This window comes from Pseudarthrobacter sp. LT1 (assembly GCF_035621795.1).
In the GTDB taxonomy this organism is placed as follows: Bacteria; Actinomycetota; Actinomycetes; order Actinomycetales; family Micrococcaceae; genus Arthrobacter.
This window is the reverse complement of record NZ_CP141831.1, coordinates 1-57,671: the sequence shown is the minus strand read 5'-3', so window position 1 is coordinate 57,671 and position 57,671 is coordinate 1. Positions and strand designations below refer to the sequence as shown.

General features: G+C 61.2%; 52 protein-coding genes and 1 pseudogene (1 of these 53 running past the window's edge). 38 read left to right on the top strand and 15 right to left on the bottom strand.

Annotation, left to right across the window (positions count from 1 at the left end):
- A protein-coding gene (locus tag VIK36_RS22005) for a M23 family metallopeptidase (RefSeq protein WP_324645363.1) crosses the window boundary here: on the bottom strand, positions 1 to 118 show its start. 776 nt of this gene lie to the left of the window's left edge; the window shows 118 of its 894 coding nt (coding positions 1-118); the start codon lies at positions 116 to 118; its stop codon lies beyond the left edge, outside the window.
- A gap of 391 nt (positions 119 to 509) precedes the next feature.
- Here VIK36_RS22005 and VIK36_RS22000 point away from each other — a divergent pair, with 391 nt between their 5' ends.
- From VIK36_RS22000 to VIK36_RS21970, 7 genes are all read left to right on the top strand, one after another.
- A complete protein-coding gene (locus VIK36_RS22000) occupies positions 510 to 1,247 on the top strand; it encodes a hypothetical protein (protein WP_166843103.1) in 738 nt (245 codons plus the stop codon).
- Complete coding sequence (locus VIK36_RS21995; RefSeq protein ID WP_166843102.1) at positions 1,244 to 2,008, top strand: hypothetical protein; 765 nt, start codon at positions 1,244 to 1,246, stop codon at positions 2,006 to 2,008. Before VIK36_RS22000 ends, VIK36_RS21995 begins: the two co-directional genes overlap by 4 nt.
- Positions 2,009 to 2,023: 15 nt before the next feature.
- Positions 2,024 to 2,332 carry a hypothetical protein gene (locus VIK36_RS21990; RefSeq protein ID WP_098937225.1) on the top strand — a complete coding sequence of 103 codons (309 nt, stop codon included), beginning with the start codon at positions 2,024 to 2,026 and terminating at the stop codon, positions 2,330 to 2,332.
- A 246-nt stretch (positions 2,333 to 2,578) separates the two neighbouring features.
- Positions 2,579 to 2,815: a hypothetical protein gene (locus tag VIK36_RS21985; RefSeq protein WP_166843101.1), complete on the top strand. Its 237-nt coding sequence runs from the start codon at positions 2,579 to 2,581 to the stop codon at positions 2,813 to 2,815.
- Between the two features lie 152 nt (positions 2,816 to 2,967).
- Positions 2,968 to 4,815, top strand: coding sequence for a hypothetical protein (locus VIK36_RS21980; protein WP_166843129.1), 1,848 nt, complete (start codon positions 2,968 to 2,970; stop codon positions 4,813 to 4,815).
- A gap of 597 nt (positions 4,816 to 5,412) precedes the next feature.
- Positions 5,413 to 6,240, top strand: a complete 828-nt coding sequence (locus VIK36_RS21975; protein WP_166843100.1) for a ParA family protein — start codon at positions 5,413 to 5,415, stop codon at positions 6,238 to 6,240.
- Position 6,241: 1 nt separating this feature from the next.
- On the top strand, positions 6,242 to 6,664 hold the full coding sequence (locus VIK36_RS21970) for a hypothetical protein (protein ID WP_324645362.1): 423 nt from the start codon (positions 6,242 to 6,244) through the stop codon (positions 6,662 to 6,664).
- Positions 6,665 to 6,913: 249 nt separating this feature from the next.
- Here VIK36_RS21970 and VIK36_RS21965 read toward each other — a convergent pair whose 3' ends face one another.
- Positions 6,914 to 8,308 (bottom strand): IS1380 family transposase, encoded by a 1,395-nt coding sequence (locus tag VIK36_RS21965; protein WP_324645007.1) that lies wholly within the window; start codon positions 8,306 to 8,308, stop codon positions 6,914 to 6,916.
- Positions 8,309 to 8,474: 166 nt separating this feature from the next.
- Here VIK36_RS21965 and VIK36_RS21960 point away from each other — a divergent pair, with 166 nt between their 5' ends.
- Positions 8,475 to 9,020 (top strand): hypothetical protein, encoded by a 546-nt coding sequence (locus VIK36_RS21960; RefSeq protein WP_166843098.1) that lies wholly within the window; start codon positions 8,475 to 8,477, stop codon positions 9,018 to 9,020.
- A gap of 61 nt (positions 9,021 to 9,081) precedes the next feature.
- On the opposite strand, the gene VIK36_RS21955 is transcribed toward VIK36_RS21960, so the two are convergent.
- Together VIK36_RS21955 and VIK36_RS21950 are read right to left on the bottom strand one after the other, a co-directional pair.
- On the bottom strand, positions 9,082 to 9,660 hold the full coding sequence (locus VIK36_RS21955) for a recombinase family protein (protein WP_166843097.1): 579 nt from the start codon (positions 9,658 to 9,660) through the stop codon (positions 9,082 to 9,084).
- Positions 9,661 to 9,910: 250 nt separating this feature from the next.
- Entirely contained in the window at positions 9,911 to 11,587 is a 1,677-nt protein-coding gene (locus tag VIK36_RS21950) for a hypothetical protein (RefSeq protein WP_324645361.1), read from the bottom strand.
- Positions 11,588 to 12,050: 463 nt separating this feature from the next.
- On the opposite strand from VIK36_RS21950, the gene VIK36_RS21945 reads away from it, so the two are divergent.
- The 4 genes from VIK36_RS21945 (at position 12,051) to VIK36_RS21930 (ending at position 17,845) form a co-directional block, all read left to right on the top strand.
- Entirely contained in the window at positions 12,051 to 12,299 is a 249-nt protein-coding gene (locus VIK36_RS21945; RefSeq protein ID WP_324645360.1) for a helix-turn-helix domain-containing protein, read from the top strand.
- Positions 12,300 to 12,345: 46 nt separating this feature from the next.
- On the top strand, positions 12,346 to 13,218 hold the full coding sequence (locus VIK36_RS21940) for a hypothetical protein (RefSeq protein WP_166843094.1): 873 nt from the start codon (positions 12,346 to 12,348) through the stop codon (positions 13,216 to 13,218).
- 344 nt (positions 13,219 to 13,562) lie between these two features.
- Positions 13,563 to 15,515, top strand: coding sequence for a site-specific DNA-methyltransferase (locus VIK36_RS21935; protein ID WP_166843093.1), 1,953 nt, complete (start codon positions 13,563 to 13,565; stop codon positions 15,513 to 15,515).
- Between the two features lie 2 nt (positions 15,516 to 15,517).
- Complete coding sequence (locus tag VIK36_RS21930) at positions 15,518 to 17,845, top strand: DEAD/DEAH box helicase family protein (protein ID WP_166843092.1); 2,328 nt, start codon at positions 15,518 to 15,520, stop codon at positions 17,843 to 17,845.
- 171 nt (positions 17,846 to 18,016) lie between these two features.
- Here VIK36_RS21930 and VIK36_RS21925 read toward each other — a convergent pair whose 3' ends face one another.
- Both VIK36_RS21925 and VIK36_RS21920 read right to left on the bottom strand, forming a co-directional pair.
- Positions 18,017 to 18,343, bottom strand: coding sequence for a hypothetical protein (locus tag VIK36_RS21925; protein ID WP_324645359.1), 327 nt, complete (start codon positions 18,341 to 18,343; stop codon positions 18,017 to 18,019).
- Positions 18,324 to 18,656, bottom strand: a complete 333-nt coding sequence (locus tag VIK36_RS21920) for a hypothetical protein (RefSeq protein WP_166843091.1) — start codon at positions 18,654 to 18,656, stop codon at positions 18,324 to 18,326. The genes VIK36_RS21925 and VIK36_RS21920 overlap by 20 nt, the downstream gene beginning before the upstream one ends.
- Positions 18,657 to 19,210: 554 nt before the next feature.
- Here VIK36_RS21920 and VIK36_RS21915 point away from each other — a divergent pair.
- The 13 genes from VIK36_RS21915 to VIK36_RS21855 all read left to right on the top strand — a co-directional run bounded on the left by VIK36_RS21915 (position 19,211) and on the right by VIK36_RS21855 (position 28,123).
- Complete coding sequence (locus VIK36_RS21915) at positions 19,211 to 20,416, top strand: IS110 family transposase (RefSeq protein ID WP_324645358.1); 1,206 nt, start codon at positions 19,211 to 19,213, stop codon at positions 20,414 to 20,416.
- 120 nt (positions 20,417 to 20,536) lie between these two features.
- A complete protein-coding gene (locus VIK36_RS21910) occupies positions 20,537 to 20,737 on the top strand; it encodes a hypothetical protein (RefSeq protein ID WP_324645357.1) in 201 nt (66 codons plus the stop codon).
- 55 nt (positions 20,738 to 20,792) lie between these two features.
- The gene (locus VIK36_RS21905; protein WP_324645356.1) at positions 20,793 to 21,527 is read left to right on the top strand and encodes a GAF and ANTAR domain-containing protein; all 735 of its coding nucleotides are present in this window, start codon (positions 20,793 to 20,795) and stop codon (positions 21,525 to 21,527) included.
- Positions 21,528 to 21,880: 353 nt separating this feature from the next.
- Positions 21,881 to 22,309 (top strand): hypothetical protein, encoded by a 429-nt coding sequence (locus VIK36_RS21900; protein ID WP_324645355.1) that lies wholly within the window; start codon positions 21,881 to 21,883, stop codon positions 22,307 to 22,309.
- 340 nt (positions 22,310 to 22,649) lie between these two features.
- The gene (locus VIK36_RS21895) at positions 22,650 to 23,999 is read left to right on the top strand and encodes a ParB/RepB/Spo0J family partition protein (protein ID WP_166843127.1); all 1,350 of its coding nucleotides are present in this window, start codon (positions 22,650 to 22,652) and stop codon (positions 23,997 to 23,999) included.
- Positions 24,000 to 24,741: 742 nt separating this feature from the next.
- A complete protein-coding gene (locus VIK36_RS21890) occupies positions 24,742 to 25,008 on the top strand; it encodes a glutaredoxin family protein (RefSeq protein ID WP_166843126.1) in 267 nt (88 codons plus the stop codon).
- A gap of 5 nt (positions 25,009 to 25,013) precedes the next feature.
- Positions 25,014 to 25,910 carry a single-stranded DNA-binding protein gene (locus VIK36_RS21885; RefSeq protein WP_420716283.1) on the top strand — a complete coding sequence of 299 codons (897 nt, stop codon included), beginning with the start codon at positions 25,014 to 25,016 and terminating at the stop codon, positions 25,908 to 25,910.
- A gap of 77 nt (positions 25,911 to 25,987) precedes the next feature.
- Positions 25,988 to 26,188, top strand: a complete 201-nt coding sequence (locus tag VIK36_RS21880; RefSeq protein ID WP_166843124.1) for a hypothetical protein — start codon at positions 25,988 to 25,990, stop codon at positions 26,186 to 26,188.
- A 28-nt stretch (positions 26,189 to 26,216) separates the two neighbouring features.
- Positions 26,217 to 26,666, top strand: a complete 450-nt coding sequence (locus tag VIK36_RS21875) for a hypothetical protein (RefSeq protein ID WP_166843123.1) — start codon at positions 26,217 to 26,219, stop codon at positions 26,664 to 26,666.
- A 14-nt stretch (positions 26,667 to 26,680) separates the two neighbouring features.
- The gene (locus VIK36_RS21870; protein WP_166843122.1) at positions 26,681 to 26,947 is read left to right on the top strand and encodes a ParB family protein; all 267 of its coding nucleotides are present in this window, start codon (positions 26,681 to 26,683) and stop codon (positions 26,945 to 26,947) included.
- A gap of 2 nt (positions 26,948 to 26,949) precedes the next feature.
- Complete coding sequence (locus tag VIK36_RS21865) at positions 26,950 to 27,237, top strand: helix-turn-helix domain-containing protein (protein WP_166843121.1); 288 nt, start codon at positions 26,950 to 26,952, stop codon at positions 27,235 to 27,237.
- 138 nt (positions 27,238 to 27,375) lie between these two features.
- Complete coding sequence (locus tag VIK36_RS21860) at positions 27,376 to 27,633, top strand: chemotaxis protein (protein ID WP_166843120.1); 258 nt, start codon at positions 27,376 to 27,378, stop codon at positions 27,631 to 27,633.
- A gap of 7 nt (positions 27,634 to 27,640) precedes the next feature.
- On the top strand, positions 27,641 to 28,123 hold the full coding sequence (locus VIK36_RS21855) for a hypothetical protein (RefSeq protein ID WP_166843119.1): 483 nt from the start codon (positions 27,641 to 27,643) through the stop codon (positions 28,121 to 28,123).
- Here the strand turns inward: VIK36_RS21855 and VIK36_RS21850 are convergent.
- The gene (locus tag VIK36_RS21850) at positions 28,067 to 28,480 is read right to left on the bottom strand and encodes a hypothetical protein (RefSeq protein ID WP_166843118.1); all 414 of its coding nucleotides are present in this window, start codon (positions 28,478 to 28,480) and stop codon (positions 28,067 to 28,069) included. The genes VIK36_RS21855 and VIK36_RS21850 overlap by 57 nt on opposite strands.
- A gap of 406 nt (positions 28,481 to 28,886) precedes the next feature.
- Here VIK36_RS21850 and mobF point away from each other — a divergent pair, with 406 nt between their 5' ends.
- The gene (mobF, locus tag VIK36_RS21845; protein WP_243753420.1) at positions 28,887 to 33,347 is read left to right on the top strand and encodes a MobF family relaxase; all 4,461 of its coding nucleotides are present in this window, start codon (positions 28,887 to 28,889) and stop codon (positions 33,345 to 33,347) included.
- Positions 33,348 to 33,894: 547 nt separating this feature from the next.
- Here the strand turns inward: mobF and VIK36_RS21840 are convergent.
- From VIK36_RS21840 to VIK36_RS21820, 5 genes are all read right to left on the bottom strand, one after another.
- Positions 33,895 to 35,166, bottom strand: a complete 1,272-nt coding sequence (locus tag VIK36_RS21840) for a M20 metallopeptidase family protein (protein ID WP_159636078.1) — start codon at positions 35,164 to 35,166, stop codon at positions 33,895 to 33,897.
- Positions 35,167 to 35,317: 151 nt separating this feature from the next.
- A complete protein-coding gene (locus VIK36_RS21835) occupies positions 35,318 to 36,814 on the bottom strand; it encodes an aldehyde dehydrogenase family protein (protein ID WP_324645376.1) in 1,497 nt (498 codons plus the stop codon).
- Between the two features lie 207 nt (positions 36,815 to 37,021).
- Positions 37,022 to 38,137, bottom strand: coding sequence for a Zn-dependent alcohol dehydrogenase (locus tag VIK36_RS21830; RefSeq protein ID WP_324645375.1), 1,116 nt, complete (start codon positions 38,135 to 38,137; stop codon positions 37,022 to 37,024).
- 151 nt (positions 38,138 to 38,288) lie between these two features.
- Complete coding sequence (locus VIK36_RS21825) at positions 38,289 to 39,653, bottom strand: aspartate aminotransferase family protein (RefSeq protein WP_324645374.1); 1,365 nt, start codon at positions 39,651 to 39,653, stop codon at positions 38,289 to 38,291.
- A gap of 201 nt (positions 39,654 to 39,854) precedes the next feature.
- A complete protein-coding gene (locus tag VIK36_RS21820) occupies positions 39,855 to 41,351 on the bottom strand; it encodes an APC family permease (protein WP_324645373.1) in 1,497 nt (498 codons plus the stop codon).
- 410 nt (positions 41,352 to 41,761) lie between these two features.
- Between VIK36_RS21820 and VIK36_RS21815 the strand changes: the two genes are divergently transcribed.
- The 10 genes from VIK36_RS21815 (at position 41,762) to VIK36_RS21770 (ending at position 53,473) form a co-directional block, all read left to right on the top strand.
- On the top strand, positions 41,762 to 43,129 hold the full coding sequence (locus VIK36_RS21815; RefSeq protein ID WP_324645372.1) for an aldehyde dehydrogenase family protein: 1,368 nt from the start codon (positions 41,762 to 41,764) through the stop codon (positions 43,127 to 43,129).
- Complete coding sequence (locus VIK36_RS21810; protein WP_324645371.1) at positions 43,126 to 44,832, top strand: sulfite reductase flavoprotein subunit alpha; 1,707 nt, start codon at positions 43,126 to 43,128, stop codon at positions 44,830 to 44,832. The genes VIK36_RS21815 and VIK36_RS21810 overlap by 4 nt, the downstream gene beginning before the upstream one ends.
- A gap of 213 nt (positions 44,833 to 45,045) precedes the next feature.
- A complete protein-coding gene (locus VIK36_RS21805; RefSeq protein ID WP_324645370.1) occupies positions 45,046 to 46,491 on the top strand; it encodes a glutamine synthetase family protein in 1,446 nt (481 codons plus the stop codon).
- A 58-nt stretch (positions 46,492 to 46,549) separates the two neighbouring features.
- Positions 46,550 to 47,323: an SDR family oxidoreductase gene (locus tag VIK36_RS21800; protein ID WP_324645369.1), complete on the top strand. Its 774-nt coding sequence runs from the start codon at positions 46,550 to 46,552 to the stop codon at positions 47,321 to 47,323.
- A gap of 1 nt (position 47,324) precedes the next feature.
- Positions 47,325 to 48,065 carry a gamma-glutamyl-gamma-aminobutyrate hydrolase family protein gene (locus VIK36_RS21795; RefSeq protein ID WP_207597855.1) on the top strand — a complete coding sequence of 247 codons (741 nt, stop codon included), beginning with the start codon at positions 47,325 to 47,327 and terminating at the stop codon, positions 48,063 to 48,065.
- On the top strand, positions 48,062 to 49,255 hold the full coding sequence (locus tag VIK36_RS21790) for a cytochrome P450 (RefSeq protein ID WP_056331965.1): 1,194 nt from the start codon (positions 48,062 to 48,064) through the stop codon (positions 49,253 to 49,255). Before VIK36_RS21795 ends, VIK36_RS21790 begins: the two co-directional genes overlap by 4 nt.
- A 5-nt stretch (positions 49,256 to 49,260) precedes the next feature.
- The gene (locus tag VIK36_RS21785) at positions 49,261 to 49,497 is read left to right on the top strand and encodes a ferredoxin (protein WP_056332056.1); all 237 of its coding nucleotides are present in this window, start codon (positions 49,261 to 49,263) and stop codon (positions 49,495 to 49,497) included.
- Positions 49,494 to 50,654: an NAD(P)/FAD-dependent oxidoreductase gene (locus VIK36_RS21780; protein ID WP_324645368.1), complete on the top strand. Its 1,161-nt coding sequence runs from the start codon at positions 49,494 to 49,496 to the stop codon at positions 50,652 to 50,654. The genes VIK36_RS21785 and VIK36_RS21780 overlap by 4 nt, the downstream gene beginning before the upstream one ends.
- A gap of 4 nt (positions 50,655 to 50,658) precedes the next feature.
- Positions 50,659 to 52,443, top strand: coding sequence for a helix-turn-helix domain-containing protein (locus VIK36_RS21775; RefSeq protein ID WP_207597854.1), 1,785 nt, complete (start codon positions 50,659 to 50,661; stop codon positions 52,441 to 52,443).
- A gap of 265 nt (positions 52,444 to 52,708) precedes the next feature.
- Positions 52,709 to 53,473, top strand: coding sequence for a type 1 glutamine amidotransferase (locus VIK36_RS21770; RefSeq protein WP_324645367.1), 765 nt, complete (start codon positions 52,709 to 52,711; stop codon positions 53,471 to 53,473).
- Positions 53,474 to 53,694: 221 nt separating this feature from the next.
- On the opposite strand, the gene VIK36_RS21765 is transcribed toward VIK36_RS21770, so the two are convergent.
- The 3 genes from VIK36_RS21765 to ald all read right to left on the bottom strand — a co-directional run bounded on the left by VIK36_RS21765 (position 53,695) and on the right by ald (position 56,163).
- Complete coding sequence (locus VIK36_RS21765; protein ID WP_235565123.1) at positions 53,695 to 54,189, bottom strand: HtaA domain-containing protein; 495 nt, start codon at positions 54,187 to 54,189, stop codon at positions 53,695 to 53,697.
- A 532-nt stretch (positions 54,190 to 54,721) separates the two neighbouring features.
- Positions 54,722 to 54,979 (bottom strand): hypothetical protein, encoded by a 258-nt coding sequence (locus VIK36_RS21760; protein ID WP_324645366.1) that lies wholly within the window; start codon positions 54,977 to 54,979, stop codon positions 54,722 to 54,724.
- 68 nt (positions 54,980 to 55,047) lie between these two features.
- Positions 55,048 to 56,163: an alanine dehydrogenase gene (gene ald, locus VIK36_RS21755; protein WP_142122576.1), complete on the bottom strand. Its 1,116-nt coding sequence runs from the start codon at positions 56,161 to 56,163 to the stop codon at positions 55,048 to 55,050.
- On the opposite strand from ald, the gene VIK36_RS21750 reads away from it, so the two are divergent.
- The gene (locus VIK36_RS21750) at positions 56,162 to 56,782 is read left to right on the top strand and encodes an Lrp/AsnC family transcriptional regulator (protein ID WP_324645365.1); all 621 of its coding nucleotides are present in this window, start codon (positions 56,162 to 56,164) and stop codon (positions 56,780 to 56,782) included. The genes ald and VIK36_RS21750 overlap by 2 nt on opposite strands.
- A gap of 72 nt (positions 56,783 to 56,854) precedes the next feature.
- Positions 56,855 to 57,547, top strand: a pseudogene (locus VIK36_RS21745) (MFS transporter); the annotation flags it as partial.
- Positions 57,548 to 57,671 lie beyond the last annotated feature (124 nt).

Genomic DNA, 57,671 nt, shown 5'->3' with positions numbered 1-57,671 from the left:
CGAAATCAATGACCCGTAACGATGACTCACCAATGGCAGCCTGGACACCGATCAACTGGGCAGCCACCGGCAGCTTCAAATCAGCCGCAGCCTTCATAATGGCGGCCGCGTTTTTCATTTGCTCACCGTCGAACCCGGCCACTGTGCTGCCGGAAATCGTTGAGGATGCCGGTTCAGCTGCGGTCCCAGGAGCGACACAAGCAGAAGCCGCCTGGGCCGGAGAGCCGCCATCGTCAAGGACCACGACAACGAACCCCAATGTAAGGGCGGTAGCGACAGCAACAGTGCTAGCAGCTCGACCGACTGTCAAAGACATGCCGCCCCTCCCCTGGGCTAATCCGGGGCCTATTCCCCCGAGCGGAAAACCCATCCCGGCTAAACTCAGCCCTAAGGCTAGGATGGAAAATAAGACCATTAGTTAAGTGTGGTTGAAAACTTAACTATTGGGAGCATCTTAGCAGAATCTGTTGCGCCCGTCTTGTCATGTTCGGTCCGTCCAAGGAGTGTTTGTGCCCGTCTCAGCCTCAGAGTTCAAGAGCTGGCTGGACGCCCAGTCCATCAGCACTTCCCCTGCCGCTCTGAGCGCCCTGACAGGCCTACATCGCGGCACTCTGGGCAACCAGTTGCGGCGCGGAAACGTTGCGGAATCGACAGTCGTTGCCGTGGCGCGGGCGTCCGAAATGAACGTGCTGGAAGCGCTGGCTGCCTTTGACCCATACAGGGACATGTACACCCGGCCGATCGAGCCCACACCAGCAGAAGTGCTAAGCCAGGTCCATCACGCCGATCTGATGGCGGAGCTGCAGTTCCGCACCTCCAAGAAGCACTATCCACGGGATCTTCGGAAACATATCCCGCTCATAGACTTTCCGCACGAAGGCTCCAACCGGGCCTGGATCGATGCCATCGACCCTGGCGAACTGCGGCACCGCATGGCCGAAGAAACGGGCATGGCCCTGACCTACATCTTTACTCAGCTGACCGAAAACAAGCTGACACCGCCGCTGGCAGTAGCAGCCTCCAGAGCAGCGGGGACCTCTTTCGCATCGGGTCTGGTCGTTATCGGCCTCGTGTTACCGGCCGAGGGTGGTTGGCAACCCCGTGCGCGCGAGGATGAGCTACTTGAGATTTCCGATGATGCCCTAGTGGAGCTGATCTCAGGCAGGATCAACCTGCTGCAGCGACGGGTCAAACAGCGCAAAGAGGCCCGGGAATACGCGGAGAAAATGACGGAGCTGCTCGGGTGAATCCACTGTCCGTTGTCCCTGTGACGCTGATGCTCATCCTCTTGGGAAGCCTGACTTTCAAGCGCATCAACACACCGGCCACCGGCTATCAGCACGCCCTACGGGGCAAGGCCAGCAGCATTGCCCTGTCGGGAATCTTCCTCACGATCGGTTACCTGCTCCTGCTGCCGCCGGTGTATTACCCGCTGGATTCGATGATGCCGATCCACAACGCAACCGACCTCATCTCGAAGTATTGCGCCCTGGTAGCTGTTGCGTTCCTCGGCGGCCACCTAAGCCTCGCCTACGGCTCGTCCTTTGCACGGCGCTGGACCGTCGGAGCGCCTGGGGCTGCAGTGCTGGGGCTCGTGTCGGCCGGCCTTCTCTGGACCGTCCTGGCCACAGACGCCCCCTATTCATCGCCCCAGATGCTCGACTTTGCCACCCAGCCCAGCGTCCGCATCAACATCTGGCTGGTGCTCTTCTATGTGGCTTACGTCGTCTTTCCTCTTGTGCGGCCGGCCTACCTCGATTCCAGAAACAACCCACTGCGCACAGGCCGCACGGCGTCCGGAATGATTGCCGCGGGCTTCACACTCTCGCTGCTGCGCGCGGGTGCCTACCCCATCGAGTGGTTTGGGGCCGGAGATGTGGTTTACCTCTACATGCTCGTTTCCTACGCATCCACCGCCCTGGTCGTCGTAGGCCTTGCACTCTTCGCTTACGCCCGCAGAAAGCGCAAGGTTGAGGCCGACCTGGGCTCCGCCCTCTCCCTCGATTAGGAAGGCAGCAGCAGAATGACCACTCCAGAAAAAGCGCAGAAAGCCGTTCAGAGCGTCCTGGCGGAAGTCCCGCGGGAGCATGAGGCTGCTTATCGCGTCATCTATGAGGCTGTGAAAGTTTGCCTGCTGGCCGGCATGGACCGGCGCGCAGCTGCCAGCTACCTTGGAATTTCCCGATGGCGTATTGACGGCCAGGGGCGCTATTTCAGGTCACTAAAGGCTACGGGGGACCTGTTTCGCAGCGCATTCTCCGGCGGAGCAGGAGAGAGCGAGGCGAGCCCCAAGGCGGTTGATGCCATCGTACGGCGCGCCTGGAACAGATAATCGAACAGCGGGTCGTCCCATATCTAAATTTTCCAGTTTTTATGACATATTGGAGCAATGAGCTCACGCAATCTGTCACACGGCGGTCAAGAAAGCTGCGCGCGCACAATAGTTACAACGGGACGCCGAGTCCCTGCCCGAGACGTCAGCCACACGTTTAGCAAAGCACCGGGGCCCGAAAGAATCCCCGAGCCCACGGGCGTGTCTGGAAACCTTAGCCCTAGGGCTAAGGCTAGGGTGAGCCATATGGGAACCGTTCTTCGCCGCCAACGCGGCACTGGCATGAACAATGTGCAGGCCAACTACTCGATCCCGCCCCACTGCAAAGACCTCGTACGCGAAGTCTCAAGGCGGATGGGCCTCAGTGACTCGCAGGGCTTGGAACAGATCCTGATTCACCTCGAACTCGAAGCAGACGGCCTGCCCGCATGGGCAGACCGCGACAGCCTGCAGGAGGCATTGCCTATTGCGAAGGCCAGTTAAATAGCTGAAGGCCCGCACAAGGCGGGCCTTCACTAAGTATCCGTTCAGATCCACGTTTCCTGGCAGTTACAGCGATCTGAACTATTCAGCAGCTTCCTCATTCGAGGACGCTCCCGTTTTCACACCCTCCTTACGGAAAGGTCTTGTTCCCCATGGTACCGGAAGTCAATTCCGCGTCAACGCATGCCCGTGAGAGTGTCGCCGCCGTACGTCAAGTCACGCCACAAGACGCCTGGGTCCTGGCACCACTGATTGCCGGTCAGCCGTCCTACCGTCTGGGTCGGTGGATCGGCGCACGGTTCCAGTACCCCCGGCCCGCGACCCCGCCCACGATCACGGCATCACTGCCCGAACGACCGGCAGCAGTGATGATCCACGGCGTGGACGGCTCCGTAGCCACGCTCTGCATCGACCTAGATACCTCCAAGGCAGTGAAGGGCGTCGTTGAATCAGACGCGGCACGGCTTGGAAAGCTTCTCCAGGAAGCAAACGTCAGCTTCGTGGAGGACTTCTCCCCCAGCGGCGGCAGGCACATCTACATCCCACTGCAGGAACGGCTTACCGCGGCCAAAGCCCGAGACCTCATCGAGGCCCTCGGCCTTCTGGCGACGAGCCTGGACCCAAGCCCGCACCAGAACATCACCGACGGGTGCATCCGTGTCCCTGGCTCCAAGCACAAGGCCGGCGGCCACCAGACTCTCCTCACTCCCCTGTCGCAGGCCTACGCCACCCTCCGCGTCCGCAACTCCCCGCGCGCACTAGCAGCCCTTCGAACTGCGTTGGCGCCGGAGCTGGCCCGCCTCCGCGTCCTCAAAGAACGGCAGGCCAAAGCAGCGCCAACAGCCAGGTCTACTGCTGCGCAGCTGCCCATCGCTGGTCACAGCGAATCTCCGCTGCGGCGAATCGCACGTACCGGTCTCTACGACACAGCCAAGTACGCCAGCCCCTCAGAAGCACGCATGGGCGTACTCAATCACTTCTCCGCGTGTGGGTGGGCCCTGGAAGACGTACAGAACGAACTCACCGGGCAGTTCCCGGGCCTAGCTGCCCTGTACGGCACGCCGGCCAAACAGGCACGGCTGCTGCCCACTGAATGGGCCAAGGCCCAGGCCTTCACCAATGCCCGCGAAGCCCAAAAACGCAGTCCCCGTAAAACAGGGAAAAACAATGCCCTTATTAACAACACAAGCCCCACTAAACCCACAGGGGGGGCACTCAACGCTAGCTCTGCATCAATCCACCAACTGGTCAACGATCTGGAAAACATCCTGTTCGCTGTACTGGATCACCGGCTGGCAGCTAGAGGCCGGGAAGGCCTCAGCCTCCGCCTGCTGATCCGTGGACTGCTGGGGTACATGCGCGCGAAAGAAACCGACCTTCTCGACGTTGGGTGCCGCACTCTCGCGGTCGCCCTGGGCAAACACCACGTCACCATTGCGCGGCTGCTGCCGATTCTGGCCCAGGCCTCAGATGGCATTCTCACCAAAGTGGCGGACGCGCGTCACAAGGCAGCCGACGTCTATCTCATCCAGCTGCCTCAACACTATGAACAACTGGCCAGGGAACTGATGTGGCGCAAGGGCCGCATCCACGCTGTGCGGCCCGTGTTCCGTGCCCTAGGAGACGTCGCAGCTCTCGTATACGAGTCCATCGAACGAGCCCGCCACTCCCCCACCACCGCTGACGTCGTGCGCTCCACCAGCATTAGCCGCAACGCCGTGACGGCAGCCCTTACCGAGATGGAAGCTCTCGGCATGATCCGCCGGGACAACGGCCAATGGAAGACCGTTGCCATCGATCTCGCCAATCTGGCCGCGCGACTGGGCGTCTTGGAGGATTACCAGGCGCACATACGTCGTAATCGGCTGCAGCGGGCCTCCTGGCACGCGTATCTGGATCGTTTTCTCACGAGTCAGGTTGGCGAACATGAAGCCTGGGACCAGGAGCGGGACGAATACTGGCTGCCCCCTGACGAAGTGACGCTGTGGCGGGTGGCCTGACCGTGCCTGGGTGTAATAAATCCATTAGGTATAAAAGGTATATAAGCTTCACTGCGTGTCCACGAAGCTCCAACCGCCCGATTGTCGGGTCATGACCGAGGGGCCTTGGAGACTTCACCCGCCATACCCGGGATCACGGCGAAGCTTGGGACCAGGAGCGGGACGAATACTGGCTGCCCCCTGACGAAGTGACGCTGTGGCGGGTGGCCTGACCGTGCCTGGGTGTAATAAATCCATTAGGTATAAAAGGTATATAAGCTTCACTGCGTGTCCACGAAGCTTCAACCGCCCGATTGTCGGGTCATGACCGAGGCCTTGGAGACTTCACCCGCCATACCCGGGATCACGGCGGGGATCACGGCGGGGATTTATATCCGTTAGGGGTATTAGGTATAAAAGCGACAAAGGAGCTACTATAGTTTTTATACCTAATGACTATATAGCGGATGCTCATCGTGGTCCCCGTCGAGCCGGTGACTCCACAGCGGTCCCGGGATGTTAGGGCCAATGGCGATATTGTCTCCTATGGACACCGTGTCGCTATAAGTCCTAATAGGGATATTGGCTATATTCGTTCCATCACTGATTGGAGATTCCATGGCAGCGACCATCTATGCGCTCATCAACCAAAAGGGCGGCGTCGGCAAGACGACGGAAACGTACAGCCTCACCAGAGCTTTGGTTGCGTCCGGAAAGCGAGTCTTGGCCATAGACGCCGACCCGCAGGGAAACCTCAGCGGCATCCTGGCAGCAGACAACGTGGAAGCGGACCAACTCACCTTTGCTGACGTGCTGCTGGGGGAGAGGGTCCAAGACGTCGAAGTCGACGGCATCTGGGGAGGACTCGCCGTTCTCCCCGGCAACTCCAACACGACCAAAGCAATCCAGCAGCTACACACCGAGCACGGCCGCGAGTACCGGCTCAAAGAAGCCCTGGCGGACAGCCTGGACCGCTACGACATAATCCTCATTGACTGCGCACCCAGCCTAGAGCTGCACACCATCAACGCGCTTGCAGCGGCGCACCGCGCCCTGGTGATCTGCCAACCCGGCAAATTCTCCCTCGATGGGTTGAGCCAGCTGCAGCTGAGCTTCGACAGCGTCTCCCGGTACTACAACCCCCTGCTGACAGTGGCGGGCGTGATAGTCAACGGAAACCGCAACACCCTGACCCACAAGGCATGGATAGCTGACCTCGCCGAAGCCTCACCGTGGCGGGTCTTCACGCCCTACGTGCCGTATTGGAGCGTCATCCAAGACGCCATGGAAGCCGGCGTCGGCCTCGACGAGTGGCCCGGAGACGACAAAGCGCGGCAAGCCTACGAAATCTACGCACGACACCTCGCGCATCTGGATGAAATCGAACTTCGTGCACACCTGGAAAAGATGTTCCCAAAGCACGACTACAGCACCCTGGAGAGCTGACATGGCACAACGACCCGAACGCCGAAAGAGCACCCTCGGGGCTGCTCACCCAATCGAGCACCAAAACAACCAGGCGCCTGTGATGAAAAATCAAGAGGATCCGGGGCCGCAGCTCATCACAGACCAGGCTCCTTCGCCTTCGCGCGCGCAGGATCCAGCCGCGCCGGCTGCTGCGCCGAAGGTTGCCAATAAAGCCGGCAAAACCCAGCCGAAAGGGGCCTTCTACGCGGACGAGGATGAACTAGAACGCATCCGAGCCGCATGGTTTCATACTCCGACCACCGCGGCCGAGCGGGAAGCCTCCTTCTCGGACTTCCTTCGGGAAGCCGCCCTCGTGAGGATGCAGGGACGCGAGAAGACTTACAACGGAGGCAACCCGTTTCCCCGCGTACCGTCTGGAAAAATCGCACGCGGCCGAAGGTAGGCAAAAGGTCTTTTGTCGCTATTAGGTCTAATGCCGACAATAGAGCTGCTGCTAGGGAATGTGGTGCCTGGCTCACAGCCACAGAACCAGAGTCCCTTAGCCTTGATCCACCGATCCGCGGTTGGTCCTGATGGATTTCGGGGTCGGTCGCGGATTCTGGTTTCGGGCATGGCAGATCGCCGGCCTCGCTGCCGGTGGTGTTCCACTGGATGTCCTGATCGGGCCGTTTCCGGCTGGCGGGTGGGGTTCTTATGCCGCGGTGGGCGGTGCGTGGACGGTGTTGAAGAGCTCTTCCCACGGGGTTTTCCAGGGCCAGGCTTCGGGCAGGTGAAGGCGGATGCGTCGGGCGCTGCTGGCGATGCGGGCCGGGACGTGGATGAGTTTGCGGCGGATCGTGCCGGTGCGGGCCTTGCTGAAGGGCCCTGCGGCGAGGAGTCCGGCGGCCCGGGTGAGGTTGTAGGCCATGACCGCGGCAACCAGCCAGGCCGAGTTCGCGGCGAAAACACCTGAGGGCATATGGGCCAGGGCGCTGTCCTTCAGATCTGCATTCACCTGCTCAATCTGGGCGTGTTTGCGGTGGATCTTGTCCGCTGCGACGGTGTCCAGGACCGTGGCGTCCACGGTGGTGAAGAACGCGTGGTGCCGGTGTGTTTCGAACAGGGTGGGTTGTCCGTCGCCGGCCTTCCGGTTCAGTTCCGGGATCCGGCGCACCACCAGCCGGCCGCTGATCTGCTCGGCCTTCGTGCGGGAGCTGAACGCGGTGAACACGGTCTCGGCGACCTCGGCCTTCGAAACCCAGGTATTGGTGGTCTCATCGAAGACCGCGTCGGTGTATTCGATCGTTTCCCACGCCGACTCCGGAATACCGGCGATGGCGCGCTTGACGGCCGGGTCCATGCGCACGGTCACCGACACCTCCGCGCCGCCGGCAAGCGCCGCGGAAACCGCCGCCTGCCCGTAGAAGGCCGAATCGAAACGGCAGAGCACCCGCCCGCCGCTCTGCAGACGTTTGAGCGTGGACAGGGCATCGGTGACCAGGCGTTTGGCTCCTCGGGCCGAGTTCGCCGCGCCCTTGCGCAACCGCTGGGCAGCGATCACCGGGGCGGTGTCTTTGGTGGAGACCGTGGCCAGCAGGGCGTTCAGCCCGCGGACCCCGGAGTACCCGTAGCCGGAACCCTGCTTTTGGTAGCCGTGGACCTCGATGATCGTGTCGTCCACATCGACGAACACGAAGTCCGCCGCCCCGGGACGACCGAGCAGCGGGGCCCGGGTCCCCAAGCTGGCCAGGAAACGGGAGGCGACAGCGTCCAGTTGCCGCACGTGCCCGAACGTGAAGGAGCGCAGGAACGAACCCAGCGTGGACGGCGCGTAGCAGGCGGTAAATAGCCGCTTCATTCCGCCGTGGCGCAGCACGGCCATGTCATCGATGCTGTCCGCGCCGGCGACCATCCCGGCGACCAGGGACGCGACCTTCAGCCCGGCGTTCGCACCCTTGTCCGTCGGGACCGATAGCCATTCATCGGCCAACTCATGCAGCCCGGCGTCCCGGGCCAACGTCATGACCGGCAGCAGCCCGGCCGCCGACACGAGGTTCGGCTCATCGAACGAAACTGACAACACGGCAGGCCTGTGGGAAACTTGCACCTACGAGATGCCTCTCTTTTCGGTGAAAAATGAGTTCTAGACAAGCTTCATTTTCCTTGAAAAGACAGGCATTCTCGGTTTAAACCGCCGTCAGGATCCCGATCCACATCGGTGGATCAAGGCTTAGAGAGCGCTGTAAAGTTTGGCCCGTAGATTGGGGGACGCCATGGTGGCGAACAGTTTTGAAACGCTGAAGAAGGTCATCGAGGACAACTCAGAGGCTGACCACTTCTTCCGTGCGGTGCACGAGTGGGGCGTAGTAGCGGTGGAGGAAGATCCCCTCCAGGAAGGCGAATGCGTCTGCGGGCAGCAGGATCTCCGATACATGTACACCATCCAAAATCGCCACAATGGACGGACGCTGGAATACATCGGCAGCACGTGTGTAGAGCACTTTGAGAGCAGCGAACTGAACCTTCAGATCACCACGTTCAGGGGTCTGTTCGATCTCAGAAAGAAGATTATCGCGGGAGAGCGGATCTTTCTCGAAGCGGATTTCTCCCGCGACATTCTGCGGTGGCTGTACGAAGCGGGCGCCTTCCCAGCGAACCGGTTCAACAACAACAATGGTGAAAACGACTACCTGTTTCTTCTAGACATGTTCAACAAGCACATCAAAGACAACATCACGCAGCCGCAACAGAGGAAGATTTGGGGATTGCTGAACTATACGGTGAAGCCGTTTGTCAGCAATCACCCAGCCCTCGGTTAAGTCGGGGGAGCGCGGAGCGCGGCCCGATCTGGCTAAGGCGCCATTTCGTTTCTGGACGAGTTCAGTTTGCGGTGGGGGAGCGGGGCGGCAGGTGCCGGTACAGGCTGGTCCGCGACAGACCCGTCTTGGTGACGATTTCGCGCATGGTCTTCCCTTTGTCCCGCAGCATCACGGCATGTTCGAGCTTGTCAGGATCTACGACGGATGGCCTGCCCGTGCGCCGGCCGTTGGCTGTAGCCACGGCCCGGGCATGCGCCGCGCGTTCGGCTGCATAGGTTCGCTCCATTTCCGCGAACAGGGCCAGCAGGACCACTGCCAGTTGCGCCATGGGACTGTCGGGAGACGATGTATCGATGCGCAGAGGATCGGCTAGTGTCCGGATCCCCACTTCACGCTCTTTGAGCTCATGCATCAGGTTGAGCGTATCCCGCACTGTTCGCCCCAAGCGGTCCAACGTATGCACAACGATTACATCGCCGGCCCTGGCATGCTGCAGCGCAGCGTGAAGGCCGGGCCGATCCCTTGTGGCCCCCGACCGCTTATCGGAAAAGACCGTCGTGACGCCGGCGGCCGCCAAGGCGTCCAGCTGCCGACTCAAATCCTGCTTGGCGGTTGAGACCCGCGCGTATCCGATATCCATTCCCGCACGGTACCGAAAGTTGTTCTCGTGACGGCACATTATGGCGCACGTTTTGGCATAACATCCGGGACGATCAAGTTACGTGCAGCTACGCGGGTTGAGCCGCCGGGGAATGTCCCGCATTGTCCTGTCCCAGTTCTAAGGAAGTGGAACGCTAGATCACCAAGGGGTGTGCCAGGAAGCCGATACGGTGCTTGTGGCATGAATGCAGACAAGACAAACCCCGAGTGGTTGTTCGGCAACTTCTCAACTAGTGGTCAGAATTGGCCTGCATCCGCTTCATAAAGTTGTTGATTGTCTTGACGGCTTGTTCTTTTTCCCATCGTGGGGAACTGAGAGGTACTCCCCGCTGATGTAGGTGCTGATCAAGAGGATTGCCAGGGTCGGTTTGGCGCCAAGAGCGAAGGAGATCGACGACGTCATATCCGAGTGAGGCAGCGTTCTCCAGGATCATGAGGTCCTTACTGGTTATTAAGGCGACAGGCGCGCAGGATTCTTGAGACAACTCGGGCATCGATGAGAGACGTTCAATTACTCGATGATGGACGGTGGGGTTCCAAGGTAAGCCTGTCTGGGCTGTTACGACGAGTGGTATGAATGTGAGCTGCCCCGGACGAGATTGTCCTTGGCGGTCAGGCTCTGCCTGCTGAAGCAAGCTAATGGTGGATGCTAGCTGTTTGGCCTTCCGCTTCGTCAGTACGCGATCTAGCTCGGAGTCCAGGTCATCAGCGTTGGCTTTTGCAAAGACCACGGGCACCGGAATGGGCGTGTCTGTCACCTCGAAGAGAAGCCAAGTTTTTCCTACCCGCACTGCGTAGTCGCAGATCTTGGGCATATGTCTCCTAGAGCCAAATCTTCGTTGCAGGTGGATCTCGTCGAGAACCTGGACCTTGGCTCTTGAGAATATGCGCCGCAAGGTAACGCCTGTTTCATGCTCGAGAATGTCGGTCGTGCATTGATGGAATGCTTCATCCCGCTTGGTGCCGTGTTTTTTGTCGAATGCTTTGAGGTGGTGGCGGACGTCGAAGAAGGTGACCTCGCTGAGGGCCCTCTGGATGACGAAGTTGGGGCTAAGTACCAGGAACTCCCCAGATGCCAGCTGGACGAGCGGAAAGCGTCGGAACGTGTTGAACGCGTAACGGGAACCGCCGGAGGTTGTTATGTCCTTCTGGATCTGGGCGCGGAGCTCAGGCACTGTCCGAGACGTGGCGCTGAGAAAGTGTTCCGTTGCAGCTGGCGGCAGCCCGAGCGTGTCAAAAAACTTGCTAGGGAAGCGGACGAATTTGTGTAGGGCTGCTTGGGCGTAGACGTTAAATGCGACTGCGGCAAAATCGGCTAGTTCGACCCCTGTTGCCTCTTTGAAGAGGTCACGCGGTTCTCCGCCAACAGCGTCCGTGGTGGGCGTCCGTTTCGGCCAGTCTTGAAACCAAGTGCGTTCAATCCAGGAGAGCTGATGCCCAACCCACATGGACTTGTTGAAGTGGAGGTTTGCGATTATCTCACCCGCAAGTTCTGCATTCACTCCTCCCCAAGTTTCGCCGGCGGGATCTCCGGCGCCGCTTTCGTCGCCAATTCCGAGCAGACAGCAGATCAGGGCGTCGAGGCCATCAGTGGTGTCAGTCGGCGGACCTGGCGGGCAATAAGAGAGAGCTTCTCCTGCCGCGAGCAGCAGGAGCTGTGGGGCAAACATTTTGTCGCCCAGCGTTGACGCGATGCTAAGGCGGGTCCGGATTTCTGGGTGCACTATGGAGGCGATCCAACGTTGATCTACCTCTGTGTCAGCGTCGGCTGTCGTGCTTATGTCTATGTCGGTGAGGATTTGAGCAATCAAGCTAAGTGCCTGCTCGTCCGCAATCCTGCTCCAGAGCTGAATCCGGTCTTTCTTCCGTACCTCGACACCCATGACGTCGGTTGCTGCTGCATACACGCGGACAACAGACCCGTGAGGGGGGAATGGTGAGATTGCCTGAGCGGATACCACGCTCCATGGATTAATCAGTGAGAATGGCAGGTCTATCTTTGTTCGAACAGACATGTATCTCCCCGGTATCTCCTTCATTCAGACCTGGAGGGGTCCAGGGAAGCCATGGCGGCTGTTCCATATCCAGCCATCGGCCAGTGCAGGAGCCCCTCATCCTGCACCCACGCACTACCTGAACCAAGGAAGGCGAGCTTGCAGCGTCCCCGAGCGACTCTTGGTCAATCACCCCGGTCAGCTCGGACCGGCATTTCCCATTCCTTGGGGATGTCCACAAAGATTGTATCGGGTCCCCTCCGACGCGAAAGGGCATTGATGACCCCAAACAACAGCATTAGTAACCCTGAAACTCTCAGTACGGCAGATTGCCAACGTGATCTGAGATGGTTTCATGCGGTGGGACGGACTCAGCGTGGACCCCAAGTACCTTGAAGCTCTCTTCGCCAAATACCCGGAGCGTCTGACGACTCAGCACCTCGAAGAACTCTTCGGGCTCTCTCGAAACACGGTGTACCGCTGGTTGCAAACCGGAGTGATTCCTGCTTACCAAGTCGAGAAGACGTGGTTGGTCTCCAGAGACCAGGTCAAAGACTGGGTTTGGGAAAACCGGAACACACTCAGGAAGGGCCAGGCGCCGGGAGTGAATGAGGACCAGCCATAGAGTGAAGCGGCTGAGTGTTTCAGATGTACGTCCTAATATCTGAATCATGACCTTTACGTACACCTCCACCGAGCTGGCAGAAATCGGTGAGAGCATTCCGGCCCGCGCCTACGAGGCCGGCATTTTGTTCGTGCCTGGTGCAAAGATTGAGGGTGAAAGCCATATAGCTCTCAATGGCAGCGACCTCAACGTCGACGAAGCCATCCGGATGGCAGCCAAGGTTGGGGCGGCATTTATCAGCTCTAGTGATTCCACCTTCGAAGTGCAGAACTATCTAGATGAGCTTGTCGATGACCAGGAAAATTTGTCCGCTCGGGCCAAGAAACTGATTGAAGCTGCCCGGCAGTACAACGGACAACACCAAAGTGTGACGGTAGTCTGGGCCGCCCAAGGGCTGCTTTATGAGTGGCACGCTGGTACTGATTGGCTCGTTCCGTTCCTCAACGAGCTGCACGACGCGGTTGAAGAGTCAGAGGAAGAATCCAATGAAGCCCAGCGGGAACGCCTGACCGAGTATTACACCAACATCCAAACGGCGGCGACAGTTCTGGCTGAATCCCGTAAATACCGCGGCGAACAAGTGGGCAAGCGTCGGCACCTCATGGCAACTATCATCGCTGAAGCTGGAATGGACGAGATCGACGACATCACCTTGTCCCATCGCGTCATGCCCGAAGCTAACAGGATAGTAAGTGCCAAGGTTTACGAGTTTGAGCAGGACTTCCGAGCTCGCAAGGCGGAGATAGCCGAGGAACTTAGGAACTTCCCTGCATGGCAAGTGGTCTACTCCAAAGCGGAGCGAAAGGCTGCGGCCATGAAATTCCTGACCAAGAAAGCCGACGGCCATCGGCTGAGCACGGACTTGGCCGTCGAGATTAGCGATGCTGCAGCGAACCCCGTCTACGTATCGCGCTACTGACTGGATATCAATGAGGACCAGAATGGCCACGGCTGCACAGTCTGCGTCTGGCTTCAGTCGGACTACCCAGAGCAGTTACTGACAAGCTCTGCAGGGGTTCACCAGTGGGCGAAAGAAGTGGTCAAGCAGCCCGTAGCCCCCATCTAGACTTGGAGGCGTGTTTGCCTTCCTTCAGCTTAGAAAAGCCTGTCTTCCAGCATGGGCGAGTCTATGAGGGTAGGCGAGGCTTTCACTGTCGGTGGTCATTGGTCTACTGGCTATGAGGAGCCGCAATACCGCAGCCACAGGCTACAGAGGGCGTGCCGCCCCTTTTTCCTTTCCGTATGTCATCAAAGGGGCGCGTCGTGGACGATGTAGCAGAACTTGAGTCGCTGCCAGTCGAGCAGCTGATCGAAATGATCCGCGAGAAGACCGGCGCTGGCGTTAATCTTTCGTTTCCAGGCAAGGTCCTGGCGCGGCAGCTTGGCCGCCGAGTGCGTCCGCGCAACCAGCGCACTGTGAAATCCCTCAGCGCCGGGGACGAGCACGGCAAATCTCGGAACTTGGTAATCGAGGGGGACAACCTTCAAGCCCTTGCCTCGCTTTACCGTGAACGCGGGCAAATCGACATGATCCTCACCGACCCGCCGTACAACACCGGCGGTGACTTTCGGTACAACGACAAGTGGGATAAGGACCCCAACGACCCCGACATGGGCGAGTTCGTTGGGAGCGACGATCCCGCGAAACACACAAAGTGGATGAAGTTCATGTACCCGCGGCTGCAGATGATGCGCGCGATGCTCAAGCCCTCAGGCGTGCTCGCCATCTGCATCGACAGCCGTGAGCTGTTCCATCTCGGCCAGATGCTCGACGAATTGTTCGGCGAAGAAAACCGGTTGGCGATCATCAATTGGCAGAAGTCTTACTCGCCCCGCTCGGACAACCGTCACGTTTCTACGGCTACAGAGTACGTCCTCGTGTACGCGAAGGACGAGCGGATCGCGAAAACCGGGCTGCAGCCCCGCACAGCCAGCATGGATGCCCGCTACCGCAACCCCGACAACGACGCGCGCGTGTGGAAGGGCGAGAACTTCTCGGGCCCTAAGGCACTTACCCACCAGGGAATGGTCTACGGCATCCAGTCGCCGTTCACGGGCGAAGTCCACTACCCACCTGCCGGCAAGTGCTGGCGGGCGCCGCAGACGGACGCCCTTCGATGGCTCTCCGAATGGGGCATCGACTACGAGCTACGCGATGTAGACGACGCGGAGATTCGCGCTGGCATCATCGGGATCTCCCCGGCAGAGACGCGCATGGTTCGCGCGGTCATGGTGAAATCCGACCTCGACGACACCCAAGAAACAGCGGAAAAGCGTCGTGAGGCTGGCGACTGGCCACGTCTCATATTCGGGCTCGATGGAAAGGGCCGGCCCCAGCAGAAGAAGTACCTTGAGGACGTAAAGCAGGGCCGCGTGCCGATGACCTACTGGGCCGACGACGATGTAGACGAGCCGGACGCACTCGGCGACGTCTCCTGGGACCATGAAGAGTCAGGCCACAGCCAATCCGGCGTCAACGAGCTGACGGCGATCGTAGGGCCCGGGCACGGATTCGAAACCGTGAAGCCGATGAAGCTCATGACCAAGCTCATCCAGATCTGGTGCCCCCCGGCAGGGACGATCCTCGATCCCTTCGCAGGGTCCGGCACCACGGGACACGCGGTCCTGAAGCTCAACCACGATCAGGGTGCCGACCGGCGCTTCATTCTCATTGAGCAGGGCCGCCCGGACAACGGTGACTCGTATGCGAAAACCCTGACCGTCGACCGACTCAAAAGAGTGATCGACGGTGGATGGTCGAAGAAGAAGCACGCACCGCTCGGTGGCGGCTTCACCTTTAAGACGCTTCAGAAGAAGGTCGACGCCAAGACGCTCCTGCTGATGGAGCGGGACGAAATGATCGACACCGTCATCGCGTCCCACTCAAGCACCGGCAGCCGTCGATCGGCCTCGCTCATCCCGTTGACCGACGGCGAGGACGATGAGCCATATAAGTATCTGGTCGCTAAGAACGCGAGCAACGAGGGAATCTACCTGGTTTGGTCGGGTGCAGGGTCTAACACTGATCTGACCGAAGAGGTTTACGAAGCGATCACGGAGGAAGCCGACAAGGCCGAACTGGCCGAGGTCTACCACGTTTACAGCCGGCGCAACCTGCTCGTGACGGACGACGTGGTCTGGTACCAGATCCCTGACCGGATCCTGTCCGACTTCGGACTGGACGTCCGCACCGAGTCGTTCACCGAGGAAGGCTGAGCATGGCGATCGAACTGTTCCAGTTCCAGCAGGACGCGGCCTCTCAGATGGCCGACCGTTACATCGAGTACAGTACGGACCCCATATCTTTCGGGCGGGGTGCGAAGCGCCGTGACGTTCCGTTCTATCAAGCGCTGGCGTCCATCACGGGATCCGGCAAGACCGCGATACTGGCCCAGGCGGTCAGCGAGATCGTCGCCATGTCGGAGATCCCGCCGGTCATTCTCTGGCTGTCCAAGGGCAAGGTGGTGGTCCAGCAGAGTTACGCCAATCTGGCAGATGGCGGGAAGTACGGTCACCTCCTCTCTGACATTACGGTTCGCCTGCTCAGCGAGTACGACCCCGAGGACGTCGCAAATTCGAAGGAAGCACTGCTCTACTTCGCGACCGTCGGCACCTTTAACCAGCGTGACCGCGAGAACAGCAACCTGAGGATCTTCGCGCTCGATACCGACAATATTGAATCCACACGCTGGGAGGCGCTTAAGCTCCGCGAACTGACCGATGGACGGCGAAGGCCACTGGTCGTCGTCTATGACGAGGCACAGAACCTGAGCGACCAACAGACGACGCTGCTCATCGAGCAGCAGCCCTCTGTCTTCCTGCTAGCAAGCGCGACGCTGAGGTTCCCGGCCCAGTTCGACTCTGAGGTCATCCAGCCTCTAAGGACGTCGGGTGGTTACAAGGACACGGATCTGATCACGCCCGTGAAGTCTTCCACAGTGGTCGCCTCCGGACTCGTCAAAGGCATGATCTCCCTCGACGGGCTCAATGCCCCGATGGAGGAGACCATCTCCGAGATGCTCGGCGACCTGGGCGAAGCAGATGACGCCGCCAAGGCGGAAAACCTGGGTTTCATGCCAAAGGCGATCTACGTCTGCAACACGAACATCCTTGCCGATGATGCGAGCCAGACGGACGACCCCAAGCAGCCTTTCGACCAACGGCAAGCCCCACCGATCGCGATCTGGCGCTACCTCACAGACCAGTGCGGTGTGCCGGCAGATGAGATTGCCGTATACGCGAACCTCAAGACGGACAAGGATTTCCCTCTACCTGCCGACTTCACACTGTTCAACGGCGGTGAGAGCGACTACGAAGACTTCATGGCTGGGGATTACCGGCACATCATCTTCAACAAGACCCTCCAGGAGGGCTGGGACGATCCCAGCGTTTATTTCGCCTACATCGACAAGACCATGGAGTCCACTGTCGATATAACCCAGATTGTCGGACGCGTACTGCGCCAGCCAGGCGCGACTCACTATGAGGCCGACCGCCTAAACACTGCGCACTTCTACGTCCGCGTGGACCGAAACGACTCCTTTGCGCAGGTAGTAGAGGAAGTCAAGAAGGGGCTTGGAGGCGATGCGCCCGAGGTTCGGATTCTGACGTCTCCCCCCGGGACTGAAGAACCGGAGAGCTTGCCCGTGAAGCAGCAGCTAACCGTGCCCCGAACGTTCATCAACAACGCCCCAACCGTTGAACCGGTCGAAAAGGTCATAGCCAAAGTCCACGACTATTCTCAGGATTCGGTTAATACCCGCGGGGTGGGTCGGCGCCGGACCGTCCAGCAGACGATCGGAGCTGGGGAAGCGGTGGACTCGGAGTGGGTCGACTTTGAGCAGTCCAACCGCGTTAATGCCCGCTGGGTCTTCCGTCGCGAGGTCTCCCGCCGCTACCGGCCTGCACTCATGGTTATGAACACCGACACGCAAAAGTTTGACGCCAAGGTCGGGGTCGGCAGCAGTGCCTACGCAAGCCTGACCGATAACGCCGCTGAAGCTGTGGACGAGTACCTCAGGTACGCGGTCGTCAAGCAGCACAAGCCAAAGCCGTACACGATCGGCAGCACACTCGTGCGCCGTGGCAGCATGGAGACCTTCAAGAACGCCCTTCACGAAGGCTACGACGGCCTTACCGATCTCGAACGACGCTTTGCGCGGGCGATCGATGAGACGGGACTCCCGTGGGCTCGCAACCGATCGCAGACGGGGTACAAAATCCCTCTGGTCTCGCTCGGCCAGACGGTCTGGTTCTTCCCCGACTTCCTCGTATGGTCAGAGGATACAGTGATCTGCGTCGACACCAAGGGCAACCATCTCGTCGAGGGTGACGGCCGCCGCAAGCTGCTCTCTATTCAGCCGCACAAAGACGTTCCCACGACGGTTCAGGTCAAGTTCGTAACGGAGGGGACTTGGAAACCCGACGGCACGCCGGACGGCAAGGATGGCTTCTCGATCTGGGAGCTGGGTAGTGGTCAGACCCTTCGGGCTCTGCCACACGAGGATATGGAATCGGTAGCGAAGTCATTTGTCGCCGCTTCATGACCTGAACCGAGCCGCTGAGCTGAGTATCGCGCCACGCTCGTAGTGGTACCGCCGGACAGTGCGGTCTCAGCCGGGATGCAAATCCCGGCTTGGCCAGGGCCAGCGACACGGGCGGATGCAGGGGGCGCATCTTGTCACAGTGCCACGCTACCACCGCCAGCCCTAGCGGGCTTAGGCGGCGGCAGCTCCTTCGTCCATGATGGCCACCAACAGCCATTGCTCCGACAGTGGCTCACGGCGCAGCTCCAGCGTTCGTAACGCTGAGGTGGATGTCAGCCGTACCTGCAATTGCCAATGCTCAACACTGACCAGATCACCACAACCAACGGGGGCGCGTTTGGCCGTGTTCCACCAGTCCGCACGGGTGAACCAATGCACTGGCTCCGCGGCCACAGCCCAGATCCGCCCGTCATACCGGACGGCCAAGGGAATGCCCTTGGCGGTAAACCTGACCTGCACCGGCACGTCGAGTGGTTCATCAGTTGCTGTTCTTGCCACGGGTCCGCTCTCCCAAATTCCTGTTCATCATTTCTTTCCGGCGGGTAACCGCGGAACTCCACACCCAGGTCCGGTACGTGACCGGCCCGTCCTTCCACGTCACTTCGGCCGCCTTCGCTGTCCAGGCGAACACTTCGCCGTCCACCAGCTCGGCACAGTTCGGGAACCGGATCCACGCCTTCACCAGGATCCCCGGATACCCGTTCTTGACCGGGAAATGCTCGAAATCAAGCTCCTCCACAGTCAGTCCGATGGGGCCGGCCCGCCGCGCGTACTGCGCCTGCAGCGCGGCCGCGAACTCTTCGGAGGACATACCACAACCTTAGAACACATATTCGAATAGACACGCCAAAGAACGGCGGCCCAGGGTGCTGGCCGCCAGCTTTCATCTTGGGGGAGGGGTCCGACAAAACAGGCAAGGGCCCGCATTCCATCGGAATGCGGACCCTCAACTGTGCAAACATCCTGCTGCTTACGGCTCCAAGCATGCCACACCAGAGGTTCGCCAGGGCTCACCCCCATATGGGCGTCCGCTGGCGCGGCCGGCTGTTGGGTCCAGGGCGTGCCGTCGCAGAGCTCCGGACCCCCTGGCCCTGTCTTGTCTACGACGTTTTCTGGTTGCTGTCCTTATGTTGTTACCGGGTGCAGTTCCGCGGCCGTTGTAGGGTCGTGGCTACCCAGGGGAGGCGGGTATGGCTTTGTTGCTGTGGCCGGACGGCTCATGTCGTGACGGCTTCGTAGGATTGGCCGCCCGTCACCCCGTGATGACCCGACCGCTGATTGAGAGACGCGACATGATCGCCGGATAAGGACACGACGGCGCGGTTATCTGCTGGGCTCTTCCCATCCAACAGACTGGAGGCTGCTTTGGCGAAATTGTGGGCCGGGATCGATGCCGGCAAAGCCCATCATCACTGCGTCGTGATCGACGCCGAGGGAAACCGTCTGCTCTCACAGAAGATCCCCAATGATGAACCGGCTCTGCTCGATCTCATCGCGAACGTCCTGAAACTCGCCGGCGGGGACGAGGTCATTTGGGCGACCGATCTGAACCACGGCGGACCCGCGCTGCTGATCGCTCTGCTCGTCGGCCACGGCCAGAACATCCTCTACATCCCCGGCCGGGTCGTCCACCACGCCTCCAAGCTCTACCGCGGCGAAGGCAAAACCGATGCCAAAGATGCCGCCGTGATCGCTGACCAGGCCAGGATGCGTAAAGACCTGCAACCCTTGCGTGCAGGGGATGAGATCAGCACGGGTCTGCGGCTCCTCACCGCTCGCCGGGCCGACAAATCCGCTGACCGGGTCCGGGCGATCAATCGCCTCCAGGCCCAGCTGCTCGAATACTTTCCCGCCCTGGAACGGGCCTTCGACTACAGCCGCTCCAAAGCCGCCCTGCTGCTGTTGACTAAACACCGGACCCCGGACGGGATCCGCCGCACCGGGCAGGCACGACTGCACGCCTGGTTGAAGAAACACGGCACCCGCTCCTCAGCTGCCGTCGCCGCTGCGGCAGTCGCGGCGGCCAAGTCCCAGCACACCATCGTCGCGGCCCAGCACGTGGGGGAGGGGATCGTTGCAGCCCTCGCACAGGAAATCATCACCCTGGACCAGGAACTGGCCGAGCTCGATGCGCTGATCAGCGAGAAAGTCACCGAACACCAGCACACCGAGGCGCTGCTGAGCATGCCCGGCTTCGGACCTGTCCTCGCCGCTGAGTTCCTCGGCGCCACCGGCGGAGACCTGACCGTCTTCCAAACAGCGGACCGGTTTGCCGGCGTTGTCGGACTGGCCCCCGCGCCGCGGGATTCCGGAAGGATCAGCGGCAACCATCACCGGCCACGCCGCTATGACCGGCGGCTGCTGCGGGTCTTCTACCTCTCCGGGCTCTCGGCCTTGAAAAGCTGCCCCGCCTCCCGGGGCTATTACGACCGCAAGCGTGGCGAAGGAAAGACCCACGTCCAGGCCATGCTCTCCCTGGCAAGGCGCCGACTCAATGTCCTCTGGGCCATGCTCCGCGATGGAACCACCTATACCCCGGCCCGGCGACCGGAACCTCGTATGGCTGCATGATGCCCGTGACGGGACGAAACTGACCGCCCGTCACAACAATCACCCGGAGCCCACGCCCCTGTCTGACACGCGAAAGTGCTCCCCTTGTGAATGAGGGGGAGCGGTTTTTAGCATGGATGTATGGAGGAGGCGCGCAGAACCGCTCTCAACCTGCTGAGGAATAGAACCCTCACGCCGGACGATCTGTATATCGCGTTTTACGCGGTCGGCGGGACCGCCGGGCCGTTGGAGTTGGAGGCTTACATTTACGGTCTGCTGCCGGTGAGCGTGACTGACGCCGAACTGCTTTTCCATGCCCTCCAGAAACTGCAGGAGATCTGACCCTCCAAGAGGGTGCGTGATTGTCATAGCGGGAGGGTGCTCCTACATTTGACTAATGACCACACAGGAAGACGCCGGCGATTTCGAGCGGCTGCACGCCCTCATAGCGACCGCTGACATCAAGGGCTTCCTGGACGGCATGTCCGGCCATGCAGCTGCCGCCATGACCAAGGCCACCGGGAGACGCATTGAAAGTGCCGTCACCTTGCGTCGACGCAAACGCAGCACCACAATCGCCGGCAGCAGCGACGAAGCAATCCTGCTCGACGGTATCGAACAACGTCTCGGAGACGGGCCCTGCGCCGAAGCGCTGCGCACCGGGAAACCCACCCTGATCGCCGACGTTTCTGCCGAACCGCGCTGGCCTGCGTACTGCGAAAACCTTGCCGCGTCCGGGTACCGCAGCGTTCTAGGCGTCCCCCTGGACCTCGAAGAAGACGCCAGCGGAGCACTGAACTTTTTCGCCCCTGCCCCAGGTGTCTTCACGACAGAGACGACAGCTGAAGCAGCAGTCTTCGCCGGCATGGCAAGCCACGCTCTGCGACTGGCCATCAGAATCGCAGTGGCCGAGGAACTCGCGGACAACCTACGGGCCGCCCTGGACAGCAGGACCGCCATCGATCTGGCCTGCGGGATGATCATGGCCCAAAACGAATGCTCAAAGGAACAAGCCATCGAAATCCTCCGCAGAACCTCGAGCAACCGTAACCAGAAACTCAACACTCTTGCCGAGCAGATTGTTGCCCGCGTCTCCGGAACTGACAGCACGACAACCTACTTCGAAGACTGAACCCCCGCATCACAAGAGCACACTCAAAGCATCCTGCCAAGGGCAGGGAATGGGCCTCGCTGCGCTCGGGCGGCACAAGCGTTTTCTTTTCTTTTTTGCTGCTGTCCGTTGGATCATACGTGCCCGCTCCACCGGCGCAACCGTCCTGCGGACGGCCGCGCAGCCGATGCCTTGCGTTCGGCGCTGCGCTTATTTCCTCACACAACCCATCCGCTGCTTGCCCTTCGGGTTGCCCCGGCTCCGTCGGGCACAGCTACGCGATGCTCCGCCAGCAGGCAAAAACATGGTGGGGGAGAAGGGGACGCCGGTACAGGTGGCCTCGCCCCGCCCGAGCGAAACGGAGGCATTACCCCATGACCACAACGACAAAGACCCGCACAGTCACGAAAGACACTGCAGAAGCCGTAACCGCCCCGGCCCTTCCCGCCGACGACCGGGCAGGGGACGGATACGACTGGATGGACACTCTCGAAGGCACCGCCTGGAGCGCGCTGCCGAACTGGGGAAGCGAAGGCTGGGACGCCGGATCCTGGCCCTACATCATCTTCGCCGTCGCCCGCACCCGCGACGGCAACGGGGAACTGTTCGGCTACGGCACCTACATCGAAGGTGACACCTCCACGTATTGGTTCCGGTCCCAGGGCGCCTGCTTTGAAGCGATCACCGCCGAGGTGTTCTTCCACTGGGCCTCAGGCCAGTCCGACGGCCCGGACAATCTGCCCGCCACCGCCCCGGAACTGCCGGACCAGGACCGGAGGCCCTACCCAGGCTGGACAAGCTAGAACGCCCAGGGTGTCCCGGCGAAACCCCCGGGACGCCCCAAAAGCACCTAAGAATCCGTTGACAACATCATTGAGATTCCTGCGGATTCTAGGCGTCCGCTCCACCCCGTCTAGCCCCTCCTTCGTCGGGGCCTGCGGTGCAGGAAATGTCCCTCCGGCGCTCCTTCGTCGCTTATTTCCTCCGGGAATTTCCCGCTCCTTGCCCTGGCGGGTAGACAGGGCTCCGTCGGCCGCCGAGCAAGCAAGCTTGCCAGCAACCAAAAACAATCCGGGGGAGAGGGAAGCTGGCCGGTCACCTAAGCCGCCCCACACACCCCACGTCTCTGCAAAGGCAAAAACCATGAACGCAACACCCACGCTTGAAATGTTCGATCCGGCAACCCTGACCGTTGACATTAACGTCCGAAAGGACGCTGCCCTGACCGCCGATTTCGTCGCCAGCATCAAAGAGCACGGCGTGATGGAACCGGTCATCGCCCACCGCAAGGACGACGGAACCGTGCACGTGCTGATGGGACAGCGCCGCACCCGCGCCGCCGTCGAAGCCGGACGGCCCCTGATCCCGGTGATGATCATCGAGTCTCCCGAGGAAGCCGAGCGCATCGTCACGCAGGTGGTGGAGAACATCCAGCGCGCCGAACTGACCGAAGCCGACGAGGCCGACGCCTACCACCAGCTGTCCCTGATCGGTGTCTCGGCGGCCGCGATCGCCAAGAAGACCGGACGGACCAAGACCAACGTCGAGTCCGCCCTCAAAGCCAAGTCCACCGAGACCGGAGCCGCCGCCCTGGGCAAGGGCTACACCATCGAAGCAGCCCTGATTCTCGCCGAGTTTGAGTCAGACGAGGAAGCGACGGCCGAAATCGAGTCAGTCATCATGGACGAACCCGACATGCTCCTGCACGTCACCCAGCAGCTGCGCGACAAGCGCGACCGCGCCGCCGCGCTGGCTGCCTTCACCGCAGAGCTGGAAGCAGCAGGAACGATTATTGTTCCCGAATGCGGGTACGGGGAGGACAGCGAAACCCTCCGCGTCACGTCCCTGAAAAGGGCAGATGGGGAACCGGCCACCGATGAGGACGGCAACGCCGTCTACATCGAGACGGGCTATCGTGGCGAGCACTCCGCCGTCGCTGTCGTCACCGGTTGGAAAGACCTGGGCTTCACTCTCCGCTACTACAGCGGCTACGGCACATCGGCCCCGAAAGGCCCGATGACCGACGAGCAGAAGGCCGAGCGGACGACCCTGATAGAGAACAACAAGTTGATGCAGTCGGCAACTGTTGTCAGGCGTGAATGGGTCAAGAACCTGCTGGCCAAGAAGCAGGCCCCCAAGGGCTGGCAGTACTTCACCCTCCACGCGATCACCCACCACCCCGAAACCGCCAGCGGCTACGAGGGCAAGGTCGCAGCTGAGATGGTCGGAGCCAAGATCGAGGAATCCAACCAGTGGGCGTGGAACCCGCTCCGGGACCACGTCGCCAAAACGACCGCCCGCCCGGAGTTCGGACTTATCGCCCTGATCTGCGCAGGGTATGAAAAGACCATCCAAAAAGACTCGTGGCGCTCACCGTCCCAAACCCACCGGGACTACCTGAACCAACTGGTGGTTTGGGGCTACACCGCATCGGAAACTGAGCAGATCATCATCGACAGCGGCAAACCGGTCGAGGACGAACCAGCGGCATAAAGACCCCTTGCCGGGCGGCCCCCCACCGCCCGGCAAGGCCCCAGCCAATCACCACAGGGTGGGACGGAACCTTCCAGAAGTCGGGCGGTCCGCCGCCCAGGGCGAACCACAGCAACCACTCACCAGGCGGCGGACCGCCGCTTTCCGCCACACCCAGAACCCAGGACAAAAGCCGCGCTGCAGCAATGGAGCTGCACAGCCCGCGGCCCACCATTCAGCTAGACTGACCATAGATTTCTTTGCAGAGAAACCCGAAAGGAGCCGGCACACGCCGGCTCCTTTCCGGGTTAACGGGGCACCGTTCCCATGGTCCACACCATGCACCGCCGGCGCGAGGCTCGCTGTGGTTTGAGTTCCTTCAGCCGGGACGACACCCACCCACTCCCACATTCCACCCACGACCTGCACGTCACCGAACCTCCCTGGAGCCTTCCAAGGCACAGGGGGGCTGCCGCTGGAGGAACCGGCGGGGATGACCACAGTTGCCGGCGGCGTCACCAACCTTTCCTCGGTGGTGACCGGAGCTGTGCAGAGGACTTCTGACATCTGTGCAGTCAGCTTCTGAAATGGACCGAAATTCCCTTGCAATGGATTACACCTATTGCGCGGGTAATTCTTGGAAGCAAAAACCCCGGAAATAAGCGGTAAAACCCCTATTCTTTCAGTTGAATGAATGCTAGAATTGAGGTAGCAAGTCAGCCAGACGAACGAAACTTATTTGATACGAAACCAGGTGCTGAAAATGACTGCTTCGCCCACCGCTTACACGGTCTACACCAAGCCCGACTGCCCCAACTGCGAGAAGACGAAGGACTACTTCGACTCCAAGGGCATCACCTACACGGCCGTGGACATCACCGAAGTGCTGGCAGCGCTGGAGTACATCACCGCCGAATTGGGCTACTCTCAGGCGCCCGTTGTGCAGAACAATTTTGATGACCAGGACCACTGGTCGGGTCTGCGCCGCGACAAGCTCGTCCAGGCGGCCATGAGCCACAAGGCTGCGTGAGGACCGTGGAGAGAATGCGCCCGGTCGTGGGGTTCAACCTCCACCCGCGGATCCCGTTGGAGGTGGACCTGTTCAGGCAGGTCAACCCCAGCGGCAAGATTCCCTTCGAGGCTGTAGACCCCTACCGCGTGGAACCCGCGATCGTGGAACCGCTCAGCGAGGACCTGTACGAGGGCTATGCCATCCCGGGCCAAGCAGGGGATGACCGGTTCTTTGAGGCCATCAGCCGCCGCCAGCTCGGGGAGGGCGGGCTCTGGGACGAACACACCGCGAACCAGTACCAACCTAACGACCTCACCCACGACGAACCGGGCGGGACCGACCCCGCAGACCAACCCGCAACAGAGACTGAGAACATCACCAGCACGCGAGGAAAAGGAACCATCATGGCCGGCGAAACCACCATTACCGTCATTGGAAACCTGACATCAGATGCAGAGCTGAGATTCACGCCCAGTGGATCTGCCGTCGCGAATTTCACCATCGCTTCCACGCCCAGGACGTTCGACCGTCAGTCTAACGAGTGGAAGGACGGGGAGACGCTTTTCCTCCGGGCCAGTGTGTGGCGGGAAGCAGCTGAGAACGTTGCCGAGTCCCTGGCCAAGGGCATGCGCGTGATCGTGACAGGCCGGCTGAAGTCCCGTTCCTACGAAACCAAGGAGGGCGAGAAGCGCACCGTGATCGAGCTGGAGGTGGACGAGGTCGGTCCCTCACTCCGCTACGCGAATGCCAAGGTCATCCGAACCCAGCGCGGCAACCAAGGCACGCAGGGGAACGGCGTCCAGGGCAACGGTAACACCCGGCAGCAGACCGGGCCGCAGGACGATCCCTGGGCCGTTCCAGCCAACAGCAACACAGCCGGCGGATGGGGCAACGGACCCGACTCCGAACCCCCGTTCTAAAGCAGTACAACTGTCGGGGTCAGCCGATACGCTGGCCCCGACAGGCATCGCTCTCAACTTCCACGATGGGACCCAGAATGGCCGAAAATCTGCCCACTTTCGAAGACATGCGCTCCAGGGCGTTCGCACTTCTGGGCGACGTCGAAGACGAACTCCGCTCGGACTGGCGTCCCGGAGCTGGCCCCAACAATGAGCAGGCCGACGCCCTGCGGGACGCGCGCCGCGCCATCCGCGATGCAAAGGCCGCCCTCGACCGGGCCGCCAGGGCCGGCTACTAACCCAAGACCACAAACAAAGGACACAAAGATGACGCATGCAGATGACCTCCGCGCTTGGGCGCGAGGCACGTACACCACCGAGGCAGCCACGGAAATGTTGCTGAAGGCTTTTGGTGGCCGCTTCGCAGCGATCGGCAACCCCTGGGTTCACGCCGCCAGCACCAGCGATGAGGGCTACCAGGAACACGCGTGGATCGACTTTGCGTCCATCCCGGAGGAGGCCGGCGCACTCTCGGGCGGGGAGCGCCGTTTCCTGATGTTGGCCGCCTCCTTGGCTGAGGATGTGCCGGTGGTCCTGGGCGACGTAGTGCCGGGCCTGGACCGGGAGAACCTGGACCTTGTCCTGGCAGCGATCGCACACGCCGGCGGCAGCCACCAGCACGCCGATATCCGCTTCCACGAGGACGGAACGGTAACCAGGGGCAAGGGCTTACTGGACAGTCTCCACCCCTGGCCGCAGGCGCTGCGCGCCGTCTAAGCCAAGGCCTGCTGATGGTGAAACCCAAGAAGGTGCCGGCGTTCACGCCGTACTACACCGAGGATCAGGCCGGGCAGGTGCGGGCCGCGTTCAAGGCCGCCGGTCTGCAGGAGGGGGACGCCAGTGTCTCTGACCTCATTGTCCGGGCGACCATGCGCGAGGTGAAGCGGATGCAACGCAAGTACAACGGCGGCAAGCCCTGGCCTCCGGTGCCGGCGGGCGAGCTGCGGCGCGGGCAGCGGACGATGGATGAGATGCGGCAGCGGGACGAAGGAAAGTAGCTATGGCTCTGTGGACTGAAGAAGTGGACAAGGCGGGGACCGGGGCGTCTCTGCCGTTCCCGAAGATGCTGACGATTGACGAGGTCCAGGAGATCCTGAACCTGGGTAAACCGATGGTCTACGGGCTGTTGCGAAGTGGCGAGTTAAGGGGCGCGCAGTTCGGTCCGAGGGGCATTTGGCGCATTCGCTTGGATGACCTGACCGCGTACATCGATGCCGCCTACGAGAAGACAGCCGAACGTATCGCAGCCGGGCAACTGCCCGCAGGTGAAGCCGAGGAAGAGCAGTAGTGAGCCGGGGCCATAGGGGGCAGTCGTGGCCGGTTCCAGGCCTTTCGTGCGGGCGATGGACGGTTCCCTGGTTAACCGGACCATGACCGACCATGGGCTTGCCCTCTTTAGAGTCCACCCCACCCGTTAGGAGCGGACATGTTCATCATCGTTTTCCTCGCAGCGTTCGCAGCTGTGGCACTAACCGGTTGGATCATTTACGCGCTGACCCATCCCATCCTGGCCGGGCGGGGCGCACTGATCTTCCTCTCGAAGGCCGCGGGGTTCATCGCCCTGCTGACAGCCCTGGCAGCGTGGATTGGACAGAGCCTGCTTCACGCCGTGGTGCCGGCCCTGTTCATGATCGTATTCTTCGCGGCCGCGAACAAGCTCGAATCGCGCTGGCGTCGCTGGTGAACACACCGTGACCGGCTCCCCGGAGGACCGCTTCTGGTCCGAAGTCATCAAAGGCCCCCGCCCGGATGACTGTTGGTTGTGGACCGGCGCTGTCTCCGATGACGGCTACGGAAGGTACTGGATCCGCAACGAGGCCGGCGGCCAGCAAGCCGTCCGCCCACAACGTTACGCGCACACGCTTCTCACGGGTGAGGAACTGGACCCCGGGGTAGTCCTCATGCACTCATGCGACATTCCCTTGTGCGTCCGCTCCACCGGCGGGACCGACAGCCACACCTACCCAGGAACCCAGGCCGCGAACCTTCTGGACCGGGCCCAAAAGAGACGCCACGCCAACGCCCATACCTGGCGATGGCGTGGCGTCGGCCGCGCTAATTTCGCCGCTCAGTCACGCGAGCTCCGCGACGCGCTCAAAGCGCACGGCTGGGACGAGTCAGTGATCAGACCCCTCATGTCCGGCATCGACCCGGACGCCCCCACTCTCTTCTGACCCGGCAGCGGCCGTCTTCTTCTTCTTCGCTGCCGCAACATCGACGCTCCGCACGTAGGACACACTCACATCCAGCAGCTCCGCGACGCCCTGGCGGGTTTCCCCGGTGGCAAGCATCTTCTCAATCGTGGCCTTCGCTTCCTCAGCGGCCGCGGCCGCTTCCTGCTTCGCTTTAGCGATCAGCTCAGCGGCTTGACGCTCTGCTTCCTCAACGATGGCATCCGCCAGAAGATTTGAAGCGTGAAAGTCGGTGGCCAGAGACTGGAGCTCCGCTTCACGCTCGCGCCGCTTTGCTGCCAGCTCTTCGGTCTTCCTGCGTGCCTGAACCATCATCGAATTGCGTGTCTTACCAGCCATCACGGCCCCCCTTGGGTGTGCTGTCGAATCGAACGTGCCTCATCACCATTGTGCCAGAGCCTACCTGCCTCGAACCTAACGGTTAGAGGCCCCACCCGGGCCGTGCTTGCGGGTGCGACCATGACCGGGCGGGCAGCCTAACTCCAATTCCGCTTCAAGGCAGGAACGGCACCCCGTATGTGCCCAGTTAGGTTGCGTTCTAATCCAGCCTGTGGAGAACCGCGACAGCGCCTGCCCACAATCAAAGCTCTGCTTTTCATGATGGACAGCCGCATTCAAAGAATGGACAGCCCTCTGAGCTTTTCGAAAGCCGCTGCGCTCGTACCTCACCCAGCAGAAAAACTCAGAAATCGGTCACACCTCTTGCATTTCGAATAAACGAGGCCGATTCCGTTAGAATCGGGTGATGATGTCGCTGCACGTTCTCAGTGCTGGCACCGGTTACCTGTACTACACACAGGAGACCGCCAGCGGGGATCAGCTGCGCTCCAATGACCGCCAGCTGGGCGACTACTACACCGTAGAAGGCCTGCCGCCCGGGCAGTGGATCGGCAACGGCGCGGCCGCCCTGGGCATGGCCGGGAACGTCACCGAAGAGCAAATGGCCAACCTTTTCGGGCAGGGCCGGCACCCTGACTACGAACGCATCCTTGCCGAGAAGCGCGCCTCCGGACTCAGCGAAAAGGAGGCCACGAAGGCCGCCGATAAGGAAGCAAAACTCGGCCGGAAGTTCTACGAGTACAGCCCCAAAGACAATGCCCTCTCACAGGCCATCAGCGTCCGCGAGAGCGACTTTGAACGCCTCAAGCAGCGCAAGCCCACGCCCGACGAACGGCACCGCATACGGGCCACCGCAGGCGCTCTCATGTTCCGCGAATCCCACGGGCGCAACCCGGTCTCCAAGGAAGAACTCGGCCGGTACATCACCGCCCAGCTCCGCCCGCAGCAGGAAGCCGTGGCCGGATATGACCTGACGTTCACGCCCGTCAAAAGCGTCTCCGTCCTCTGGGCCCTGGGCGACGCCGACACCAGGACCCTTGTCGAATCCGCCCAGCAGGCCGCCCTCACCGACTCCCTGAACTACCTCGAACAGCACGCCCTGGCGACCCGTTCAGGGACCAACGGAATAGCCCAAACCTCCGTCAGCGGCGGCCTGATCGCCACGAGTTTCCGCCACCATGACTCGCGTTTGGGAGACCCGAACCTGCACCACCACGTGGTGGTTTCGAACAAGGTCCAGGACGACGCCGGGAAATGGAAGACCATCGACGGTAAGCTCCTGCACCGCTCCGCGGTCGCCGTCTCCGAGCACTACAACACCCGCTTGCAGGCCCACCTTGAAGCTGCCGGCGTGGAGTTCGAAACCCGTACCGTCAACGGATCCAAGCAGCCCGTCATGGAAGTTTCCTCGGTGCCCAGGGAACTGACCGCCCTGTTCTCCAAGCGCAGCGAAGGCATCCGCACCTCCCTTGCTGAACTGCGCAAAGCGTACGAAGAACAGCACGGACACGCCCCTGACTCTGCCGCCCTGATCAAGCTCGCGCAGGCCGCGACCCTGCAAACCCGACCCGACAAGGAAGCCCCGAAGACACTTCAGGAACAGGGCAAAGCATGGCGTGAGGAAGCGCGTACCCTCTACAGCGACGCCGAACTCGACGCCCTCACCAGTGCCCGGACCCTCGCACCACGGGAAGCAGCTACCGGTATAGACGTCCACGCCGCAGCCCGATCCATCGTCGCTGCCGTCTCCGATAAGCGCTCCACCTGGACCGCGCAAAACGTCATGGCAGAAGCCCACCGGTGGGCCAAGGAATACGCGAGCGTCCACGGCCCGGTACCGGCCGGGACCATCGAAGACGTGGTGTCCGCGTCCCTGGGCACCGCGTCCGTGCGCATCACCCCTGACCAGGTCCACGGCCGGTTTGAAGCGCTCACCCGTAACGCCGGCACCGCGGACTTCAACCACCGCACCGACACCCTTTACACCTCCACCAAAATCCTCGAAGACGAAAACCGGCTGCTGCGCGCCGGGACCCGCGACGTGATTCCGGCTGCATCCAACCAAGACTTCACCGCCGCCGTGGAGGCCTACAACGCCGCTGTGGCCGCCGGGGAAAAGGCGCACCCCCTCGATGCCGGACAGATCGAACTCGCCCGCGCATTCGCCACCAGCTCCAAGCTCCTGGCCGTGGGAATCGGTGCAGCCGGCACCGGCAAGTCGACGGCCATGGCCTTGGTCCGTTCTGCCGTGACGCATGCTGGTGGCGGGGTTATCGGGCTCGCGCCCTCAGCGGTTGCAGCAGCGAACCTGGGCGAACAGCTCGGCATCCTGGCGGCCACCACGGACAAATTCCTGCACATCAACCACGGCTCCGACCCGGCGAACCCGCCGGCGAATCCAGGACCGTTCACGGTCACCCCCGGCACCCTCGTGATCGTTGATGAAGCGGGGATGCAGGGCACTGGGAAGCTGGCAGATATTGTCCGGGAAGTCGAAGCCCACGGCGGCCTCGTCCGGTTGCTGGGCGATGACCGGCAGCTCTCGGCCGTGCAGGCCGGCGGGGCGCTGCGGCTGCTGATCAATGAGATCGGCGCGACCGAACTCGAAACGATCCACCGCTTCACTACACCTGAAGAAGCCGAAGCGTCCCTGGCTCTGCGCACGCCAACGGAGAACGAAGCAGACCCGTTCGCTTGGTACAAAGACAACGGTCGCGTCCAGGCCGGTGCCGCTGACGTTGTTGAAGGACTGGCCTTTGGGCTGTGGCAGGAACGCCTGAACGCCGGGGACCAGGCGGTGATGATGGCCCCGACCAACGAGAGCGCACAACGGCTCTCCGAACGCGCCCAGGCCTACCGGGTTGAAACCGGTGAAGTCGCCCGCGCCGGGGTGTCCGTGCCGCTGCGGGACGGGTCCACCGCGTGGATGGGTGACACCATTGTGACCCGTCAGAACGACTCAGCCCTGAAAACCAAACGCGGCCGCGACGTGGTGAAGAACGGGGACCTGTGGACCGTCGATGAAGCCCACCAGGACGGCTCCCTGTCCGTGACCCACCTTGGCCACGGCGGAACTGTGCAGCTGCCCGCCGCGTACGTCACCGAGCATGTTCACCTTGGCTATGCCCTGACCACGCACCGCGCCCAGGGCATGACCAAAGACGCCGGTATCCCTATCCTTGACGCTGCCACTTCCCGCGAAAACGCCTACGTCGCCGCGACCCGTGGCCGGGATGAAAACGTCCTGTTCGTTGTCCTGGACGAAGGCCAGGACCGGGACAGCGTCCTGTCCACCATCGCGGCAAACCACAGCCACGAAACCTCCGCGCACGAAGGGCTCAGCACCGAATACGAACGCATCAACAACCCCCTGACCCTCGCGGACCAGTACCGCTACGTCACCGAAGAAGCGAACAGGATCCGGATGGCCGCCCTCGCCCGGGAAGTCCTGGGAGAAGGTGCGGAAACGTTCGTGGCCACCGAGTCCTGGGGTGCCGTGGCTACCAACCTGGCTAAGGCCGAACACGACGGCTGGGATCCCGCCCAGCTGCTGACCCGTGCCGCAACTGAACGTGACTTCGACGGCGCTGAGGATAAGTCCGCTGTGCTGTCCTGGCGGATCGAATCGATCGTGGAGAAGGCCCCCGAAGTCCTCGCCGCCGCCGGCGCCCGGCCCCTGGCGAACCTCACCGATGAACAGCTTGCCGCCCTGAAAAAGGACGTTGCAGCCATCGGGGAAGACCGCGCAGCCTCCTACACTGCGGCGTCAGCCGTCCACGGCCCGCACCCGGCGGACCACTGGACCAACCGCCGCCACGGTGGCCTGAGCGACGCCGAGCTCGAACGCCGGATCTTCACTTCACGTTTCACGGCCCGGGAAACCGAATCAATCAACAATCCTGCCCTGGCGCGCAGGAACCAGTACCGCCTCCGCGCCCTGGTTGAAGAGCAGAAGATCCGCGCCGAACAGGCCCGCACCGGAAAGAACAGCACCGAAGCTGCCGAACGCGGCTCCCGGAGCCAGTACGCCGCCGCGCCTAATGTGGCGACGGAGCATAACCGGTCCATGAACCACCAGGTCATCGCAGCCCGCGTCAGGGCAGAAGAACGCCTCCGAGCCATCACCCCCGGCACGCCCGTCCGGGCAGAGAAGATTGACCGGCTGCCTGACTGGCTCGCCCCGGCCCATACGGTCGCCAGCGAATACCTGCCCCAGGAGTGGCGGGAAGAACTCATGGCCCGACGGGAAGTTCTCACCGCACGCCTGGACGAACGCGGCCACATGCTTGCTGCCGAGCCGCCCGTGTGGGCGCAGCAGCTCGGCCCCGTCCCCGCGGACCCCGCCGCTGCACAGCAGTGGCGGGATACCGCCGCCGAACTTGAACTCTTCCGCGCCCGCTACAACGTCCCCGACACAGAGCAGGTCCCCGTGCCCGAAAACCTCCGCACCAATGACATTGGCCAAGACCTCCACGACCGCGCCGTGACCGTCTCCAAACGTGCCCGGGCACTCAAGGACCACGCCACCGAAGCGGAAAAGCTCACAGCAGCAGCCGAGGCCCTGGACCGCGCCAAGGGAACTCACGCCCCCGCCGCACCGGCCCAGGACGCTACGGACAAGGACCGCGCCCTGAACGCACAGGAACCCACTGCCGTCACGCCGGCCCAAAAGGACAAACCACGCCTGCGGACCAAGCTCGAACGCATGATCGCAGAGCAGCAGGCAAAGAACACACCGGCCCGGAAACCGACAGAACAGGCAACGGAAACCGAAGCGCAGCGGCAAGCCCGCCTAGCCAGTGAACGCGCCGTGAGGGAACAGCAGCGGTCAGCGGACGAGATCCGCGGACCTGGGATTGGCCTATAACCCATCAGGATTGTCCCCGGCTGTAGGCAGCGGAACCAATGATCCAAAAAATCATTGGACAGTTGGAGCCGCCGGCGTGAGGGCGCAATCGTAATTGAAGTAGGAGACGATGCGGTGAACTACCCTCTGAAGTGGCGCAAGGATCTGCGCACGGGCGTCCGCACCGCGTGGTTTGCCGACGGAGACAAAGGGCGTTACCAAATCCTCCGTGTCGCTGAAGGCTCTTGGGTCCTCCACCTGCCCGACGGCGGGAAGGTGGCTAGCAGTAAATTGCGGTTAGCAAAGCACTTAGCATCCGCTCACGATGCGTTCGGACTAACGCTGTGAGTTACGACGTGTCAGGTTGAAGCCTCAGACCGTCACCATCTGGTGTCCGTAAGTCCGTTGCGAAATCTTATCCTGACGGTTTCAGGCGCACCGCCTGACGTCAGATTGGGGTGTACGGCAACCTGATAGTGGTTGAAGTGCTATCCATTCGAGCTTCGAGACGGGTACTGCTAGGTCCACTGCTTCAAGTGAGGTGTGGCCGCTCCGGAAGCCCTCCGAGCTACCCCAGCACCTCCAACTCCTGAAGCTTTCCAAGCGCCACACCCGCCATGAATTGTGCCTGATCAACGAGGATACTGTCGTCAAACACTGCCCTGGGCGAATGCATGGGAGCCCACTCCATGGGGTCGATATCTGGAGACCCAGCTCCGAGGTGCCCGTACGCTCCGGGGACCTCCACGAGGACCCGGGAGAAATCGTCAGAGCCGGTCCTGGGGGACGGGCTGGGCACGAACCGGTGCTCTCCGAAGAATGTCCGTGCTGTCCTGCCCCAGAGTTCGGCGTCACTGTCGTGATTGACGGTGGCCGGCATAACTGGAGTGAACGTTGCGTCGGCTGTCAGTTGATGAGCGGACGCCAGTTGCCGGATAAGATCCGGCAACTCCTGTGCGAGCCGTGCTTCGACACCGGGGCTGAAAGATCTGACGCTGGCCCTGAATTCCGCCGAATCAGGTATGACATTAGAGGCGGAACCACCATGGAACTGGCCCACGGAAAGAACCACGGGATCAAAAACGTTGAATCGCCGGGTGATGTACGTCTGTAGCGCTCCAAGCATTTCAGCAGCTACCTGTATGGGATCCAGAGCCTGGAAGGGGCGGGAACCGTGCCCACCACGCCCGATAACCTTGACGGACAGATCTCCGAAGGCTGCCATGTAGGAGCCGGCCCGGGTCGTGAACACGCCTGACGGCATGTCTGAAACGACATGCAGGGCGTAGGCAGCATCCGGTCGCCTGCCGGCTGCATTAAGAACGCCTTCCTCCAGCATGATGCGGGCCCCGTCATGTCCTTCCTCCCCCGGTTGGAACATGAAGATGACGTCGCCGGTCAGGCTGTGACGTACGGACGAGAGCAAACGGGCGGCACCAATCAGGCCCGCTGTATGCAGGTCATGACCGCAGGCATGCATTGCGCCATTGGTCGATGCAAAGGGTATACCCGTTTTTTCTGCCACAGGAAGGGCGTCCATGTCCCCTCTAAGCAGTACAGTAGGACGGCTCCCAACGGGGGACTGGGTGGCCCCGCCCCGGAGTACCGCAACCACGGACGAGGCCGCTTTTCCCAGGCTTATTTCGAGGTCGAGTCCCTTGAGTGCCTCAAGGACCCGGGCCTGGCTGCGGGGCAGATACAGGCCGACTTCAGGATCGGCGTGCATTTCCCTACGGAAATCGACCAGGTCGCTTCCAAAGGCCGGGATCGCCGCCGTGGCGCCCTCAAGGAAACTCAGCGGTGAAAACCGCACCGTATCTGTCGTTGAAGTATCTGTCATTGAAGGGTTTCTCGTCTCATGTTGCCAGGCCCTGGCCTGCTGCTTGCCCGAGAGGACGCGGAGCCCCCGCCTTAGCCAGGCGTCACGTTCCCGGAATGTCTGTCGCAGGCCTCGCAGGGCCTCGCTTACGCTTTGGGGTCGGATACGGCGCCTAGAGCGGGAAATCCGTCCTGTCCACGCCAACCACGCGGTCGCCGGTAAAGAAGCGAACGCCGTACTGGGGACCGTGGCCTCCCATACCGCTGGTACCCCAGAAACTCTGCCGCGAATTGCCGGCCAGGTCGCTCATGAACGTGCCGTTGATGCGGACCTCCCCGGCACGAATACGGGATGCCACGTCGATGGCCCGTGTTTCGTCACCGCCGAATACGTAGGCATCAAGACCGGTTGCCGGTCCGTTTGCATGGCCAAGCGCCTCTTCAACGGAATGCACGGGATGTACCGTGACCAGTGGCCCGAAGAGTTCTTCCGCGGCGGCGCCGGCCGGACATCCGACGATCATCCCCGGTGCCAGGAACCAGCCGTCAAGATCCGGTAGATCGCCGCCAGTGACCAGCGTTCCCCCCAGTTCGACGAGTCGATTCACTGCGGCTACCAAACCATCACGCTGCCGCTCAAACGCCAGGGGACCCACTTCCGTTGTCTCATCCAAGGCATTTCCGACCCGAAGCTTACTGAGTTCGAACTTCATAGCTTCAACGAAACGGTCGTGAACCGACCCGTCAACCAGTACCTTGCCGGGCGCCTCGCACCACTGGCCATTGAGACGGGTCATGCCCTGCACAATGGACTGTGCCGCTGAGCTGACATCGGCATCATCCAGAATGATCACGGGATTGTTGGATCCGAGCTCCATCTGCATGACAGCCAGATTGGACGCCGCAGCCTTCGCGACCGTGCGGCCTGCCGAATCGCCCCCTGTAAACGAAAGAGCCTCGATGCGGGGATCCGAAGTCAGCAGTGATCCTGTCTCCGAATTCCCATGAACCAGTTGAAACGCGGCGCTCGGGTAATCGAGTTCGGTCATGGCAGCGGCGATCGATTCGGCGAAGAGCTGGCAACCTCCGGGGGCGTTCTCGGAGGGTTTGAGGATGACCGGGCAACCAGCCGCCATTGCTGCCGCCACCTTGCCTACCACGGTAAAGGTTGGAGCATTCCAGGGGCCAACGATGAGGGCCGGGCCGAGGGGCTTGCGCAGGATGACCACAGGCCGGTCACCGCCGTCAAGGGTCTCCGACTCGCCAAGCTGCTCCGCTTCAGCGATAGTTCCCCGGACTCTGTCCCCGAGGGCACCGGCAATCAGGCGAGTGGTCCGGATAGGGACTCCCGTGTTGATGCTGTCCTGCAGCGCGATTTCTTCGCTCTGGGCATCGAGAGATGCGGCCACCTTCGTCAGGAGCTCAAGACGGTCCCGGAGTTTGATGTCTTCAAGTTTCCCGGACTCGTGCAGAGCCGCCGCTGCGGCGAGTGCGCACTCGACTTCAGCCTTTCCGGTCTTTCGCATCGGCTGCCGCGGTTCGCCCGTATTTGGGTTGGTAAGGTAGCGGCCGTTTTCGTCGAGCTGCAGCCATGCGCCATCGACAAAGGAGCGTTGCTCGACAAGGTCGGGGGTGTTAGCGGTCAGTTGTGCTAGTCCTTCAGCAGTCATTCAAGGTGCTCCTCTGATTTTCGTTGTTGTCTTTGTCGTCCAGGACCAGCGACGGCAGGGGCTGGGCATTGACGTTTGACCGTTTATGTTCGGGAGGATTTGCAGCGCCACAGTTCGCAGCTTTCGTTCCGGCGCTGGCCGTGGCGCAAAATCAGATCGTGATCGGCCTGACAGTCAGCTGCCAAACGGTCTTCAAAGTTGTCCGGATCACAGTTGCCTGTCGGTCATGTTCAGCACAACTCGGATCGTCGACGCTTCCGCCATCGCTTCGAATCCCTCGTTGATACGTTCGAAGGGCAGTTCCTTGGTGACCATTGCATCGAGATCCAGTCGGTTGTTCAGGTAGTGGTCCGTGAACATGTGGACGTCGCTGAGGAACCTGTTCGCGCCCATGTAGGCGCCTTGCAGGTGTCGGTCGCCGTAGACGAGCGCATCTGCGGGGATACGCAGTTCGGACCCTGCGGGCATGAGACCGAGGATGGTGGCTGTTCCGTTCGGGCTCAGGAGCGAAAAGGCGAGTTCCGCTGTCTGGCTGCGGCCCACCGCCTCGATTGCATGGCTGACACCTTGGGGAAGAAGTGATCGGACCTGAATGAGTGTTTCTGTCGGGTCGGATGATGAGACAACAGTGTCCGTGGCACCGAAGTTACGGGCGAGCTCCAGCTTCGCCGGCACAGCGTCAATGGCAATGATTCGTCGTGCCCCAGCCAACCTGGCACCTTGAATGGCCGCTATTCCGACACCGCCGCAACCGATCACGGCAACCGTATCCTCTGGTCCGACCTTTGCGCCGTGAATAACCGCGCCGACTCCTGTACTAATGCAGCAACCGAGAAGACACGCCACCTGGGGAGGCAGATCCGAGCCGACCACTGCAACGGATGCCTCCCTCACGAGGAAGGCCTCTGCAAATGCGCCGATACCGCCGAGCGACTCCACGCCTAATCCATCAGGTGAGAGCAGCCTGGGTCGAGGCCGCTCACGCATCGAGTCGACCCGGTCGCACTGGGTCGGGCGCCCGCTTATGCAGTTGCGGCATGCCCCACAGGAGGGGGTGACCGTTGCCACGACCCTTTCACCAGTCTTAATTCTTGTGACTGCAGAACCGACGCGCTCGACAATGCCTGCGACTTCATGCCCGAGGACCACCGGCAGGGAGATATCCAGCGACCCCTTCAGATAGTGCAGATCACTATGGCAAAGGCCCACTCGCTCAGTCCGGATGAGAACCTCAGTGTCCTCCGGATCATCCAGCAGCAGTTCGCGGATCCGAAGAGGGGCTCCGGGCTTTTCCAGCACGGCGGCAAGAATCGGTGTAGTCACTTGGCTTCCTTGATGGTTGAGGAGCTGGCAGATGGGTCGCTTCGACCATCTTCAGCCCTGGTCGAGTTTCAAAAGTGTGTGGACGGAACAGCCTTTACAACCACTATGTGCAAGCTGACCAGCGCGGACGTTAGAACAGCCGGGATCAGTGTCAGCTTCCGGTTCCAACTCGGGATCCATGCCGGTTCTCACCTACAGCGGCCCAGCGCTCAACGTGGCGTTCCAGGGTGCGGAGGGCTTTTTCCAGCTTCGCCAGCAATACCCGTGTCTCCTCTTCGGTGATCACCAAGGGCGGGGACAGGATCACGGCGTTGTTCAGCGGGGCGATCCCGGCCGGGTAGACAAGAAGCCCTTGGTCCAGGCATTCATCGACGAATAGGCCAGCCGCTCCCAGTGCAGGATCGGGTGCCTGCTTGCTTTCCTGGTCCATAACGAACTCGAAGCCCCAGAGCAGGCCCCGCCCACGGACATCGGCCATGCAGCGGTACCTCGTTGCCAGGGAGAGCAGACCCTCTTCAAGCTGCTTCCCCCGTTGCCGGACGTTCGCTAGGATATCCTCGCGTTCCATAAAGTCCAGGACCGCCAGGCAGGTCGCTGCCCCCAGGGGGTTCCCCGAGAAGGTGTGCCCGAACGGAGCGACGCCGCTGCCCTCTCTGAGCGCCTCAACGATGTGGCTCCGCAGCAGGACGCCAGCAACAGGGGAGTATCCGGCACTCATTCCTTTGCCGATAAGAAGAAGGTCCGGCACGACGTCCTCGTAGGAACTCGCGAACCAGTCGCCCGTGCGCCCCATTCCCGTGATGACCTCATCGATGATCAGCAGCACGTCCAGCCGATCACAAATGTCGCGAAGGCCGGCGAAGTAGCCGGCCGGCGGCGTCAGGACCCCGCCGGCGGCTCCGACGATTGGTTCGACGATGACTGCCGCGACTGTGCCGGGGTCCTCGTTCTGAATGGCGTCTTCGAAGGCTTTCGCAGCGCGCGCAGCGTACACTTCCTCGCTCTCGCCTGGCAGGGCGAAGCGGTAGGCGTAGGCCGGCGGGGCGAAGGAGAACGCATGGAGCAAGGATCCGTAGTCGGGGCGGCGCGCTGCGTGCCCGGACATCGACAGGGCGCCCATTGTCATGCCGTGATAGCTGATGGTCCTGCCAAGGATTTTGACTTTGCCTGGGAGCCCCCTTTCGCGCCAGTAGCTCACTGCGGCGCGGATGGCGAATTCGGATGCTTCGGACCCGCTATTGACAAAAAACGCCATATCGAGGTCCCCGGGAGCAATGTCAGTGAGCCGGCGGGCCAGTTCTTCAGCGGGCAGGCTGGTGAACTGGGTTCTATACGTGAAAGCCACACGGCGGCACTGTTCTTTCACCGCCTCCGCAATCTCGTCCACGCCATGGCCAATGCTGGCGGTCATGGCGCCGCTTGAACCATCCAGGTACTGGCGCCCCTCGGTGTCATACAGGAAGACGCCTTCGCCGTAGGCCACTGTCGGGTACTTCTTGTCGATGATTTGTTTCAACAACGCGCTGTCGGAAATGGGAAGCTCCTAAATATCAGCAGCTGCTCTCGCAGCTTTTAAAGCCAGTCGGTAGTGAATCCCCTGGCAGGTTCTTGTCGTCTACGGCGCTAGTGGCCGGCCGTGCTTTTGCGCGGCCGGCCACCGTTACCGTCGTTCCAAGAAGGCTTGTGCGACGGCGGCTACGGAGATGAGTCTTTTTTCTTAGCTCGCTGCGGAACTTTCTTCGCTGCTGGAACCTGCCGGGATCAGTGCGGCATACGTCGCCGGCCGCTTGGATCGCATAACCAGCGCGGTGGTCACGCCGCCCAGGAAGAGTACAGCCATGAGCGTCAACAGTATTCCCGCCGCCAGGTCACCGCCGACGAGAAGCCCGAAGTTCTGAAGAACCAGAAAGACAATTCCCCCGAGTCCGAGAAGGGCAATCCCGGGGGCCAGCAACGTGCCCCAGACCTTCTTGTTGTGGGGATTCCTCCGGAAGAACACGATCACCGCGAGTGATGTGAGAGCCATCAGCACAACGATGCCCAATGTCGCCGAACCGGCGAACCAGGTGTAGGCCTGCGTTACCGGGTCGAGCCCGATGATCGCCTCGACACCAAGCAGTGCTATCGCTACTACCGAGACGATCAAGGCTGCCCTGGACGGAGCGTGGTGACGTGGGTGGATTGCACCAAGTCCAGTCGGAAGCACACCTTGCGTACCAAGGGTAAAGAGGTACCGGGTCAGTACGTTCTGGAAAGTGAGGATGCAGGCGAAAAGGCTGGTGATGAGGAAAACCTGGAGCAGGGTGGCAAGGAGCGGGGACACGTACTGTCCCGCGAGCCCTACCACAATGCTCGTGGGATCATTCGTCGCGATTTCGACGATCTGGCTGCTTCCGACTCCCGCCTGCAGTGCCCAGGCAGTGAACGTGTAGAAGATGCCGACGCCGATAACGGCGATATAGGTTGCCCGCGGGATAGTGCGATCAGGGTCACGTGCTTCGTTCCGGAAGACGGCGGTGGCCTCAAAACCAATGAACGAGAAGAAGGCAAACATGACACCAAGGGGAACGACGCCTTCGCTAAGCCGCTGAGGCGAAAGTGAATCGGCGCTGAGTCCTTCGGCGCCGCCATGGGCGATCACACCAATATTGACGGCCAGCAGAACCGCCGTTTCGATGATCAGAACAACTCCAAGCACCTTGGCGGAAAGTTCGACGTCCCGATAGGCGAGGAGCCCACAAATGACCATGAGAGTGATGCTGCAAACCCACCAGGGGACCTCCGGGCCACCCAGGTCCTGAATGGTGGTCTGCGTTGCCGATCCAAGGTATGAACACAGCGCAAGAAACAGCAGCAAGTATGTTCCGAGCGCAAAAGTGGCAGCCCCCATGCCAACACCCCGGCCCAGCCCCGTTTGGATGTAGGAATAGAACGCCCCAGCATTTTTCACAAAGGGCGTCATCCTCGTAAAACCAACGGCAAACAGAAACAGAATAGCGGTCGCGATAAGGAAGAACAGCGGACCGCCCGTGCTTCCCGATGCAGAAACGACAACAGGCCAACCAGCCACGACAGCTGTCATGGGCGCAGCTCCCGCCACAACCATGAACACAATCGACCGGACTCCCAGGCCCCTGCTGAGCAAGCGGTCCGGGCTCAATATTCCGTTGGGTCCCGCATCCACCGGCTCAAATTTAACATCTTTAGTTGCCATTCGTCCCTCCTGGACGTAGAAGCTGAGTGTCATCGCGATGCCTTCGACACGGCGGAATTGAGCGGCATCGCGGAACCCACAATCGGGCCGGCCCCCTTGCCGAACATCACTGTGAGTTGGATTACAGCGTAGGAGTTGCCCCAGAGTTTGCGATGTTGAGCCTGCACATACATCCGTCCTGCGCATGGTCCTGATGCACAGCAATGGGCAGGCAAAAAAATGGACGCAGTCCTATGAACGAGGAGTTTATGGAATGTGCACCGCGCACATACAGCTACTTATCGTGGTGCTCCCAGCACTCGCTGGCCGCAGTTTCCTCAGGCATTGTCGGAACTAACGGAGCTTCCCAGAGTCCATACGAGACTAGGAAATTTTCGACAAACCCACTTCTCCTGAAGGAGCACCCGATTATGAACAGCGTTATTTCGGTCTACAACCCCGCTACAGAAGAACAGATAGGCGAGGTGCCCGCCTACGACCTGCCGGACGTAAATGCAGCGGTCGAACGCGCAGGGGCCGCCCAGCGCGCCTGGGTCCGCAAGCCACTGGCTGAACGCCGTGATGCCCTCTGGGCTATTGCCGATGCTGTCATCGCCCACAGCGACGAACTGGCCCTTCTCGAATCCACCGACGTTGGTAAGCCATTGGCGGCGGCCCGACAGGAAGTTCTTGGTGTCGCCGAGTGCTTCAAGTACTACGCCGGAACGGTGGACAAGATCCTCGGGGACACCATTCCGGTCGATGGCGGCGTCAGCATGACTTTCCGCGAGCCGCTGGGTGTTGTGGCCGTAATTGCCCCGTGGAACTTCCCTCTGCCTATCGCATCCTGGAGTATCGCCCCGGCTCTGGCCAGCGGTAATTCGGTAATTGTGAAACCCGCGGCCCTTACCCCCCTGTCAACTGTCCGATTTGGTGAGATCGTGAAGGAACTGGGCGTCGTCGGGGACGCGCTTCAGGTCCTCACTGGTTCGGGCGCCCGGATCGGCAATGCCCTCGCTGAACACCCGGATGTTAACAAAATAAGTTTTACTGGCTCCACCGAGGTCGGCCGGTCCATCGTCCAGGCGGCTTCAACGACGATGAAAAGGGTTTCTCTTGAGCTCGGCGGGAAGTCCGCCAGTATCGTCTACAACGACGTTGACCTCGCCAAGTGTCTGCAGGCAGCCCCAATGTCGGTCTTCGACAACACGGGCCAGGACTGCTGTGCACGCAGCCGCTTTCTCGTGCAGCGGGGAATCTTCGACGAGTTCGTCGAGGGATTCATCGAAACTACGCGTGCACTGAAAATCGGTAACCCGCTGGACGACAAGACCAACCTGGGACCTCTGGTCTCGGCTGCCCACCGCGACACCGTTTCCAGCTTCCTCGAAAACGGTCTCAACGTCGTCACCGCCGGTGAAGCACCGGATGGCCCCGGCTTCTGGATGGCACCCAGAATCGTCATCGCCCCGGACCCCAAGAGCCGGGTGGCAACCGATGAAATTTTCGGCCCCATCGCCTCGGTGATTCCCTTCGACACCGAAGAGGAAGCCATCGCGCTGGCCAACAGCTCAATTTACGGCCTGAGCGGCTCCATCTGGACCAACGATGTCGGGCAGGCCCTGCGGACGGCGCGGGCACTTGAGTCCGGGACTCTGTCGGTCAACTCAAACTCATCCATTCGAATCCAGACACCTTATGGCGGCTTCAAACAGTCAGGCATTGGCCGCGGACTGGGCCAGGCTGCCATCGAGGCATACACCGAACTCAAGACCGTTTTTGTGAGGACAGAACCGTGACAACTGACACAGGGGAGCTGGTTCGGACCAACCACGGCACCTCATCCGAAGTATCCAGTGAGACAGACACCGCCGTGCAGACCCTCAGCGTCCTCTACGGCAGCCAGACCGGGAACGCTGAGTTTCTTGCGTCCAAAATCGTGGACAAGGCAAACGGCCAGGGTTACTCAGCCGAGCTTATGAGCCTGGACATGCTGACCCCGCAAGATGCGGCACGCAAGGACCGCCTGTTGATCGTTACCGCCACACACGACAACGGCCACATGCCGGACAATGCGCAACCGTTTTGGGACCAGCTTCAAAGCGCCGGTTCAGACCTCTTCAAGGACGTTCCCTTCGCAGTCCTTGCCATTGGCGACTCCATGTACGAAGACTTCTGCAAAGCCGGCAGCGATCTTGACGAGCGCCTTGGCGAACTCGGCGGCAAGAGGATCCTTGACCGCCTCGACTGCGATGTCGACTATGACCTGACGTCAGGCAAGTGGATCAGGGGCATGCTTGAGACCTTCAAGACAGTTGTTCCCAAGAAGCGGGACAAGAGCCCGCAAGACTCCACTGTTCCAGGAGCAAACCTCGGGGAGCAGCCCAAGGGCACACGCCGGGAACCTGACACTGCCACCGTCGTCGAGGCCCGACTCCTAAGCGCTCCAGAGTCCGAAAAAGAGGTCTGGCACTATGAGCTTGAGGTTAGCGGCGACAGCCGCAACTACCGGCCAGGTGACTCACTTGCCGTAATCCCCACCAACTCCATCGAACTCGTGGAAGACCTCCTCGGATTCCTTGGCCTCGCTGGCAGCGAGGTGTTCGGTGAGGACGGCAAGAATGTACGCGAGACGCTTCAAAACGACTATGAGCTTCGGCTGCCCCATCTGGGCATCGTGGCCTGGCTCGTCGAAGAACTCGCACCGGATCATCCCGTGCGGAACCTGGTCGAGTCCGGTGACCGCAATGCGCTGGAGGACTGGCTGTGGGGACGGGACATGCTGGACGTGCTGCAGGAAACCCGGTCAACAGATGTCGATCCCGGCGAGTTCCTCTCAATGCTGAGGCCCCTGCAGCACCGGTCGTACTCCATTGCATCCAGTCCCCTCGCTGACGGCGACCGCGTCCACTTGACGGTCTCCACTGTGCAATACGAGACCGCCGGCCGCCGGCACTCGGGTGCATGCAGCGGATTCCTCCAGTCCGCCGCGCAGGCCAAGATAACCATAAAAGTCTTCCCGCTGCCGGCGCACGAGTTCCACCTACCCCACGACAACTCAGCTGACGTGATCATGGTCGGTCCAGGCGTCGGAGTTGCCCCGTTCCGTGGCTTCCTCCGTGACCGTGAAGTCTCACAAGCCCGGGGACGAAACTGGCTGTTCTTCGGGGACCGCCATGAAAAGCCTTCCTGGCTTTATCAGGCGGAAATGGAAGAACTGCAAAGCAAGGGTGTGCTGAACCGCCTCAGCCTGGCTTTTTCCCGGGATCAACAGGGCAAGGTCTATGTCCAGGACCGGATCCGCGAAGAAGGAGGCGACATCTTTGCCTGGCTATCGGGTGGAGCCTCGGTCTATGTGTGCGGCGGCAAACAAATAGCACCTGACATCGACGAAGCCCTGCTGGCGGTGCTCAGCAGCCACGGCGCGATGACCCCCGAAGAGGCGCACGATTACCTGCAGTCCATGAAGAGCGAAGGACGTTACGTCAAGGACGTCTACTAGGCCCCGCCTGACCCTGCCCAGCACCCGGGCTTTCGTGTCCTGGGTACTGGGCAGAACACGGAAAAGTCTTGGCCTGCGTACCGCACAGGAATGTGACCTGGCTTACCGAGTGCATGTAGCCGGCAATCATGATGTGCACCTTGCACATACGCCTATAGGACGCCGCTCTTAGTGTTTTTAGTAACCAATATCAATGAGGATAAGAGGTACACAGTGAATCCCATCACACAGGTCCCGGAGGACCTCCACGAACTCGAGGCTATCGACATGCAGGATCAATCCTCAGCCGCGTCAGCGCATGACGAACTGCAAAAGTTCGTCTCCGACAACGACATCAAAACGTTCAAAGTGGGCGTGGTGGACCTGGACGGTGTTTGGCGCGGCAAGCGCATCCCTGCCAGGTACTTCCTGGAAAGCGTCGCTGAGCGCGGAACGAATATCTGCAACATCATCTTCGGCTGGGACATTCAGGACGAAATCATTTCTGATCTCAGCTACACGGGGTGGGACACGGGTTACCCTGACGTGACGCTCCTCCCCGATCTCAGTACCCTGAAGGTCGTTCCCGGGGAACCCGGCGTGGCTTCCGTCATTTGCGACGCCTACGAGATGTCGGGCGAGCCGGCGGCAATCTGTCCCCGGAGCATTCTCAAGCGGGTCGTGCAGAAAGCCGAAGACCTTGGATACTCGCCAGTCTGCGCCTACGAGTTCGAGTTCTACCTGCTCAAAGGCACCCCGACGGACCTTGCCGCCAAGGACTGGCGCGACCTGACCCCCATCACAGCGGGCAGTCACACCTACAGCCTCGTCAGGGACACAGGCACCGAGTTCCTCATCGGTGAGATCCGACGCCGCCTGTCTGAGCAGGACATTTTCATCGAGGCCAGCAACAGTGAAAACGGTCCAGGCCAGTTTGAGATGAACATCCATTATTCGGATGCTCTCGCAGCCGCAGACAACGCCCTCCGGCTAAAGGCCACCGTCAAGGAGGTTGCAGCTGAGGCCGGCTACACGGCGTCATTCATGGCCAAGATCAATTCGGAGTGGGCCGGCTCCTCCGGGCACATGCACCAGAGCCTTTGGGATCCGCAGTCGGGCAAGTCCGCCTTCGCCAATGCCGAGGAGCCCGGTGAACTGAGCGCCATCGGGTACAACTACCTGGCCGGCGTCGTCGAGACGGCACCGGAGCTCACGGCCCTCTACCTGCCCACCATCAACTCTTACAAGCGGACCGAAGGCGGACAGTGGGCCGGATCCAGTGCCACCTGGGGCCTGGACAACCGAACGGTCGCTATCAGGTCCATCCCGTCAAAGAGCAGTGCCGCACGCATCGAAAACCGGGTACCGGGCGCTGACGCCAATCCCTACCTGGTCATCGCCGCTAACATCGCTGCCGGCCTGCACGGCGTGGAGCAGGAATTGACCGCCCCGAAGCGGGTGGTAGGCAACGCTTACGCCCTGGAGGAAGGACACCAGGTAAAGCAGCTGCCCGGAACACTCGACCAGGCCATCGAACAGTTCGAGAAAAGCGAGGTCGCCAAGGCGTACTTCGGCGAAACGTTCGTGACCCACTACGTCCAGACGAGGCGCTGGGAGCTCCGCAAGCTTCAGACCAGCGTCACCGACTTCGAAATCGCACGGTACCTGGAACGCATCTAGCGCTAGTGCAGCGCTAAGAGCTCCATTTCCATTTTTCATACTCAGAAAGAAGCACCCAATGACCACTCACCCCGGAAAGATCGCTGCAGTCACCGGAGCCGCGTCCGGAAACGGCCTTGCCATCGCAGAAAAGCTACTCAAGGAGGGCGCCACCGTCGTAGCCCTCGACCGTGACGAGGCCGCGCTCGAGCGTCTGATCGGCCAGCACCCGGAAATGGTGGCTGTTGTTATGGACGTCGCCGACGAAGCCTCGGTCCGCAGCGGCATGGCGGAAATCGACGCAAAATTCGGCCGGCTTGACACCCTCGTCAACAACGCAGGCATCGTCAAGGGCAGCAACTTCGACGACGTGAGCGTAGCGGAATGGGACCAGGTGTTCGCCGTGAACTCCACCGGACCGTTCCTGGTCAGCCAGGCCGCACGGCCGTTGCTGGAGAAGGGCGCCGCGGCCCGGGGCGACGATTCAACCAGTGCCATCGTCAACATCACCTCTGTCGAGGCCCACATCGTCATCGCCAGCAGCGGACACCCCCAGGTCCATTACAACGCTTCCAAGGGTGCACTCCTTATGTTCACGAAGGCTTTGGCCATCGAAACCGCAGCTTCCAAAATCCGCGTCAACGCTGTCGCCCCCGGCTTCATCGAGACCCCGTTCACCAAGTCCGTGCTGGAAAACCAGGAGGCCGTGAAGTTCCTCCTCGACCGCACGCCGCTTGGACGAATCGGACGGCCCTCCGACGTTGCCAACGCAGTCGCATTCCTGGCCAGCGACGAGGCCAGCTGGGTGACCGGTACCACCATCCACGTCGACGGCGGTTGGCTGGTTTACTGACATGAGGTCGCCCCTTATTGCCATTTCCGCGGCCCGGCAAACCGTCGATACCGCCTTCGGCCCGATGCCTTCAACGGTCCAGAACATGGCCTACGCCAACGGCGTGCTTGCCGCAGGCGGCCGTCCCGCCATTCTTCCGTCCACGGCAACGATCCCGGATGCGGCGCTTGAAGGGTTCGACGGGCTGATCCTCACCGGCGGCGGTGACATCAGCCCCCGGTTGTATGGCGAGGACCCGGTCGACACTGTTTATGACGTGTGCGACATCAGGGACGACTTCGAAATCGAGCTTTACAACGAGGCCATGCTCCGCGGCCTGCCCATCCTGGCCACTTGCCGGGGGATGCAGCTAGTCAACGTTATTCGAGGCGGAAACCTCGTCCAGGAAGTGAGCCCGGACAGGGGGCACTGGCAGGACCATCCCTCTCATGAACCATGGCACCAGGTACAGCTGGAGCCCGGTTCCGAACTTGCCCGGATCGCCAAAGACCTGACCATTCCCGTGAACAGCTACCACCACCAGGGCTTGGGAAAGCTCGGAACAGGCCTTCGTGTCGTGGGACGGGAAGGCGACGTTATCGAAGCAATTGAAGCCGACGATGCCCGCCTCATCGGAGTCCAATGGCATCCCGAGCACATGGTCGACTACCACGAAGCCCAGAAGGCCCTCTTCGTCGATCTCGTGGAGAAGGCCGCAGCGTACGCACAGTCACAGAAACCACTTCAGGAGCAATTCTCATGAGCACAGAAACTGAGCGGGGACTCAGCCACAACAAGTCAGACTTTGACTTCCACGGACGGTCGCTCGACAACATTTTCGACGAATACCAGGACATCCTGGCCAACGGCCCTGTTGGGCACAGCAACAAGTATGGAGGCTTTTGGTACATCACCAAAAGCGAAGATATCTTCAACGCCGAGCAGGACCCCGACACCTTCGCGGTCGGACCCTCAATGCTCCTCCCAGCGTTCGGCACTGACGTCCCCCTGATTCCGATCGACATCGATCCCCCGACCCACGCTGACTTCCGCAAAATTCTGCTGCCGATGTTCACCCCCATGAACATCTCAAAGCTGACACCCGGCATGCGGGAGACCGCTCAGCAGCTGTGCCAGGAAGTCCTCACAGCCGGCGACGTCGTTGATGTCTCGGCAAAGCTTGCCCGCCCGATGCCGACCATTATCTTCAGCCGCCTGGCCGGATATCCGGAACAGGACTGGCCAATCTTCGACCGGTGGATCGACGAAATCATCTATGAGCGGACCGCGCATCCGGAAACCGCATATGCGGCCGGACGCGAACTCAACGACTACTTCGACCGCCTTCTCGACGAACGGGAAAAGGCCGGACCGGAAGCGGACGCCAGCAATGACCTGATCACCCAGCTTCTCAAAGCGGAAGTGAAAGGCCGGAAGCTCACGCGTGAAGAGCTGCTGTCGTACTGCTACCTGCTCTTCCTCGCCGGGCTGGACACGACCGCCTGGGCGATCCGTTCCGCCCTCTGGTACCTGGCCGGCAACCCGCAGGCCCAGCAGCAGTTGCGGGAAGACCCGGACCTGATCCCCACCGCAGCAGAAGAATTCCTGCGGACCCTCTCCCCGGTCCAGGCCATGGCCCGCACCGCGAAGAAGGACACAGTTGTCCGGGGCCAGGAAATCAAGGCTGGCGAACGCGTAGTGCTCGTCTTCGGCGCGGGCAACCGTGACCCGGAGGTCTACGAAGAACCCAATGACATCAAGATTGACCGTGAAGACAACCGCCACCTGGCCTTCGGCGGAGGGATCCACCGGTGCCTCGGCTCGAACCTTGGCCGCGCCGAAATGGTTATCGCCATGGAGGAATTCCTGAAGGCTGTCCCTCACTTCGAACGGGCGAATGACGACGAACCGTGGCACGGCGTCGGCCCGCTTACCCTCAAGATTGGAGCTTGATCACCATGGGAGAACTTTGGGTCGACGGAGGGCGTTGCCAAGGCCACGCCCGGTGCTGGGCTCTGGCACCCGAAACCTTTGAGATCGACGAGGAAGGCTACGCGCACGTCATTCCTGGCCGCGAAAACAGCGGCGATGAACCCAACGTCCGCAAGGCCATCCGGAACTGCCCCGAACGGGCAATCCTGGAACGGGAAACGAACGAGGCCAGCGAGAAAGCATCAGAGGTTTCGGCATCGTGACACATCTGCCAAACCGGGTTGCGGTCATTGGTGCTTCGGTTGCGTCGGCGATGCTGATTGAACGCAGCCGCGAGCTGGGCTTTGCAGGCGAATTTATCGTCATTGATTCAGACCCGAACGCGCCCTACGACCGGCCCCCGTTGTCCAAGCAATTCCTTCTTGGCACTGGTCCCGTCGAACCGGCCGAGTGGTGGCCGGAGGCTACGCCGATCCTCAATGCAAAGGCCATCGGGCTGCACACCGACAAGCGGACTGTCCTGACGGACAAGCTCGGAGAAGTAGCGGCTGACGCGGTCGTCATCTCCACCGGAGCCGGCTCAATCCGGCTGCCGAACGAGCCAGCGGGCGTTCTCAGCCTCAGAACCGCCCAGGACGCCCTTGCCCTGCGCAGCGCCGTGGATGCAGGAGCTGCCAGTGCGATCATCATCGGCGCCGGAACCATTGGTGCGGAACTGGCATCTACACTCGCCCAGCGTGGGCTTGCCGTCACGGTAGTGGATTTGGCTCCGCAACCAATGCAGCGCTTCTTTTCAGGACATCTGGGAGAGGAAGCGAAGGCATGGATGCATCAGGCCGGTGTCGTAACTCATTTTGGGGTTGCTGTGGAATCCATTCAGAAAACGGATGCGCAGTGGACGGTCCGGGTCAGCGGCCTGGACCTGCACGCCGACCTGGTGATCAGCGCTGTCGGCGCACGCCCCCACACCGAATGGCTGACCTACAGCGAGCTCGACATTTCCAACGGAGTCCGTTGCAGTGCGGACGGGAAAGCCCTGCTGACCAGCGGTGAAATCGCCGACGGGATCTTCGCTATCGGAGACGTTTCGGCCCGGCGGGCCGAGGACAAAACCTTTCGGCGGTTCGAGAGTTGGACCCAGGCCCAACGTCATGGCGCAGCCCTGGCTGAACACTTTGCAGGCTTCAACTCCAGCGAACTGGAACAGGCTCCGTACGGGTGGACGGAGCAGTTCGGCCGAAAGGTACAGGTACACGGAATGCTTCCGCCGGCAGGCGAACTTGTACAGGTATACGCTGCGGAGGAACGCAACGCCGCCCTGTACCGGATTGGATCTGCGGAGGAGGACGTGGCTTGGATCGGTGTCAACGCGCCCAGGCAGTTCAGCCGGGCCTCCCTGGGCATGAGCCTTCTAAGCTGAAACGATGAAACCCCCTGCTGAACCCGCGGCCCCGCAACCGAATGAGGTCCTGCCCGCTGGCTATCGCCACAAACTCCAAATAGCAGAGCTTCGCGCAGACACCCTGTCCGAGCTCACGCAGCTCATGATGGAAGGACCCGATCCACTCGCGCTTGCTCAAAGGGCAGTGGACTTGGTAGCCAGGGCAACGAACTCAGCAGGGGTTTTCGTCTACCTGTGGGATGAACAGGAACAAGTCCTTGTCATGCGCGCAGGCACCCCTGGAGTGCAAAGCCAGCAAGTGGGACGAATCACCCTTCGCCTCGGCGAAGGTGTAACTGGCTGGGCAGGACTCACCAGACAGTCGGTTGTCCTAAACAAGAACATTCAGCAGGACCCGAGGTTCGCCAGCATCAGCGAACTGCAGGAAGAAGAATTCAATTCGATGCTGGTTGTCCCGATCGTGGCACCGACCGGGACCCTCCTTGGCGTGTTCAGCCTCTGGTCATATGAGGAGGAAACCTTCACCTGGGAGTCAAAGCTGATTGCTGACGAGGTGGGAGTGCTGCTTGCCAGCGGCCTGCTGCAGGCTGAGACAGTTGATGACTTGCGGCGCCAATCCGCAGCAGCGCACTTCCTCGTCGATTTCCCAATCAACTCCGCCACTTCCGTCCTGCAATGCGCCCAAGTGGCCACCCAGGCGATTCTTAAGCACATGAGCTCCGATGGCTGCGTCATTGAATATTTCGGGCGGGGTGCAGCCACATCGCCGCCCACCGCCATCGCAATGGACAAGGGCGAGCGAAGCGGAATCGTAGTTAGAACCACTCACTCACGAACAGCAACGTCCGAATTCATTGAATCCAACTTCGCCGGACACGAGCGGATATCTGTCTCCTTTGGCCTGACGAGCACCCGGGGCATCGTCACGTGCTATCGTCCACGCCGCTATTCCACCAGAGAGCTCGATCGGCTCAGCGCCATTTGCTCTCAGCTGGCCGCCCTCTTTGAAGCAGTAGAACTGGAGTCCGTCGGCTCATCCCATGCTTCACGCCTGCTCCGAAGCGTCGGCACGAGCACATTCGCCCGCATTCTCGAGGAGTCAGGCTGGTCCAAGGGCCGCACTCTGCCGGTCCTGGTACGAGTGAAACGGCTGAAATTCGACTCTGACGCGGTGTCCAGACGCATCGCCCCCTACCTTCAGGAGCTGGCCGGCCCCCGATCCCTGGTCTTCACCGAAGGCCCCCTCAGCCTGCTCTTTATCGATACCCCCTCCGGCTCCGGAGAAGAGATCAAGGCGAAGCTGGAGACGACTCTTTCTGACCTCGACGAACACCGTGGCGTCTCAGCCTTCGCCGGCGTAGGTCCGCTGGCGCGGGACGTCGCCTCTCTGCAGCCAGCGCTCTCAGACGCCGAAACCGCACTGGCCTGGACAGAACTCGTCGGCAGGACATCCGGGAGACGGGTCACCTCTTTCAGCGACATAGAACACCTGCAGGAACTGCCCCTTGTTGGCGAGGGGATGTCTGCGGAGATCAGGGACGTGCTCGCGGAACTCAGGTCCCTCATGCACTACGATGCGGAAAATGGAACCCAGCTGGCAGAAACAGTCGCCATGCTCCTGTCCAATAAAGGATCCAGTGCTGACACGGTCTCCAAACTGCACATCCACCGCAACACACTCCGGCAACGGCTCCAGCGCGTAGAGCAGCTCATCGGTCATTCATTCGAAGAAGCCGGCGACTGGCTGCCCACGGGCATTGCTGCGCGACTGGCGATGCGCGAAGGCCACCGCGCGGTTCTTCAATGACGGCAACAGCGGCCGGGTCCGCTGAGGAATATTCGCGGGATCCCAAGGGCACCAGGCTGTCTATGGCACACACATTTGGATCTTAATGTGCAAACGGCACTGCGGTCCCGGCCATGGTGTTCGCTACGTTGAAGTTGTCCGCGTGGCTCCGGGGACTAAGGCCATGGGCCTTGGTGGCCGGGTTGCCCGCGCAGGAAGCCACCGTCCCTTCACAACCGGGGGTTTCGAAATCTGAAACTCCGACCGCCCGATAAGGAATTCGAGCATGACCAATCAGCCAAGCCTGCCCCGAGGTACCGGTACCCTGCAGGCACTCGTCATACAGCCAGATTTCCACTGCCCGCTGGACCGTCTCGGTGGTTGGCTGCATGACGAGGGAATAACCACCAGAATTATCCAGCCTTTCAGTGGCGACGTGATCCCGGACGTGATCCAGGAGGACGCCCTGGTGGTTCTTGGCGGAGACATGAGCTCCTTGGACGACCATGCCTATCACTGGCTTACCGACATCCGACGCCTTATGGCGGCCGCCGCCATCCAGAGGAAGCCCACGCTAGGGATCTGCCTTGGAGCTCAGCTGATGGCACAGACGTTCGGCGGGACCGTGGCTAGGGGAGACCAAGGCCTCGAGGCGGGGGTCGTAGAGGTGGCATTACGGCCCGATGCTGCCGAGGATCCCTTGATGGCCGGATTGCCGGGTCCCTTCTTCGCAGGCGCCATGCATGGGGACGTAATCGAACAACTCCCGCCGTCAGCGGTATGGCTCGGGATGACGGACCAGTATCCGCACCAGGCTTTTCGAGTAGGCGAGATGTCCTGGGGAGTTCAGTTTCACCCGGAGATCTCGCCGGTGGTCTACCGCCAGTGGTTGTCCCTGGTCAAGGAGAATGACACGGTTGCCGTGGAGCGGGCCGGCCGCGGAATGAAAGCATTCGAGAATCAAGACCAGATCGTGAGGGAGCATACCGAAGCGATGGCGCGACGCTTCGCCCACCTGGTCCGAACCACGGCAACGGTGGCTACTCAGTAACCAACAGTGCGTAGTGGCGCTGCGGCCGCGGGGTGGACGTAGGACACTAGCCGATGCAGCGATTCCTGCCCCTGGACCCATTGAGTCTGCGGGCAGGAACAGGCCCTTGCCAGTACCTCGTGCCCGGATCCACCAGTATGGAGCGGGGCAAAGCACGGCGTCTTCATGTCTGGCCCAGGACCTTGTCCCAGCTGGTACCGCCAGTTCACCCCAGAACGGGGTCAGGATACTTCCACAAAGGATGGTGCCCTCATGGTCAGCGGAGCCAGCGTTTCTCCGGCTGAATAGCTATCTGCGAAAACAGCCGCTCCTGCGCTGGTCAGAGCTACTGGGACATTTGCCCACATGTTGATGCCGTCTTCCACAGACACCGCCGGCAAGTCGAGATGGGCGAGGTGCACGATCTCGTTTCCTTGTTCGATGGACAGGCATGCCCCGTCGGGCCCGACTATTATTTTTGGGTTGCAAATCGAGACCGACATAAGCCCGTGATGGGCGAGGAAGCGGGCCTCTCCACCGAACTGGAGCACAAAGTTGTGCCCGTCAGAATGATCCAGGCTCCTGAACGGGAAATAGAACTGCCGGGTATTTGTCACGGCAGCACCCTCGCGCAGGAGTATGCGTCCATCGCGCATAGACTGCACGTACTGTACAAAGCTCTCTTTCACCGCCCAGGCCATGCCGAGATCTGCTCTTTCGACAGTAGGTTCGGACATCAGGGGTTCCTTCTCGTTGCCAGGTTGCACACGGCCGGTGGTGCTCCCGCTCCCGACACAGCAGAAATGGGAGTGGCTTACCGACTCTTCATATTCGACCATTGTCGCGCCGGCACAGATGATCGATATGTACTGCGGGCATAGCGTTCGCACCGGCTGTGTGCCTGGTGCCCATCCGGCGGACGGTGGGCCCCGCGGCCGGCTCGTTATTGAGGTCGACAGCCTGCTGGAGGGGCCCCGCCGCCACCGTTGGGGGAGGGGCGGCGATGGGCTCGATCAGTCAGACCGTTCCTGAATCAGTCTCAGCAGTTGAGTTGTTCCGGGGCGACGCACTCGTAGACGAGTCCAGGAGGAATCTGGTGGCTGAGCTCAAGGGTGTAGGACCAAGGGCCGTGCCAGGTGACAAGAACACCTGACGCTTCATCCTGAACTGTTTCAGAGCGCAGCCGAGTAATGGCTCTTGCTAACTCATTATCGTCATGCAGCCGTTCCAGAAGCTGTACGCGTCCAGGCGCGGCGGAGTGTTCGCACCTCATGGTGCAGCAGCATGCTGGAAGCCAGGGCAGAGGCTGGACCTGTCGGTTTCCCATCTATAGTCGACCCACACCTTGAAACCGTCTGCCCGGTGAAAGAGACGGCGGGGCTCGGCGCCGTCACTGTCGAGCCACAGGATTTGATCATCGTCGGTTACCGCGTCGACAACTCCGCGGCGGATCTCCTTATCCAGAAGTTTCACGATGACCAGTTGGCCAACCAGCGGCTGCCATTGGGGTTGCAGGTGAAATGCCATTTGATGCCGTGCCCCTTCCTATGGAGCGGGCTGTGCCTGCCTTCTCTCGGGCAGGCACAGCCGATGTCCTAAACCGTTACGAGGTCCTGCCAGTCGGCGAGGTCATGTCCATGGGCATCGCTGACAGACTTGTGGGTGACCTTTCCCGCCGCCACGTTCAGACCGCCCGCCAGAGCGGGGAGCCGGTCGAAAGCACCCTTGACGCCGTAGTTGGCCAAAGCAACCGCGTAGCGGAGTGTGACGTTGGTCAGCGCGTAGGTGGAGGTGTTCGGGACAGCTCCGGGCATGTTGGCCACGCAGTAGAAGATGGTGTTGTGGACCTCGTAGGTGGGTTCCTGGTGCGTGGTGGGGTGGGTGTCTTCGAAGCAGCCGCCCTGGTCCACGGCGATGTCCACCAGGACCGAGCCGGGCTTCATCCGGGCAACGAGGTCGTTGGTGACGAGCTTGGGGGCCTTCGCTCCCGGAATCAGGACGGAGCCGATGACGAGATCTGCATCGATAACTGACTTTTCGATCTCGTACGAGTTCGACGCCACGGTTTTGAGCCGGCCCTGGTACTGGGCGTCGAGTTCGCGCAGCCGGTTGATGTTGATGTCCAGGATGGTGACGTCGGCACCGAGGCCGAGGGCCATGGCGGCGGCGTTGGTGCCTGCGACACCTGCACCGAGGACCACCACTTTCGCGGGGCGGACGCCGGGTACGCCGCCGAGCAGCACGCCTTTGCCGCCGGCGGGCGCCATGAGGGAGGTCGCGCCGACCTGAACGGAGAGCCGGCCGGCTACTTCGGACATGGGTGCGAGCAGCGGCAGCGCCCGGCCTTCCTGCACCGTCTCATAAGCGATGGCCGTGACGTCGGAGTCGACAAGCGCCTGAGTCAGTGCGGGCTCCGCGGCAAGGTGAAGGTAGGTGAAAAGGAGCAATCCCTCGCGGAAATGGCGGTATTCGGACGCCACGGGTTCCTTGACCTTCATCACCATGTCGGCTCGGGCCCAGACCTCTTCCGCAGTCTCAACGATCTCAGCTCCGGCGAGTGCGTACTCCTGATCGCTAATGCCGGAACCAACGCCGGCACCGGTTTCCACGAGCACGTCGTGGCCGTTTGCTTTGAATTCATGTACGCCGGCAGCTGTGATGGCGACGCGGAACTCGTTGTTCTTGATTTCCTTGGGGACGGAGATGATCATGCTCACGCTTTCTGGGGAGATTGATGCTTGTGGGAAAAAGAATGACAGAAACTGCGGATTAGGCGTGTCTCAGCACAGGATCTACGGCAGAATGCCAGTAACCGGCAAATTCCTGCACTGTGAGGAGTATTACATGGTGTCCGACCCGCAGAAACTGCAGCAGGTGACTCTGGACGAAGTCGACCAGAGGCTTCTGGGTCTGTTATCCAAGAATTCAAGGCGAACCAATCAGTCGTTGTCGGAAGCCCTGGGGCTTGCGCCCTCAACCTGTCTTGCCCGCCTTAAGGCGCTTAAAGAGTCCGGGGTGATCAAGCGGTTCACCGTCGAAGTCGCACCCGAAGCGATGGGCCTGCCTCTCCAAGCCCTGGTTAGCGTGCGGCTTAGGCCTGGTGCCCGTCACCTCATGAACGCCTTCGGAAACGAGTTACGGGACCTTCCCGAAATCAAGCAGTTCTTCGTGCTCGGCGGTGCCGACGATTTTTTGATCCACATCACGGCCAAAAACACCGAGCACATCCGTCAATTCGTACTGGACCACTTGTCCTCGAATCCTGCCGTCGCAGGCACCCAGACCAACCTCGTGTTCGAACACGGTCATGGAACCGCCTTCGGGCTCTAGGTGGCCTAGGACAACTCGCTCGCCGTAGATGGCCCAGCCGAGGGTCATCCCGCGGTCACTCAAGCGCGCAGCAAAAACCCACTGGTGCCCCTAAGCCTCTTCAGGGACCGCAACCGTGCCGGCGCCTACGCCACCATGCTCCTGCTCGCCATTGGCCCGATGGGCACTTTCTATGTCATCACCCTCTACCTCCAGCAGGTCCAGCAATTCAGCCCGCTCCAGACCGGTGCTGCCTGGCTGCCGTTCGCTGCCGGACTCATACTGGGCGCCGGTAGTGCCCCGAAGCTTCTGCTGAAGATAGCACCGCGTGTCGTCGCTGCAACGGGGGCACTCCTCAGCGCCGTCGCTGCGCTCTGGTTTTCCACCATCGCCGAGGACGCCAACTACTGGCTCCACCTGGCACCGGCCATGTTCGTACTCGCCGGCGGATTCGGCCTGGGCGTCATAGCGCTCACACAGGCCGCCGTTTACCACGTCGACCAGGACAAGGCAGGGATCGCCTCGGCGCTGCTCAACTCAGCCCAGCAGATCGGCGTCGCTCTCGGTCTAGCCGTGCTGGCCGCTGTCGCGGCCACCATCTCAGCGCCGCACGAACGCGCCGGCGTCAGCCTCGGGGCAGCTCTCACAGCGGGTTACAGTACAGCGTTGCTAGTCGCCGCCGCTATTCTCGTCATCGCTGGAGTACTGGCCCTAACAACGCTCAATGGACACCCAACACCCGAAGCCGAAAACTCCGACACAAGCACTGACGAACTAACAGTCTGAGAGCCACTTTCTCTACGTAACAGCCTTTGGTAGGCGCTGGCGTTGTCAAACGCCAGCGCCTACTGGCTATGCGGCGTCTCCCACAGATCTTTATAAACGCCGATAACAGCGATTCCGTCAACAA

What these genes read in the sequence shown, in the direction of transcription:
- VIK36_RS21930 (WP_166843092.1), top strand. Translation starts at nt 15,518, where the DNA reads ATGGCGATCGAACTGTTCCAGTTCCAGCAGGACGCGGCCTCTCAGATG.
- VIK36_RS21815 (WP_324645372.1), top strand. Translation starts at nt 41,762, where the DNA reads ATGAACAGCGTTATTTCGGTCTACAACCCCGCTACAGAAGAACAGATA.
- VIK36_RS21955 (WP_166843097.1), bottom strand. Translation starts at nt 9,660, where the DNA reads ATGGATATCGGATACGCGCGGGTCTCAACCGCCAAGCAGGATTTGAGT.
- VIK36_RS21760 (WP_324645366.1), bottom strand. Translation starts at nt 54,979, where the DNA reads ATGGCATTTCACCTGCAACCCCAATGGCAGCCGCTGGTTGGCCAACTG.
- VIK36_RS21990 (WP_098937225.1), top strand. Translation starts at nt 2,024, where the DNA reads ATGACCACTCCAGAAAAAGCGCAGAAAGCCGTTCAGAGCGTCCTGGCG.
- VIK36_RS21800 (WP_324645369.1), top strand. Translation starts at nt 46,550, where the DNA reads ATGACCACTCACCCCGGAAAGATCGCTGCAGTCACCGGAGCCGCGTCC.
- VIK36_RS21765 (WP_235565123.1), bottom strand. Translation starts at nt 54,189, where the DNA reads ATGTCCGAACCTACTGTCGAAAGAGCAGATCTCGGCATGGCCTGGGCG.
- VIK36_RS21750 (WP_324645365.1), top strand. Translation starts at nt 56,162, where the DNA reads ATGCTCACGCTTTCTGGGGAGATTGATGCTTGTGGGAAAAAGAATGAC.
- VIK36_RS21940 (WP_166843094.1), top strand. Translation starts at nt 12,346, where the DNA reads ATGACCTTTACGTACACCTCCACCGAGCTGGCAGAAATCGGTGAGAGC.
- VIK36_RS21910 (WP_324645357.1), top strand. Translation starts at nt 20,537, where the DNA reads ATGGAGGAGGCGCGCAGAACCGCTCTCAACCTGCTGAGGAATAGAACC.
- VIK36_RS21865 (WP_166843121.1), top strand. Translation starts at nt 26,950, where the DNA reads ATGGCTCTGTGGACTGAAGAAGTGGACAAGGCGGGGACCGGGGCGTCT.
- VIK36_RS21985 (WP_166843101.1), top strand. Translation starts at nt 2,579, where the DNA reads ATGGGAACCGTTCTTCGCCGCCAACGCGGCACTGGCATGAACAATGTG.
- VIK36_RS21875 (WP_166843123.1), top strand. Translation starts at nt 26,217, where the DNA reads ATGACGCATGCAGATGACCTCCGCGCTTGGGCGCGAGGCACGTACACC.
- VIK36_RS21770 (WP_324645367.1), top strand. Translation starts at nt 52,709, where the DNA reads ATGACCAATCAGCCAAGCCTGCCCCGAGGTACCGGTACCCTGCAGGCA.
- VIK36_RS21890 (WP_166843126.1), top strand. Translation starts at nt 24,742, where the DNA reads ATGACTGCTTCGCCCACCGCTTACACGGTCTACACCAAGCCCGACTGC.
- mobF (WP_243753420.1), top strand. Translation starts at nt 28,887, where the DNA reads ATGATGTCGCTGCACGTTCTCAGTGCTGGCACCGGTTACCTGTACTAC.
- VIK36_RS21840 (WP_159636078.1), bottom strand. Translation starts at nt 35,166, where the DNA reads ATGACAGATACTTCAACGACAGATACGGTGCGGTTTTCACCGCTGAGT.
- VIK36_RS21820 (WP_324645373.1), bottom strand. Translation starts at nt 41,351, where the DNA reads ATGGCAACTAAAGATGTTAAATTTGAGCCGGTGGATGCGGGACCCAAC.
- VIK36_RS21870 (WP_166843122.1), top strand. Translation starts at nt 26,681, where the DNA reads ATGGTGAAACCCAAGAAGGTGCCGGCGTTCACGCCGTACTACACCGAG.
- VIK36_RS21850 (WP_166843118.1), bottom strand. Translation starts at nt 28,480, where the DNA reads ATGGCTGGTAAGACACGCAATTCGATGATGGTTCAGGCACGCAGGAAG.
- VIK36_RS21970 (WP_324645362.1), top strand. Translation starts at nt 6,242, where the DNA reads ATGGCACAACGACCCGAACGCCGAAAGAGCACCCTCGGGGCTGCTCAC.
- ald (WP_142122576.1), bottom strand. Translation starts at nt 56,163, where the DNA reads ATGATCATCTCCGTCCCCAAGGAAATCAAGAACAACGAGTTCCGCGTC.
- VIK36_RS21880 (WP_166843124.1), top strand. Translation starts at nt 25,988, where the DNA reads ATGGCCGAAAATCTGCCCACTTTCGAAGACATGCGCTCCAGGGCGTTC.
- VIK36_RS21975 (WP_166843100.1), top strand. Translation starts at nt 5,413, where the DNA reads ATGGCAGCGACCATCTATGCGCTCATCAACCAAAAGGGCGGCGTCGGC.
- VIK36_RS21860 (WP_166843120.1), top strand. Translation starts at nt 27,376, where the DNA reads ATGTTCATCATCGTTTTCCTCGCAGCGTTCGCAGCTGTGGCACTAACC.
- VIK36_RS21775 (WP_207597854.1), top strand. Translation starts at nt 50,659, where the DNA reads ATGAAACCCCCTGCTGAACCCGCGGCCCCGCAACCGAATGAGGTCCTG.
- VIK36_RS21905 (WP_324645356.1), top strand. Translation starts at nt 20,793, where the DNA reads ATGACCACACAGGAAGACGCCGGCGATTTCGAGCGGCTGCACGCCCTC.
- VIK36_RS21790 (WP_056331965.1), top strand. Translation starts at nt 48,062, where the DNA reads ATGAGCACAGAAACTGAGCGGGGACTCAGCCACAACAAGTCAGACTTT.
- VIK36_RS21960 (WP_166843098.1), top strand. Translation starts at nt 8,475, where the DNA reads ATGGTGGCGAACAGTTTTGAAACGCTGAAGAAGGTCATCGAGGACAAC.
- VIK36_RS21795 (WP_207597855.1), top strand. Translation starts at nt 47,325, where the DNA reads ATGAGGTCGCCCCTTATTGCCATTTCCGCGGCCCGGCAAACCGTCGAT.
- VIK36_RS21895 (WP_166843127.1), top strand. Translation starts at nt 22,650, where the DNA reads ATGAACGCAACACCCACGCTTGAAATGTTCGATCCGGCAACCCTGACC.
- VIK36_RS21920 (WP_166843091.1), bottom strand. Translation starts at nt 18,656, where the DNA reads ATGTCCTCCGAAGAGTTCGCGGCCGCGCTGCAGGCGCAGTACGCGCGG.
- VIK36_RS21785 (WP_056332056.1), top strand. Translation starts at nt 49,261, where the DNA reads ATGGGAGAACTTTGGGTCGACGGAGGGCGTTGCCAAGGCCACGCCCGG.
- VIK36_RS21900 (WP_324645355.1), top strand. Translation starts at nt 21,881, where the DNA reads ATGACCACAACGACAAAGACCCGCACAGTCACGAAAGACACTGCAGAA.
- VIK36_RS21980 (WP_166843129.1), top strand. Translation starts at nt 2,968, where the DNA reads ATGGTACCGGAAGTCAATTCCGCGTCAACGCATGCCCGTGAGAGTGTC.
- VIK36_RS21835 (WP_324645376.1), bottom strand. Translation starts at nt 36,814, where the DNA reads ATGACTGCTGAAGGACTAGCACAACTGACCGCTAACACCCCCGACCTT.